Below are 54,243 nucleotides of genomic sequence, written 5' to 3'. Positions count from 1 at the left end.
GCTGAAGTCGCTGATCAGGCCGCCCGCTTCCTGGATCAGCAGGGCGCCGGCTGCCATGTCCCATTCGGACAGACCGAACTCCCAGAAGGCGTCGTAGCGGCCAGAGGCTACATAAGCCAGGTCCAGGCTGGCGGCGCCGGCGCGGCGGATGCCGGCGGTCTGGCCGACCAGGCTGCGGAACATGCCCAGGTAGTTGTCCAGGTTGTCGACCTGATCGTTGCGGAAGGGGAAGCCGGTGCCGAGCAGGGCGCCGTCCAGGCTCTTGCGATTGCTCACGCGGATGCGGCGACCGTTGACGGCTGCGCCGCGGCCACGGCTGGCGGTGAACTCTTCCTGGCGCACCGGGTCGAGCACCACGGCGTGCTCCAGGCGGCCACGGTATTTGCAGGCGATGCTGACGGCGAAGTGCGGCACGCCGCGCAGGAAGTTGGTGGTGCCGTCCAGTGGGTCGATGATCCACTGGTAATCGGCGCCTTCGCCGGTGCCGGCAATGCTGCCGCCTTCCTCGCCGAGGAAGCCGTGGGTCGGGTAGGCCTTCTGCAGCGCTTGGATGATGGTTTGCTCGGCGGCGCGATCGACTTCGCTGACGTAGTCGTGGGCATCCTTCTCGTTGACCGAGATGACGTCCAGGCGTTCGACGGAGCGGATAATCAGTTCGCCGGCACTGCGCGCAGCGCGCAGCGCGATATTCAGCATAGGCTGCATGGAAGGTTCACCTGGGTCGTTAAAGAAGAAAGCCGAGCATTCTAACAGACTAGCTTTTTCTGCGCAGCCGGTACGTCGTAGTGCATGGCATTGGGCTGTGGCCTTCTGTAACATTCATGGCCCTTTCGCATCCTCGGCGGAGCAGGCGTGCTGCAGAATATTCGTGTGGTTCTGGTCAATACCAGTCATCCCGGCAACATAGGCGGCGCCGCGCGGGCCATGAAGAACATGGGCCTGTCGCGTCTGGTGCTGGTCGATCCTGAGGACTTCCCCAGTGGTGAGGCGGTGGCGCGCGCCTCAGGCGCTACCGATATCCTTGACTCGGCGGTTGTGGTCTCGACTCTTGAGGAGGCTTTGGTCGGTTGCAGCGTGGCGCTCGGTACCAGCGCGCGTGACCGGCGCATCCCCTGGCCGCTGCTGGATCCGCGTGAATGCGCGACGACCTCTCTGCAGCATGTGGAGCAGGGTGGTGAGGTGGCTCTGGTGTTCGGGCGCGAATATGCCGGGCTGACCAATGATGAGCTGCAGCGCTGTCAGTTTCATGTGCATATCCCCTCGAATCCGGAGTTCAGCTCGCTGAACCTGGCGGCCGCAGTGCAGGTGCTGGCTTATGAGGTGCGCATGGCCTGGTTGGCGGCGCAAGGGCAGCCAACCAAGATGAGCAAGCTGGAAACGACGGCAATGCTCAATACCCAGCCGGTGACCACGGATGAGCTGGAGCTTTTCTATGGCCATCTCGAGAGTACGCTGGTGGATATCGGCTTCCTCGATCCGGCCAAGCCGCGTCACCTGATGTCGCGGCTGCGTCGCTTGTATGGGCGCTCGGGCATCAGCAAGCTGGAAATGAACATTCTGCGTGGCATCCTCACGGAAACCCAGAAGGTGGTGCGCGGCGAGCCCCACAAGCGGAGAGAAGACGATGTTTGAGCGTATGCGCGAGGATATCCAGAGTGTGTTCCATCGTGATCCGGCGGCGCGCAATGCCTTCGAGGTGGTGACCTGCTATCCGGGGTTGCATGCCGTGTGGTTGCATCGCCTGGCGCATGCGCTGTGGGGTGGCGGCTGGAAGTGGTTGGCGCGCCTGGTATCGAACTTCGGACGCTGGCTGACCGGGATCGAGATTCATCCGGGGGCGAAGATCGGTCGGCGCTTCTTCATCGATCACGGCATGGGCATCGTCATCGGTGAAACTGCGGAAATCGGCAACGATGTGACGCTCTACCAGGGGGTGACTCTGGGTGGTACCAGTTGGAATAAAGGCAAGCGTCACCCGACCCTGGAAGATGGTGTGGTGGTCGGTGCCGGTGCCAAGGTGCTCGGTCCCTTTACCGTCGGTGCGGGTGCCAAGGTCGGCTCCAATGCTGTGGTGACCAAGGAGGTGCCGGCTGGGGCTACCGTGGTCGGGATTCCGGGGCGGATCATTGTCAAGAGTGACGACGAGCAGGAGGCCAAGCGCCAAGCGATGGCCGAGAAGCTCGGCTTCGATGCTTATGGTGTCAGTCAGGACATGCCTGATCCAGTGGCGCGCGCCATTGGTCAGTTGCTCGATCACCTGCATGCCGTCGACGGTCGTCTGGAGGGCATGTGCTCGGCGCTCAAGGCGCTGGGCAGCGATTACTGCGCGAAAGACCTGCCGGTGCTGCGTGACGAAGACTTCGCTGACGTGTGCAAGGAGCAGGGCGACAAGCCGGCTGCCTGAGATTGCGTAGTCTGCTATGATTCGCGCCCCGTTGCGTTGCTAAATCCGACTATTTTGATTGGTCTTATAGTTGACCTAAATAGTCGGAAAAGGCGATAATCGTCGCAACTCAGTTCACCCGTGGTGCGAAACCATGCGTCTGACCACTAAAGGCCGCTACGCCGTTACCGCCATGCTCGATCTGGCGCTGCATGCCCAGAGCGGGCCTGTGTCGCTGGCGGATATCTCCGAGCGGCAGGGTATTTCCCTGTCCTATCTGGAGCAGCTTTTCGCCAAGCTGCGGCGCGGCAATCTGGTCAGCAGTGTGCGCGGCCCCGGTGGCGGCTATCAATTGTCGCGGGATATGCGTGTGATCCAGGTGGCTCAGGTCATCGATGCGGTCAATGAATCGGTCGATGCCACGCGTTGCCAGGGCATGGGCGATTGCCATTCCGGCGATACCTGTCTGACCCACCACCTGTGGTGCGATCTCAGTCAGCAGATTCACGAGTTTCTTAGCGGCATCAGCCTGGCTGATCTGGTGACCCGGCGCGAAGTGCAGGAAGTTGCCCAGCGTCAGGATCAGCGTCGCTGCAACGGCAGGATGCCGCAGTTGGACAAGATAGAAGCGTCCGCCATCGAGTGAGCAGGGCGCCTGCCTGAATAGGAGATACCTGATGAGATTGCCGATTTACCTCGATTATTCCGCCACCACTCCGGTTGATCCGCGCGTTGCGCAAAAGATGAGTGAGTGCCTGCTGGTGGATGGCAACTTTGGCAACCCGGCCTCGCGCTCCCATGCCTTTGGCTGGAAGGCTGAAGAGTCCGTGGAGAATGCTCGCCGCCAGGTCGCCGAGCTGGTCAATGCCGACCCGCGCGAGATCGTCTGGACCTCCGGTGCTACCGAGTCCGACAACCTGGCCATCAAGGGTGTTGCGCACTTCTATGGCAGCAAAGGCAAGCACATCATCACGTCGAAGATCGAGCACAAAGCGGTGCTGGATACGACTCGCCAGCTGGAGCGCGAAGGCTTCGAGGTCACCTACATTGAGCCGGGTGAAGACGGCATCGTAACTCCGGCCATGGTCGAGGCGGCGCTGCGTGAGGACACCATTCTGGTGTCGATCATGCACGTCAACAACGAGATCGGCACCATCAACGACATCGCCGCCATTGGTGAGCTGACCCGCTCGCGCGGTGTGCTGTTCCATGTCGATGCGGCACAGTCCACCGGTAAGGTGGCAATCGACCTGGAAACCATGAAGGTCGACCTGATGTCCTTCTCCGCCCACAAGACCTACGGCCCGAAAGGCATTGGCGCGCTCTATGTGCGCCGCAAGCCGCGCGTACGTCTGGAGGCGCTGATTCACGGTGGCGGTCATGAGCGCGGTATGCGTTCCGGCACCCTGGCGACTCACCAGATCGTTGGTATGGGCGAGGCCTTCCGTATTGCCAAGGAAGAGATGGTTCAGGAAAACCAGCGCATCCTTGCTCTGCGCGACCGCTTCTACAAGCAGGTCGAGGGCATGGAGGAGCTGTATATCAACGGCAGCATGACTCAGCGCGTGCCGCACAACCTGAACCTGAGCTTCAACTACGTGGAAGGCGAGTCGCTGATCATGGCGCTCAAGGATCTGGCGGTTTCCTCCGGCTCCGCCTGTACCTCGGCCTCCCTCGAGCCTTCCTATGTGCTGCGTGCGCTGGGGCGTAATGACGAACTGGCACACAGCTCGATTCGCTTCACCTTCGGTCGCTTCACCACCGAAGAAGAGATCGATTACGCCGCCAGCAAGGTGGCCGGTGCGGTGAACAAGCTGCGTGAGCTGTCGCCGCTGTGGGATATGTTCAAAGAGGGTGTCGACCTGTCCAAGGTCGAATGGCAGGCACACTGAGTTTTAGTCGCCTGTAGAGCGGCACCTGATGAGAGAGGAATTGCACCATGTCGTACAGTGAAAAGGTCATCGATCATTACGAAAATCCGCGCAACGTTGGCAAGATGGACGCCGAGGACCCGGACGTCGGTACCGGCATGGTCGGTGCGCCGGCCTGTGGTGACGTGATGCGTTTGCAGATCAAGGTCAACGAGCAGGGTGTCATCGAAGACGCGAAGTTCAAGACCTACGGTTGTGGTTCGGCCATCGCCTCCAGCTCCCTCGCCACCGAGTGGATGAAGGGCAAGACCCTGGATGAAGCCGAAACCATCAAGAACACTCAGCTGGCCGAAGAACTGGCGCTGCCGCCGGTGAAGATTCACTGCTCCGTGCTCGCCGAAGATGCCATCAAGGCCGCTGTACGCGACTACAAGCAGAAGAAAGGTCTGCTCTGATATCCGAGGAATTGCTATGGCCATCACCATGACCGAAGCCGCAGCCCGCCATGTGCAGCGCTCCCTCGATGGGCGCGGCAAGGGCGAGGGTATACGCCTGGGTGTGCGCACCACGGGCTGCTCCGGCCTGGCTTATGTGCTGGAGTTCGTCGATGAAGTGGCGGGTGAGGATCAGGTGTTCGAAAGTCATGGCGTGAAAGTCATCATCGACCCGAAAAGCCTTGTCTACCTCGACGGCACCGAGCTGGACTTCACTCGCGAGGGGCTCAATGAAGGCTTCAAGTTCAATAACCCCAACGTGCGCGGCGAGTGTGGCTGCGGCGAGAGCTTCAATATCTGAGGCTTTGCGTGGGTAGTCCCTGTCATTTCGCCCTGTTCGAGCTGAAGCCGGATTTCCACCTGGATCTGAGTCAGCTCTCGTCGCGTTACCGCGAGCTGGCCAAGGCCGTGCATCCGGATCGCTTCGCCGATGCGTCCGAGCGTGAGCAGCGCCTGGCGCTGGAGCGCTCGGCGAGCCTCAACGAGGCCTATCAGACCCTGAAGAGTGCGCCGCGCCGTGCACTTTACCTGCTGGCCTTGCGTGGTCGCGAATTGCCGCTGGAAGTGACGGTGCAGGATCCCGAGTTTCTGCTCCAGCAGATGCGCTGGCGCGAGGAGCTGGAAGACCTGCAGGACAGTGCCGATCTCGCGGGTGTGGCGACATTCAAGAAACGTCTGAAGCTGGCTCAGGATGAGCTGGAGCAAGATTTTGCCACTTGCTGGGATGATGCTTCGCGCCGCGAAGAGGCCGAGCGCCTGGTGCGTCGCATGCAATTTCTCGACAAGCTGGCCCACGAAGTGCGCGACCTGGAAGAGCGCCTCGACGATTAACCCGGCGCAGCTCGTGCTGCGCGCCTGACATTCAGAGCACCATGGCCCTACTGCAGATCGCCGAGCCCGGACAGAGCCCGCAACCCCACCAGCGCCGCCTGGCGGTGGGGATCGACCTGGGTACCACCAATTCGCTGGTCGCTGCCGTGCGCAGCGGTCTTTCCGAGCCGCTGGCTGATGCCGAAGGGCAAGTGATTCTGCCCTCCGCAGTGCGCTATCACGCCGATCGGGTCGAGGTCGGTCAGTCGGCCAAACTGGCCGCCGCGCAGGATCCGCTGAATACCGTGCTGTCGGTCAAGCGTCTGATGGGGAGAGGCCTGGCGGACGTCAAGCAGTTGGGCGAGCAGTTGCCTTACCGCTTTGCCGAAGGCGAGTCGCACATGCCGTTCATCGAGACGGCACAGGGTGTCAAAAGTCCGGTCGAGGTTTCGGCGGATATTCTGCGTGCGCTACGCCAGCGTGCCGAGGATGCCTTGGGTGGCGAGTTGGTCGGTGCGGTGATCACCGTTCCGGCCTATTTCGATGACTCCCAGCGCCAGGCCACCAAGGATGCTGCCCGCTTTGCCGGTCTCAACGTGCTGCGCCTGCTCAACGAGCCAACTGCCGCCGCGGTGGCCTACGGCCTGGATAAGGGCGCCGAAGGCGTGGTCGCCATCTATGACCTGGGTGGCGGTACTTTCGATATTTCCATCCTGCGCCTGACCCGTGGCGTATTCGAGGTGCTGGCCACTGGTGGCGACAGCGCCCTGGGTGGCGACGACTTCGATCATGCCATTGCCAGCTGGATCATCGAGCAGGCTGGCCTGTCCAGTGATCTCGATCCGGCCACCCAGCGCAGTCTGCTGCAGACTGCCTGTGCGGCCAAAGAGACGCTGACGGCTGCCGAGGTGGTCGAGGTGGCTCATGGCGGTTGGTCCGCTCGCCTGACTCGTAGCCAGTTCGAGGAGTTGATCGCGCCTATGGTTGCGCGCAGCCTCAAGGCCTGTCGTCGTGCGGTGCGCGACGCCGATATCGAGATCGATGAGGTCGAGGCGGTGGTCATGGTCGGCGGCTCCACGCGTGTGCCGCGGGTGCGCGCGGCGGTCGGCGAGTTGTTCGGGCGCGAGCCGTTGACCGATATCGATCCGGATCAGGTGGTGGCCATCGGTGCTGCGATCCAGGCCGATACCCTGGCCGGCAATCAGCGTGGCGATGGCGAGGAGCTCTTGCTGCTCGATGTGATTCCGCTGTCCCTCGGCCTGGAAACCATGGGTGGGCTGATGGAGAAGATCGTCCCGCGCAACACCACCATTCCGGTGGCGCGGGCGCAGGACTTCACCACCTACAAGGACGGCCAGACCGCCCTTGCCGTGCACGTGCTGCAAGGCGAGCGCGAGTTGATCAAGGACTGTCGCTCCCTGGCGCGCTTCGAGTTGCGCGGTATCCCGCCCATGGTTGCCGGGGCGGCGAAGATTCGCGTGACCTTCCAGGTCGATGCCGATGGCCTGCTAAGCGTTGCTGCGCGCGAGTTGGGTTCCGGTGTGGAGGCCAGCATCCAGGTCAAACCCTCCTACGGTCTGACCGATGGTGAAATCGCGCGCATGCTGCAGGACTCCTTCAGTCATGCCGGTGACGACAAAGCGGCCCGCGCTCTGCGTGAGCTGCAGGTCGAGGCGCAGCGCCTGGTTGAGGCGGTACAGGCTGCCTTGCAGGTCGATGGCGAGCGTTTGCTCGACGCCGAAGAGCGCATGGTCATAGAGCTGCAGGTGCAGGAGCTGATCGAGCTGATGGGTGGCACTGACGCTCATGCCATCGAGCGGCAGACAAAACAGCTGTCGCAGGTGACCGATGCTTTTGCGGCGCGCCGCCTGGATTCGACGGTGAAAGCCGCACTGGCGGGGCGTAATCTGAATGAAATCGAGGGTAACTGATGCCGCAGGTCATTTTTCTGCCACATGAGAAGTTCTGTCCCGAAGGCATGGTTGTCGAGGCAGAGCCCGGCACGTCCATTCTTGATCTGGCGCATGCGCACCATATCGAGATGGAAAACGCCTGTGGTGGTGTCTGTGCCTGTACCACGTGCCATTGCATCATTCGCGAGGGCTTCGATTCGCTGAAAGAGGCTGACGATCTGGAGGAAGATTTTCTCGATCGTGCCTGGGGGCTGGAGGCGCAGTCGCGCCTCGCCTGTCAGGCGATCGTCGGGACCGAAGACCTGACCGTTGAGATCCCGAAGTACTCGCTCAACCATGCCGCCGAGGCGCCGCACTGATTCAAGGAGTTGTCATGAGCCTGAAATGGACAGATGTGCTGGATATCGCCATCGAGCTGGCCGAGAGCAAGCCGGATGTCGACCCGCGCTACGTCAACTTCGTCGATTTGCACCGTTGGGTGCTGGCTTTGCCCGACTTTTCCGATGATCCCCAGCGTGGTGGCGAGAAGGTGCTGGAAGCCATTCAGTCTGCCTGGATCGAAGAGCGCGACTGAGTAATGGCGCCTCTGGGCGCCTCCCTACGCATTTCCCCTTAACCCGCGTATAATTCGCGGGTTTAATTTTTCGCTTTAACTCTGGAGCTTCACATGGCTGTTCAACGCACTTTCTCCATCATCAAACCCGACGCCGTTGCCAAGAACGTCATCGGTGAAATCACCACCCGTTTCGAGAAGGCCGGCCTGCGCGTCGTCGCTTCCAAGATGGTTCAGCTGTCCGAGCGCGAAGCCGCAGGTTTCTACGCCGAGCACAGCGAGCGTGGCTTCTTCAAGGATCTGGTTGCCTTCATGACCTCCGGTCCGGTCATCGTTCAGGTTCTGGAAGGCGAAGACGCCGTACTGAAGAATCGTGAGCTGATGGGTGCCACCAACCCGAAAGAAGCCGCTGCCGGTACCATTCGCGCCGACTTCGCCGTGTCCATCGACGAGAACGCCGTCCACGGTTCCGATTCCGAGGCTTCCGCAGCTCGCGAAATCGCCTACTTCTTCTCCGCCACCGAGGTGTGCGCTCGCATTCGCTAAGCGCGAGCCGGCGAGGGTGAATCCATGACTGATGCAACCAAGACCAACCTGCTGGGGCTGACCCAGCCAGAACTGGAGAGCTTCTTCGAGTCCATCGGGGAAAAGCGCTTCCGTGCCGGTCAGGTGATGAAGTGGATTCACCACTTTGGCGTCGATGACTTCGACGCCATGAGCAATATCGGCAAGGCCTTGCGCGACAAGCTCAAGGCCTGCGCCGAGATTCGCGGTCCCGAAGTGGTCAGCCAGGATATTTCCAGCGATGGCACCCGCAAGTGGGTGGTGCGCGTGGCATCCGGCAGCTGCGTCGAAACCGTGTATATCCCGCAAGGCGGCCGTGGCACCCTATGTGTGTCGTCTCAGGCCGGCTGTGCGCTGGATTGCAGTTTCTGTTCCACCGGCAAGCAGGGCTTCAACAGCGACCTGACTGCCGCAGAAATCATCGGTCAGGTGTGGATTGCCAATAAATCCTTTGGCACCGTACCGGCCAAGATCGACCGTGCCATCACCAACGTGGTGATGATGGGCATGGGCGAACCCCTACTGAATTTCGATAACGTCGTCGCCGCCATGAATCTCATGATGGATGACCTCGGCTACGGCATTTCCAAGCGCAAGGTGACGTTATCCACCTCCGGCGTAGTGCCGATGATCGACAAGCTGGCGCAGGTTACAGACGTTGCATTGGCGCTTTCGCTACATGCGCCGAACGACGAACTGCGTAACCAGTTGGTGCCGATCAACAAGAAGTACCCGCTGGATGTGCTACTTCCTGCCTGTCGGCGCTATATCGACGGTCTGGGCGACAAGCGCTATCTGACGGTCGAGTACACCCTGCTCAAGGGGGTCAACGATCAGCCTGAGCACGCTGCGCAGATGATCGCACTTCTCAAGGATTTTCCTTGCAAGATCAATCTGATTCCGTTTAATCCCTTCCCCTTCTCCGGTTACGAACGGCCGAGCAACAACGCTATCCGTCGCTTCCAGGATCTGTTGCACAAGGCCGGCTTCAACGTAACCGTACGCACCACGCGTGGGGACGATATCGATGCCGCCTGCGGGCAGCTGGTCGGCCAGGTGCAAGACCGCACCCGCCGTAGCGAGCGTTATATTGCAGTACGTCAGCTGAGCAGCGAGGCCGAAGAGCCGCGCGCAAATAACCGAAATTGAAGGGGAGGGGTTTCATGACTTTGCGCGCTGCGCTTTATCTGTCGGTTGTCTGTTTGTTGGTAGGTTGTGTCAGAACCGGTGGGTCGGTTGACCCTCTGACCACCGACAAGGGGCGCGATGCGGCGCGTGATGCCTACATTCAGCTAGGTGTTGGACAGCTGCAGCAAGGCTCTACCGAAAAAGCCAAGGATCCACTACGCAAGGCTCTGGAGATCGATCCATCCAGCTCCGAGGCGCATGCCATCCTGGCGCTGGTATTCCAGCAGGAAATGGAACCCACACTGGCGGACGAGCATTTTCGCAAGGCCATCTCCCTCAGCAAAGGCGAGGCCCGCCTGCACAATAACTACGGCAGCTTTCTCTACGAGCAGAAGCAGTACGCCCAGGCTGTGGAGCAATTCACCATTGCATCCAAGGATACGCTCTACACGGAGCGCTCCAGGGTCTTCGAGAATCTGGGGCTGGCGTCGTTACAGCTTGGTCAGCGCGATCAGGCCAAGAAATACTTCACTCGGGCGCTGCGCATGAATAGTGGCCGCCCGATCGCGCTGTTGAATATGGCGCAGATTTCATACGCCGAAGGGCAGTATGTCCCGGCGCAATCCTACTATCAGAGCTTCAGCAAGCAGAGTCGGCAAAGCCCTGAGAGCCTGCTGCTGGGTATTCGCTTGGCTCGGGTCTTCGAAGACCGCGACCAGGCGGCCAGTCTTGGTCTGCAGTTGAAACGCCTCTATCCGGGTACGCCGGAATATCAGCAATACCTCTCGGAGCAGTGATGAAGACCTCGCATCCTGAAGTAGCGACAGCGCATCGGGTCAACCCCGGTGAGACGCTGCGCAAGGTACGCGAAAGCCGCAGTATGGCGCTGGGGGATGTTGCTGCGCAGCTGAACCTTACTGCCCAGGCCTTGCGTCACCTGGAGGCGGGTGACTTCGAGCAGTTGCCTGGGCATACCTTTGCGCGTGGCTATGTCCGCGCCTACGCCAAACTGATGGCTATGGACCCCAGTCGTCTGGTCGATGAATTCGATCAGTACACAGGAACCAATGCCAGCGGAAGCAGCGTTGCCAGCCTGTCGCGTATCGAGGAGCCCGCGCGGGTTTCTCAGGGAATCCTGAAGTTCTTCAGCATCGTCGCGTTGCTGGCGCTTGGCGCTGCCGGTTTCTTCTGGTGGCAGGACCAGGCCCGACGTGTCGACGTCCCCGGCAATGCCGGCCCGGCGCATGTCGAGGTAGAGGCAGCTGATGGTACGGTGGAGATCCACTCCTTGGCCGAGCCAGAAGATCAGGCTGTCGCGGAGGCCCAGAATGCGGAGTCTTCGCTGCCTGCTCCGGATGAGTTGGCGCCTGCCGAGCCTGCTGCCACGGTGGTATCAGATGCAGACGCCGGCGAGACCGTTGTTGCCGTACCGCCTGTTTCCGAAGCTGTTACTCCCGCGCCTGCTGAAACTGTGGACGAGGGCTCTGCGGCGGAGGCTGCTGAGCCTGTTGCCGCAATACCGTCTCCTGCACCTGTCAGCGCGGCCGCCGGCGAAGCTGTAGTCAACCTGCAGTTCACGGCCGATTGCTGGACACAACTGACTGACGCCGATGGCCAGATCCTGCTCAGCTCGCTGAAGCGCCGTGGCGACAGCGTCGAGCTGGCCGGCAAGGCACCGTTGGAGCTGCGCTTGGGCTTTGCCCGGGGCGCGGTGGTGCTGGTCAACGGCAAGCCGGTTGATCTTGCCCCTCATATTCACGGTGAAACCGCCCGCCTCAGCCTGGGGCAGTGAGCCAGACCATGCATTGCGAATCCCCTATCAAACGCCGCCAGTCTCGCAAGATCTGGGTCGGTAACGTACCGGTCGGCGGCGATGCACCCATTGCAGTGCAAAGCATGACCAACACCGAAACCTGCGATGTCGCGGCCACTGTTGGCCAGATCCAGCGGCTCGAGGCTGCCGGCGCCGACATCGTGCGCGTCTCGGTGCCGTCCATGGAGGCCGCCGAGGCCTTTGGCCGGATCAAGCAGCAGGTGAACCTGCCGCTGGTGGCCGATATCCACTTCGATTACCAGATTGCCCTGCGCGTCGCTGAACTCGGGGTCGATTGCCTGCGTATCAATCCGGGCAACATCGGCCGCGAAGACCGCGTCAAGGCGGTGGTCGAAGCCGCTCGCGACAAGGGCATCCCGATCCGTATCGGCGTCAACGCCGGCTCCCTGGAAAAGGACCTGCAGAAGAAGTACGGCGAGCCGACTCCCGCGGCGCTGGTCGAGTCCGCGCTGCGTCATGTCGAGCATCTGGATCGCCTGAACTTCCCCGACTTCAAGGTCAGCGTGAAAGCTTCCGACGTGTTCATGGCGGTGGAGGCATACCGGCTGCTGGCCAAGCAGATCGAGCAGCCGCTGCACCTGGGCATCACCGAGGCGGGTGGCCTGCGTTCCGGCACCGTGAAGTCGGCTGTGGGGCTGGGCATGCTGCTGGCCGAAGGCATCGGCGACACCATCCGCATCTCCCTGGCCGCCGATCCGGTGGAGGAGATCAAGGTCGGTTTCGATATCCTCAAGTCCCTGCGTCTGCGCTCGCGCGGCATCAACTTCATCGCCTGCCCGAGCTGCTCGCGGCAGAACTTCGATGTGGTCAAGACCATGAACGAGCTGGAAGCGCGGGTGGAAGACCTGCTGGTGCCGCTCGACGTCGCGGTGATTGGCTGCGTGGTCAACGGGCCGGGCGAAGCCAAGGAGGCCCACATCGGCCTCACCGGCGGTACGCCGAACAACCTGGTCTACATCGATGGCGCCCCGGCCTCGAAGCTGAATAACGACAACCTGGTGGATGAGCTGGAAAAGCTGATCCGCCGCAAGGCGGCCGAGAAGGTCGAGGCCGACGCGGCAGTTATCGCCCGCGGCTGACAAAGGAAGATTCGTGAGCAAGTCCCTGCAAGCCATCCGTGGCATGAACGACATCCTGCCGGCGCAAACCCCTGCCTGGCGCTACCTGGAAGGCACCCTGGCCAAGCTGCTGGGCGGCTACGGCTATCAGGAAATCCGCCTGCCCATCCTCGAGTTCACCGAGCTCTTCGCGCGTGGTATCGGTGAAGGCACCGACGTGGTGGACAAGGAGATGTACACCTTCCTCGACCGTAACGAGGAGTCGCTGACGCTGCGGCCGGAAGGTACTGCGGGCTGTGTACGCGCCGTGCTCGAACATGGCCTCTCCGGTGGCGGCCAGGTGCAGAAGCTCTGGTATGCCGGCCCGATGTTCCGTTACGAGAAACCGCAGAAGGGTCGCTACCGCCAGTTCCACCAGATCGGTGTGGAAGCCTTCAACCTGTCCGGGCCGGACGTCGATGCCGAGCTCATCGTGCTGACCTGGCGCCTGTGGAAGAAGCTCGGTCTGGCAGACTCGGTCAGCCTGCAGCTCAACAGTCTGGGTTCCAGCGAGGCTCGCGCGAACTACCGCGAAGCGCTGGTGGCCTACCTGCAGGAGCGTTTCGAGCAGCTCGACGAGGACAGTCAGCGCCGTCTGACCACCAACCCGCTGCGCATCCTCGACAGCAAGAATGCCCAGACTCAGGCGTTGCTGGTTGATGCTCCGATGTTGGCCGAATACCTGGACGAAGAGTCCAAGTCTCACTTCGAAGGCGTCAAGGCGCGCCTGGATGCGGCGGGTATTGCCTACCAGATCAATCACAAGCTGGTGCGCGGCCTCGATTACTACAACCGCACGGTGTTCGAGTGGGTGACCGACAAGCTGGGTGCCCAGGGCACCGTGTGCGCGGGTGGCCGCTACGACGGCCTGGTTGGCCAGTTGGGCGGCAAGCCCACTCCGGGTGTCGGCTTCGCCATGGGCGTCGAGCGCCTGGTGCTGCTGCTGGAAACCCTGGAGCTGCTGCCGTCCGAGCTGGAGCAGTCCGCCGACCTGTACCTGTGCGCCTTCGGTGAGGCGGCCGAAGTGGCCGGCCTGAGCCTGGCCGAGCGTCTGCGTGATGCGCTGCCGGGGCTGCGCCTGCTGGTCAACAGTGGCGGGGGCAGCTTCAAGAGTCAGTTCAAGAAGGCTGACAAGAGCGGCGCACGCTTTGCCCTGATTCTGGGTGAGGACGAACTGGCTGCCCGCGTGGTAGGTTGCAAACCCCTGCGCGACGACGCGCAGCAACAGAACATTGCCTGGGATGCTCTAGCCGAGCATCTCGCCGCCTGCCTGCAGGCTTGAGAACAAAGCGAATAAGGAGTCACCGCGGTGAGCATGACCGAAGAAGAACAGATTGCGCAGATCAAGGAGTGGTGGCAGCGCAACGGCAAGCCTCTGCTGACTGGCGGCGCGCTGGCCTTGGTGCTGGTGTTCGGCTGGCAGGCCTGGCAACAGTACCAGACCAATCAGGCTCAGAGCGGCTCGGCGCTGTATCAGCAGTTGCTGGAAACCAGCCTGACACCCTCCGGACAACCGGATATCGGCAAGGTCACCGAGCTGGCCGGCAAGCTGAAGAGCGAGTTTGGCGGTAGCCACTATGCCCAGTACGCCAGCCTGTTCGTCGCCAAGCTGGCCGTGGAGAACAACAAGCTGGACGACGCCGTCGCTGAGCTCAAGCCGCTGCTGGACAAACCGGCCGACGCCACCATCGACGAGATCGCACGTCAGCGTCTGGCTCGTGTGCTGGCCGCTCAGGGCAAGGCCGAAGACGGCCTCAAGCTGCTCGATGGCAAGGTCGATGGCGCCTGGCTGGCCAGCCGCGAAGAGCTCAAGGGCGATCTGCTGGTGCAGCTCGGTCGCAGCGACGAGGCCCATGCGGCCTACCAGAAGGCCAAGGAGTCTCTGGCCGAGGATGCCGCCGTTGGTGGTCTGCAGATGAAACTCGATGACCTGGCTAAAGGGGATGCCTGACGTGATGCGTTGGAAGAATGCCGCAGTGCTGGCCCTGGCCGTAATGGCCGTGGGTTGCAGCAGCAACAGCAAGAAGGAACTGCCACCGGCCGAGCTGCCCGACATCCAGGAAGAAGTGCGCCTGGATGCCCAGTGGAGTCGGTCCATCGGTGACGGCCAGGGCGATCTGTACAACCTGCTGACCCCAGCTGCCGACGGTGAGCGTCTGTTTGCCGCCTCTGCCGACGGTGAAGTGGTGGCGCTGGATCGTCTGACCGGCGACAAGTTCTGGGAAGTCGAGCTTGATCTGCCGATTTCCGGTGGCGTCGGTGCCGGCTACGGCCTGGTACTGGTCGGCACCCTCAAGGGTGAGGTCATTGCCCTCGACGCCAGCAGTGGCGAAGAGAAGTGGCGCGCCCGTGTGACCAGCGAAGTGCTCTCCGCTCCGGCTACCAACGGCGATGTTGTCGTGGTACAGACCCAGGATGATCGTCTGATCGCCTTCGATGCCAGTACTGGGCAACAGCGCTGGATCTACGAGAACAGCCCGGCAGTCCTGACCCTGCGCGGCACCAGCAGCCCGGTGATGACCAATCGCCTGGTCATGGCCGGCCTGTCCAGTGGCAAGGTCCTGGCCCTCGACGCCAGCCGCGGCTTCCCGGTCTGGGAGCAGCGTGTGGCCGTGCCCCAGGGCCGCTCCGAGCTGGAGCGTGTGGTCGATATCGACGGCAACCTGCTGCTCTCCGGCGGCACCCTGTACGTGGTGACCTACCAGGGCAAGGTGGCGGCCATCGACGTGGACAGCGGTCGTCCGCTGTGGAACCGTGATGCCTCCAGCTACAGCGGCCTGGCCCAGGGTTTCGGCAGCGTTTACGTGAGCCTGTCCGCCGGCGCCGTTGAAGGCGTCGACGAGCGCTCCAATTCCGCACTGTGGAACAACGACGCCCTGGCCCGTCGCCAACTGTCGGCCCCGGAAGTGTTCTCCAGCTATGTGGCGGTGGGCGACTTCGAGGGTTATCTGCACCTGCTGAGCCAGGTGGATGGCCATTTTGTCGGTCGCGAGAAGATCGATGGCGACGGCCTGCGTGCCCGTCCCCTGGTGATCGGCGACTGGATCTACGCTTACGGCAACAGCGGCAAACTGGTCGCTCTGACCATCCGCTAAGCTGAGTTGCAAAGTCCGGCCGCTGCCGCTCGACGGCAGCGGCCTTTGTGTTTTCTGAGGAGGAGCCAATGGTTCCGGTTATCGCCCTGGTGGGCCGTCCCAATGTGGGCAAGTCGACGCTGTTCAACCGTCTGACCAAGACCCGTGATGCCATCGTCGCCGAGTACGCGGGGCTGACCCGTGATCGTCAGTACGGCGAAGCCAAGTGGCAGGGGCGTACCTACATCGTCATCGATACCGGCGGCATCTCCGGCGACGAGGAAGGCATCGATGCAAAGATGGCCGAGCAGTCGCTGCAGGCCATCGAAGAGGCCGACGCCGTGCTGTTCATGGTCGACTCCAGAGCGGGTATGACTGCCGCCGACCAGATGATCGCCGAGCACCTGCGCAAGCGAAACAAGCGCCGCTTCCTGATCGCCAACAAGGTCGATACCGTCGACCCGGACATCGCCCGTGCCGAGTTCAGCCCGCTGGGGCTGGGCGATGCCTTGCCGATTGCCGCCTCCCATGGCCGCGGTATCAGCCAGATGCTGGAAGCCGCGCTGGGTATCTTCCCCAAGGATGAGGGCGAAGAGGAGCTGGTCGAAGGCGAAGATGGCGAGCTGGTTGAAGTGGTCGCCGAGGGCCAGGAGCCCAAGCGCATTCCCGGCCCGAGCGAGAAGGATGGCATCAAGATCGCCATCATCGGCCGCCCCAATGTCGGCAAATCGACGCTGGTCAACCGCATGCTCGGCGAAGAGCGGGTGATCGTTTACGACCAGGCTGGCACCACCCGTGACAGCATTTACATCCCCTTCGAGCGGGATGAAGAGAAGTACACCCTGATCGACACCGCCGGCGTGCGTCGTCGCGGCAAGATCTTCGAGGCGGTCGAGAAATTCTCGGTGGTCAAGACGCTGCAGGCCATCCAGGACGCCAACGTGGTGATCTTCGTGATGGACGCCCGCGAAGGCGTGGTCGAGCACGACCTCAACCTGCTCGGCTTCGTGCTGGATAGTGGCCGTGCCCTGGTCATCGCCCTGAACAAGTGGGACGGCATGGAGCCGGGCGAGCGCGATTATGTGAAGACCGAGCTGGAGCGGCGATTGATGTTCGTCGACTGGGCCGACATCCACTTCGTTTCGGCCAAGCACGGCACTGGCGTCGGCAACCTGTACAAGTCGGTGCAGACCGCGTTCAAGGCTGCGGTTACCCGCTGGCCGACCAACCGCCTGACCCAGATCCTCGAGGATTGCGTGCAGGAGCACCAGCCGCCGACCGTCAATGGCCGCCGCATCAAGCTGCGCTATGCCCACCTTGGGGGTGCCAACCCGCCGCTGATCGTGATCCACGGTAACCAGACCGAGGCAGTGCCGAAGTCCTATACGCGCTACCTGGAGAACACCTACCGGCGTGTGCTCAAGCTGGTGGGTACGCCGATTCGCATCGAGTACAAGAGCGGCGACAACCCCTATGAGGGCAAGAAAAACAAGCTCACCGACCGCCAGGTCAACCGCAAGCGCCGCCTGATGAGCCACCACAAGAAGGCCGACAAGAAGCGCAAGGACAAGAAGCGCTGATTCTTGCTGGCTTCACCGAAGGCGTGCCGACACCAGTCGGCGCGCCTTTTTCATATGGGCTGCGACCTGGTCATCCGCTATCCTCGCCGCTTGCCTCACGTCCGCAGGATGTCTCGATGCTCGCCAGCAAGCTGCCCAATGTCGGCACCACCATCTTCACCCGCATGTCCCAGCTCGCCGCGGAAATCGGCGCGCTCAACCTGTCCCAGGGCTTTCCTGACTTCGATGGGCCGCTGGCATTGCGCGAGGCTGTCAGCCGCCATGTGCTGGCGGGGCATAACCAGTATGCGCCGATGACCGGCCTGCCGACCCTGCGTCAGCAGGTGGCGGCCAAGATCGCCCGTTGCTATGGCGTGCAGCGTGACGCGAACAGCGAGATCACCATCACGCCGGGCGCCACCGAGGCGATCTTCTGCGCCGTGCAGGCGCTGATCCGTCCCGGCGACGAGGCGATCGTCCTTGACCCCTGCTACGACAGCTACGAGCCCTCGGTTGAACTGGCCGGTGGCCGCTGCGTGCATGTGCCGCTGGCCCTGCCGGACTTCAGTGTGGACTGGCAGCGTTTGGCTGAGGCCATCAACGAGCGTACCCGCCTGATCTTCCTCAACTCGCCGCACAATCCCAGCGGGGCGCTGCTGTCGCGCAGCGATCTGGAGCAGTTGGCGGCGCTGATCCGCGGTCGCGATATCCACATCATCAGCGACGAGGTCTATGAACATCTGATTTACGACGGGGTGCAGCATGCCAGTGTGCTGGCACACGAGGAGCTGTATGCCCGGGCCTTCGTGGTCAGCTCGTTCGGTAAGACCTACCACGTTACTGGCTGGAAGACCGGCTACGTGGTGGCGCCGCCGGTGCTGACCGCCGAGCTGCGCAAGATCCACCAGTACGTGAACTTCTGTGGGGTGACGCCACTGCAGTGGGCGCTGGCCGACTTCATGGCCGAGTGCCCGCAGCATGTCGAAGAGTTGCCGTCCTTCTACCAGGCCAAGCGTGATCTGTTCTGCGAGCTGCTGGGCGGCTCGCGCTTTGCCTTCAGGCCGACCCCTGGCACCTATTTCCAGTTGGCCGACTATTCGGCGATCCGCCCGGAGCTGGATGATGTGGCGATGGCCGAATGGCTGACCCGCGAGCATGGCGTGGCGGCGATTCCGGTGTCGGTGTTCTACCGCGAGCCGCCGACCGACATGCGTCTGGTGCGCTTCTGCTTCGCCAAGCGCGAGGACACCCTGCGCCAGGCCGCCGAGCGACTCTGTCGGGTGTAACGAAAAGGCCCCGCGAAAGCGGGGCCCTGGTTCACCGTGCGACTGTCAGCCGACGAAGTTGAGCAGTACGCCCGCCGCTACCGCCGAACCGATGACCCCGGCCACGTTGGGCCCCATGGCGTGCATCAGCAGGAAGTTCTGCGGGTTGGCCTCCAGTCCCACCTTGTTCGACACCCGTGCCGCCATGGGCACGGCAGAGACACCGGCCGAGCCGATCAGCGGGTTGATCTTGTTCTGGCTGAACAGGTTCATTGCCTTGGCCATCAGCACCCCGGCGGCGGTGCCGCCACAGAAGGCGACCATGCCGAGCATGAGGATGCCCAGGGTCTTGATCTGCAGGAAGGCCTCGGCCGACAGCTTGGAGCCCACGGTGAGGCCGAGGAATATGGTGACGATGTTGATCAGCGCGTTGCGCGAGGTATCGGCCAGACGCTCGACCACGCCGGCCTCGCGCAGCAGGTTGCCGAAGGCGAACATGCCCACCAGCGGCGCGGCGTCCGGCAGCAGCATGCCGATCAGCAGGCACAGCACGATGGGGAAGACGATCTTCTCTGCCTGGCTGACGTGGCGCAGCTGCTGCATAACGATGGCGCGCTCTTCCTTGGTGGTCAGCGCACGCATGATCGGTGGCTGGATCAGCGGCACCAGGGCCATGTAGGAGTAAGCCGCCACCGCAATCGGGCCGAGCAGGTGATCGGCCAGCTTCGAGGTGACGAAGATCGAGGTCGGGCCATCGGCACCGCCGATGATGGCGATGGACGCGGCCTCCTTCAGAGTGAACTCCATGCCCGGAATGCCTGCGGCGGTCAGCGCCAGCGCGCCGAGCAGGGTGCCGAAGATGCCGAACTGCGCGGCGGCGCCGAGCAGCAGGGTCTTGGGGTTGGCCAGCATGGGGCCGAAGTCGGTCATGGCGCCGACGCCCATGAAGATCAGCAGCGGGAACACGCTGGTCGGCAGGCCCACTTCGTAGAACAGGTGGAGGATGCCACTGCCGCTGGCCATATCGGCCACCGGGATGTTGGCCAGGATGCCGCCGAAGCCGATGGGGATCAGCAGCAGCGGCTCGAAGCCCTTGCGGATGGCGAGGAAGATCAGGCCGGCGCACACGGCAATCATCAGCGCCTGGCCGGGTTCCAGGTTGTAGATGCCGGTGCTGTGCCAGAGTTTGACGAGGTTATCCATGCTCGCGCCCTCAGCCGATGGTCAGCAGGCTGTCGCCCACTGCCACCGCGTCGCCGACCTTGACGTTGACGCTGCCGATGGTTCCGGCGCGGAAGGCGCGGATCTCGGTCTCCATCTTCATCGCTTCGAGGATCAGCACCAGCTCACCCTCGTCCACCTGCTGGCCGGGTTGCACCAGCACCTTGAAGATATTGCCGGCCAGCGGCGCCTTCTGCGGCTCGCCGCCACCGGCGGCCATCGGTGCCGGTGCGGCAGCCGGTGTATGCCCGCCCAGGGGCAGGATGCCGCTGATGTCGCCGCCATCGTTGACCTGCACGACGAAGCTGCGGCCGTTGACCTCGACGGTGTAGGACTCCGTCTGGCCGGCCTCGCGAGCCGGCAGCTCGGCGCCGTTCGGTACGGGCTCGAAGGCCGCGGGATTGCCGCGGTTCTCCAGGAACTTGAGGCCGATCTGCGGGAACAGGGCATAGGTCAGCACGTCGTCGATGGCCTCGGCTGCGAGCTTGAAGCCTTTGCTGCGGGCCAGTTCGTCGAGTTCCTCACTGAGGCGATCCAGCTCCGGCTCCAGCAGGTCGGCCGGGCGGCAGGTGATGGCTTCGCCGCCGTCCAGCACGCGATCCTGCAGGGCCAGATTGAAGGGGGCTGGCGCGGCGCCGTATTCGCCCTTGAGTACGCCGGCGGTTTCCTTGGTGATCGACTTGTAGCGCTCGCCGGTGAGCACGTTGATCACCGCCTGGGTGCCGACGATCTGCGAGGTTGGTGTCACCAGCGGGATGAAGCCGAGGTCCTCGCGCACGCGCGGGATTTCCGCCAGCACCTGGTCGAACTTGTCCAGGGCGCCCTGTTCCTTGAGCTGGCTTTCCATGTTGGTGAGCATGCCGCCGGGCACTTGGGCGACCAGGATGCGCGAGTCGACGCCGCGCAGGTTGCCTTCGAACTTGGCGTATTTCTTCCGTACCTCGCGGAAATAGGCGGCGATTTCCTCCAGCAGCTGCAGGTTCAGGCCGGTGTCGCGCTCGGTGCCCTGGAACATGGCGACCACGGATTCGGTCGGCGAGTGGCCGTAGGTCATCGACAGCGAGGAGATGGCCGTGTCGACGTTGTCGATACCGGCTTCCACGGCCTTGAGGATGGCCACGCTGGAGAGCCCGGCGGTGGCGTGGCATTGCATGTGGATCGGGATAGCCAGGCTGGCCTTCAGGCGCGAGACCAGCTCGAAGGCGGTGTAGGGGGTGAGGATGCCGGCCATGTCCTTGATCGCCAGGGAGTCGGCGCCCATGTCCTCGATCTGCTTGGCCAAGTCCAGCCACATCTGCAGGCTGTGCACCGGGCTGGTGGTGTAGGAAATGGTGCCCTGGGCGTGCTTGTCCTGGCGCTTGACCGCCTGCAGGGCGGTTTCCATGTTGCGCGGATCGTTCATCGCATCGAACACGCGGAACACGTCAACGCCGTTGATCGCCGCGCGCTCGACGAACTTGTCCACCACATCGTCGGCGTAGTGCCGGTAGCCGAGCAGATTCTGGCCACGCAGGAGCATCTGCTGGCGGGTGTTGGGCATCGCCGCCTTGAGCTGACGGATACGCTCCCAGGGGTCTTCGCCCAGGTAGCGGATACAGGCGTCGAAGGTGGCGCCGCCCCAGGATTCGACCGACCAGAAACCGACCTGATCGAGCTTGGGGGCGATGGGCAGCATGTCTTCCAGGCGCACGCGGGTGGCAAGGATCGACTGGTGGGCGTCGCGCAGCACCACATCGGTGATGCCAAGGGGGTTCTGGCTCATCTTCTGCTTTCTCCGAAAAGGGCGGTTCAGCGGCGCTTGGCGCGATGCTGGCGAATGGCGGCCTGGATGGCGGCGAGGGTGTCGGGGTCGACGGGGGCGCTGGGTATGGCCGGGGTGGCCACGGCAAGCGGTGCCGGCTCCGGTGCGAGGCGGGCCACCAGGCGCGACATCAGGCGAATGGCGAATACCAGGAGGATGAGGAAGGTGAAAACGATGCCCATGCCGAACAGCATGAGCTCGACACCCTCCAGCAGAAGATCGGCTGGGGTCATGTGTGGCTCCCTTGGTCTGGCCGCTGATTTGCGGTCTTTCTTGTTATGGCCGCCCAGCTCGTGGCCGGGACAGCTTCGGAACCTTACTGGGAAGCGCAGGCCGGCGCAATTATCGTGCCGCGCCTTGTGACAAGTTTTTGCCGTATATCGACACGGGTGACAGAAAAAAGGCCCGCGGTCTGGCGACGGCGGGCCTTGTCAGCGCTGGGCTGGCTCAGAGGTTGGCGATCTTCTCGCGTTGCTCGACCAGCTTGGTCAGCGCCTGCTCGGCCTCGGCCAGCTTCGCGCGCTCCTTCTCCAGCACTTCGGCTGGCGCCTTGGCGACGAAGCCTTCGTTGGCCAGCTTGCCGCCGACGCGCTGGACTTCGCCTTGCAGGCGCTGGATTTCCTTGTCCAGGCGCGCCAGTTCGGCGTCCTTGTCGATCAGCCCGGCCATCGGCACCAGCACTTCCATCTCGCCGACCAGTGCCGTGGCGGACATCGGCGCTTCCTCGCCGCCGGCCAGCACACGCACCGACTCCAGCTTGGCCAGCTTGCTGAGCAGCGGCTCGAAGTCGGCCAGGCGGCGCAGGTCTTCGGTATTGGCGTTCTGCACGATGATGTCGATGCGCTTGGCCATGGAAATCTTCATCTCGCCACGAATCTGGCGTACGCCGAGCATCAGCTGCTTGACCCACTCGATGTCGCCTTCGGCGGCGGCGTCGATGCGGCTCTCGTTCGCCACCGGCCAGGCCTGCAGCATGATGGTTTCGCCGCTGACGCCAGCCTGGGGCTTGATGCGCTGCCAGATTTCTTCGGTGATGAAGGGCATGAACGGGTGGGCCAGGCGCAGGATCACTTCCAGCACGCGCACCAGGGTGCGGCGGGTGCCGCGCTGGCGCTCGATCGGCGCGCTTTCGTCCCAGAGAACGGGTTTCACCAGCTCCAGGTACCAGGCGCAGTACTCGTCCCAGATGAACTCGTAGAGTGCCTGGGCGGCCATGTCGAAGCGGAAGGCGTCGAGGTGGCGGGTCACATCCTGCTCGCAGCGCTGCAGGGCGGAGATGATCCAGCGGTCGACCGGCGACAGGTCGACTGCTTCACCATTGATGCCGGTGTCCTGGCCATCGGTGTTCTCGATAACGAAGTTGGCGGCGTTCCACAGCTTGTTGCAGAAGTTGCGGTAACCCTCGACCCGACCCATGTCGAACTTGATGTCACGACCGGTGGAGGCCAGCGCCAGGTTGGTGAAGCGCAGGGCATCGGTACCATAGGCGGCGATGCCCTCGGGGAACTCGGCGCGGGTCTGTTTGGCGATCTTCTCGGCCAGCTTGGGCTGCATCATGCCGCTGGTGCGTTTCTCCAGCAGGGCATCGAGGCTGATGCCGTCGACGATATCCAGCGGGTCGAGCACGTTGCCCTTGGACTTGGACATCTTCTGGCCCTGGCCATCGCGTACCAGGCCGTGCACGTACACGGTCTTGAATGGAATCTGCCCGACCAGGTGGGTAGACAGCATGATCATCCGGGCGACCCAGAAGAAGATGATGTCGAAGCCGGTGACCAGTACATCGGTGGGGTGGAAGGTCTTCAGGTAGTCGGTCTGCTGCGGCCAGCCGAGGGTGGAGAAGGTCCATAGGCCGGAGCTGAACCAGGTGTCGAGCACGTCTTCGTCCTGGCGCAGCGGCGCGTCGCCGAGGTTGTGCTTGGCGCGAACTTCCGCCTCGTCACGGCCGACGTAGACGTTGCCGGCTTCGTCGTACCAGGCCGGGATGCGGTGGCCCCACCACAGCTGACGGCTGATGCACCAGTCCTGGATGTCGCGCATCCAGCTGAAGTACATGTTCTCGTACTGCTTGGGCACGAACTGGATCTCGCCGCTCTCGACCACGGCGATGGCCTTCTCGGCCAGCGGCTTGGTGGAGACGTACCACTGGTCGGTCAGCCACGGCTCGATCACGGTGCCGGAACGGTCGCCTTTCGGCACTTTCAGGGCGTGGTCTTCGATCTTTTCCAGCAGGCCGGCGGCCTCGAAGGCGGCCACGATCTGCTTGCGCGCGACGAAGCGGTCGAGGCCGGCGTATTCGGCCGGCAGGCTGCCGTCGATCTCGGTGTTGACGCTGCCGTCGATGTTGAACACCTGGGCCTTGGCCAGCACGGCGGCGTTCTTGTCGAAGATGTTGAGCAGCGGCAGGTTGTGGCGCTTGCCGACTTCATAGTCGTTGAAGTCGTGGGCCGGAGTGATTTTCACGCAACCGGTGCCGAACTCGGGGTCGCAGTAGTCATCAGCGATGATCGGGATACGGCGGCCCACCAGCGGCAGCTCGATGTAGGTGCCGATCAGGGCTTTATAACGCTCGTCTTCCGGGTGCACGGCCACGGCGGCGTCGCCGAGCATGGTTTCCGGGCGGGTGGTGGCGACGATCAGGTAATCCTTGCCGTCGGCGGTGGTGTTGCCGTCGGCCAGTGGGTAGCGCAGGTTCCACAGCGAGCCTTTCTCGTCGTGGTTTTCCACTTCCAGGTCGGAGATGGCGGTGTGGAACTTGGTGTCCCAGTTGACCAGGCGCTTGCCGCGGTAGATCAGACCGTCCTGGTGCAGGCGCACAAAGGCTTCCTTCACTGCTTCCGAGAGGCCCTCGTCCATGGTGAAGCGCTCGCGCGACCAGTCCACCGAGCTGCCCAGGCGACGGATCTGCCGGGTGATGGTGCCGCCGGACTGTTCCTTCCACTCCCAGACCTTCTCCAGGAACTTCTCGCGGCCCAGGTCGTGGCGGCCGATACCGTCGGCGGCCAGTTGGCGCTCGACCACCATCTGCGTGGCGATGCCCGCGTGGTCGGTGCCTGGCTGCCACAGGGTATTGCGGCCTTGCATGCGGCGGAAGCGGATCAGGCAGTCCATGATCGAGTTGTTGAAGCCATGGCCCATGTGCAGGCTGCCGGTGACGTTCGGCGGCGGGATCATGATGCTGTAGGGCTCGCCGGAACCTTGCGGGGCGAAGTAGTTGTTCGCCTCCCAGTTCTGGTACAGGGCGGTTTCGATGGCGTGGGGCTGGTAGGTCTTGTCCATGGGTGCGGCGGGACCGTATTGGCAACTGATCGGGAAAGCCCGCAAGTATAACGGCTGGCGCCCGCTGCGGGCCACCAGTCGCCGGCTGGCGTGCGCACCAGGGCTGGGCAGGCGGGTTTGGGTGATCGCGAGCAGTGGGCTGGTTGCCCCCTTGGTCCCTGCGGCGAGGTCAGGGCTTGGGCTGCTTGATCAGGCGATCCAGGCGGGCATCGAGGCGGCGCTTGAGCTCGGCCTCGATCTGCGGCACGAAGTCGTCGATCACGTCCTGCAGAATCAATTGAGCCGCTGCGCGCAGCTCGGCGTCCAGGCGGCTCTGGATCAGGCCGTTCGGCACTGTGTTGAGCTGCGCTTGTGGTGCGGTTGGTCTGGCGGCCGGGCTCGCTGCGGCGGGCGTGGCAGGGAGCGTTGCGACGGCCGGCTGCGCGGGGTAGGGCAAGGGTGCGGTGCTGGCGGCAGGCTTGGCTGTCGCGGCGGGCGCTACGGGGCTTGTCGGCACTGCGGGCCCCGGTTCGATGATTTCCGACAGCAGCGGAATCTGCAGGTCGTCATCCAGGGTTTCGGTGAGCAGCGGGGGCTCCAGCTGCTCCTTTTCCAGCAGTTGGCGAATGGCTTCGAGGTCGTCCAGCAGGTGGCCGGGCTTGGGTGGTTGCGAGCTGTCCATAGACGTGACGGTCGGGGAGGGTGGCCGAGGCGTCAGATTCTACGCCGAGCGCGCGCCTGGTTACAGCTCGACCCGCTGTGGATCGTGGCCCAGCTGGCGGTACTGGCGGAAATTTTCCCGGCACTGGGCCAGCAATTCAGGCTGCTGGTTGACGATCTCGATCACCCGAGTGAACTGCGCCAGGTGCGGCGACAGATGCGGGTGCAGGTTGAGCAGCACGCCGCCCGCTTGTGCCGGCGCCTGATCCAGACCGATCACCACTGGCGCCTGGGCATCTTCCTCGGCCGGGGAGTGGGGCACGAAGGATTCCGCGCGAAAGCTCCACAGCAGTTGGTCCAATACCTGGCACTGATCGGCGTCCGCGCCACGCAGGAATACTGGCAGCCCAGCCCTCCAGGCCTTCATTGCCAACTGGCAGGCGGCGCGCAGGCGGCTTTCCGGGGTGTTGGACGAGAGGACGTAGAACTCGACGCGCATGGTGGACCTGTGGCGATCATTCTGAGGCCCGGATGCAATCCGGGCTGCGGGGATGTATGGGCCTGGTGCCGGGTTATGCCTCCTGGCGGCATGACCCGGCCGGCTCCCGGGGTCAGGCCTTGGCGCGGTCCAGCAGGTACTGGGTCAGCATGGGTACCGGGCGGCCGGTGGCGCCCTTGTCCTTGCCACCGCTGATCCAGGCGGTACCGGCGATATCCAGGTGCGCCCAGTGGTAGCTCTTGGTGAAGCGTGACAGGAAGCAGCCGGCGGTGATGGTGCCGGCCTTCGGTCCGCCGATATTGGCGATGTCGGCGAAGGGGCTGTCCAGCTGCTCCTGGTATTCGTCATGCAGCGGCAGTTGCCAGGCGCGGTCGGCTGCGGTTTCGCCGGCCTTGAGGATCTGCTTCACCAGTGCGTCATTGTTGCCCATCAGGCCGGAGACATTGCTGCCCAGGGCGACGATGCAGGCGCCGGTGAGGGTGGCGATGTCGATCACCGCCTGCGGCTTGAAGCGCTCGGCATAGGTCAGGGTGTCGCACAGCACCAGGCGACCTTCGGCGTCGGTGTTGAGGATCTCCACGGTCTGACCGCTCATGCTGGTGACGATGTCGCCAGGGCGAGTGGCGCGGCCACTGGGCATGTTCTCGGCACAGGCCAGCAGGCATACCAGGTTGATCGGTAGTTGCAGCTCCAGCACGGCCTTGAGCGTGCCGAGCACGCTGGCGGCACCGCACATGTCGTACTTCATCTCGTCCATGCCGGCGGCCGGCTTGATGCTGATGCCGCCGGTGTCGAAGGTGATGCCCTTGCCGACCAGGGCGTAGGGCTGCTCGTCCTTCTTGCAGCCCTGGTAGTTGAGCACGATCATCCGCGGTGGCTGCTCGCTGCCTTGGGCCACGGCGAGGAAGGCGCCGGCGCCGAGCTCCTTGAGCTTCTTCTCGTCGAGGATCTCGACTTTCAGATTCTTGTAGGCCTTGGCCAGGGCCTTGGCTTCGTCGGCCAGGTAGCTGGGGTGGCACAGGTTCGGTGGCAGGTTGCCGAGATCCTTGGTGAAGGCCATGCCGCTGGCGATGGCCTGGGCATGCTGGCTGCCGCGTTCGACCTCGGTCTGTTCGGTCTTGTCGGCGATCAGGGTGATCTTCTTCAGCGCCTTGGGTTCGGCCTTCTTGCTCTTGAACTGATCGAACACATAGCTGCCATCGGCCAGGGTCTCGATCAGCAGGCGTGCCTTGCCGTAGGCATTGCAGCCCTTGACCTTGAGTTCGCCCAGGGCCAGCACGGCGTCGCTGCCGCCGAGTCCCTTGAGCACGCCATGGGCGGTGGCAACCAGTTTGCGGAACTGACGGACTTCGAGCTCGCCCTTGCCGCTACCTACCAGAAGAACGCGCTCGGCTTTGAGGCCCGGCAGGCTGTGCAGGAGCAGGGTCTGGCCCTGCTTGCCGGCGATATCGCCGCGCTTGAGCAGGGCGCTGATGGCGCCACCGCTGGCGTCATCTACGGCCTTGGCCGCGACACCGAGTTTGCGGCCTTCGCCGAGGGCGACCACCAGGGTGGCGGTTTTCAGGGTTTCCGGGCGGGTGCTTTTGACAAGAAATTCCATGGTGAGCTGTCCCCAAGACAAAGAGTCGGGTTTGCAGGATAATGCCGGTCATTTTTTCGAAGGTCCGCCTTGGCGGGCCGGCCAACCGAGTGCGGCTAGTGTGAGCGTTGCCGCCTGAGCCTGACAACCCTGGAGCGTCCGGTTTGATTGTCTTCCGTTATCTGTCCCGCGAAGTGCTGGTAACCCTCAGTGCGGTGAGTGCCGTGCTGCTGGTGATCATCATGAGTGGGCGTTTCATCAAGTATCTGGCTCAGGCTGCACAGGGAGTGCTGGACCCGAGCGTGCTGTTTCTGATCATGGGCTACCGCATGCCCGGCTTCCTCCAGCTGATCCTGCCGCTGGGCTTGTTCCTCGGCATTCTGCTGGCCTACGGGCGTCTGTACCTGGACAGCGAGATGACCGTGCTGTCCGCCACCGGCATGAGCAATTGCCGTTTGCTGTCCTACACCATGGCTCCGGCGGCACTGGTCGCCGCACTGGTGGCCTGGTTGAGTCTGGGGCTGGCGCCCCAGGGGGTGACCGAGCAGATGCGCATCCTCAACCAGCAGGACTCGCTGACCGAGTTCGATACGCTGGTGCCGGGGCGTTTCCAGGCGATGAAGGATGGCTCGCGGGTGACCTATACCGAGGCGCTGTCCGAGGACCGTGGCCAACTCAGTGGTGTATTCATTACCGAGAAGAAAGCTGCGACCGCCAAGGACAAGGCCAAGAATGCCGATATCAGCGTGCTGGTGGCCGAGAAAGGCCGTCAGGTGATCCAGGATGATGGCAGTCGCTATCTGATTCTGGAGAACGGTTACCGCTACGACGGCAACCCTGGGCAGGCCGACTACCGGGCGATCAAGTACGACACCTACGGTGTGCTGCTGCCCAAGCCCAACGTCAGTAACGAGATCGGTGAGCGCGAGGCCATCCCCACGCGTGAGCTGTTCGGTAGCGACAAGCCGCGCGAACAGGCCGAGCTGCAGTGGCGCCTGTCCATCCCCCTGCTGGTGTTCGTGGTCACCCTGCTGGCGGTGCCGCTGGCCCGGGTCAACCCGCGCCAGGGGCGCTTCCTCAAGCTGCTGCCGGCGATTCTCCTGTACATGACCTATCTCGGCCTGCTGATCGCCGCGCGCGGCCAGCTGGACAAGGGCAAGATCCCCATGCAGCTGGGACTGTGGTGGGTACACGGCCTGTTCCTGCTGATCGGTGCTGGCCTGTTCCTCTGGCAGCCCATGCAACTCAAGCTGGCCAGTCGCCGTGCACAGAAGGAGGCGACCCATGCGCAGGCTTGATCGCTACATCGGCAGTAGCGTGTTCTTCGCCATCCTGGCGGTACTCGGCATCATCGTCGGCCTGGCCCTGTTGTTCGCCTTCATCGATGAACTGGGCGACCTGAGCGAAAACTACGGCACCTTCGACGTGCTCATTTATGTGCTGCTGACGCTGCCGCGGCGCATCTACGAGATGCTGCCGATGGCGGCGCTGATCGGTTGCCTAATCGGCCTTGGCAGCCTGGCCAGCAACAGCGAGCTGACCATCATGCGCGCCGCCGGCGTATCGGTCGGACGTATCGTTTGGGCGGTGATGAAGCCCATGCTGGTGCTGATGCTGGTCGGAGTGCTGATCGGCGAGTACCTCGCGCCCTGGAGCGAGAATCTGGCCCAGGCGCAGCGCTCCCTGGCGCAGGGTGGCGGTGAGGCGCAGAGCTCCAAGCACGGCCTGTGGCACCGTCAGGGTCAGGAGTACGTGCACATAAACGCCGTACAGCCCAACGGCAAGCTGATCGGTGTAACCCGTTACCAGTTCGATGACCAGCGCAAGCTGCTGTCGTCCAGCTTTGCTCGGCGCGCCCTGTACCAGGGCGATCACTGGCAGCTGGAGGACGTCAAAACCACGCTGTTTCATGAGCGCAACACCGAATTGAAAACTGTCGCCAGTGAGCGCTGGGATGTCGAGCTCAACCCGCAGTTGCTCGGCACCGTGGTGCTTGAGCCCGAGGCGCTATCGGTGACGGGCCTGTGGCGTTACATCAAGTACCTCGGCGAACAGGGCCTGAACAACGGTACTTACTGGCTGGCGTTCTGGACCAAGGTGCTGCAGCCGCTGGTGACCGCCGCACTGGTACTGATGGCGATCTCCTTCATTTTCGGCCCGCTGCGCTCGGTAACCCTGGGGCAGCGCGTATTTACCGGCGTGCTGGTGGGGTTCGTGTTCCGCATTGCCCAGGACCTGCTCGGTCCGTCCAGCCTGGTCTTCGGCTTCTCGCCGTTGCTGGCGGTAGCCGTGCCGGCGACCATTTGCGCACTGGCCGGGGTGTTCCTGCTCAGGCGTGCGGCCTGATCCAGGCGAGTCAAGAAAAGGCCGGGCATTTGCCCGGCTTTTCTTTAGCGTAATGGCTGATGTTGGCTGCTACGGGGCGCTGAACGGGGTGCCTGTCAGCCTCGGGGCCATCCGGTCAGATTTTGCTGGCATGGCTGGATAGCATTCTGTGCTGAGGCAGCGGCCAGCATGTCGTGCTCTCGAGCCCTGCTCCTTAAGCCAAGCCACTTTCATGTCGTGGCCAGCCCCTACAGTGCTTTAGTCGCGTTGAGTGGCGCTCGGGGCAAGGGTAAACTGCCGGCCCCGTAATGCCCGCTAGCTGGAGTGCGTGATGCGTAAAGACAAGAAACAGGTGATTGGCGAAGAAATTGGCGACGACGCCATCAAGCTGTTCCTCGCTGTCGAGCCGGCGGATGCCACTCCGGCTTCCCTGCACAAGCTGGTCAAGGCCTACCGTGGTCTGCGCATCGATGATTTCGAGCGTTTCCTCGGATTCTTCAAGGAGGCCGGCTACGACCTCGACGCCAAGGATGCCCAGGGCAACGACTTCATCGCCCTGATTCAGGACCAGCGTCAGGCCGAGCCTTATATAGAAGCGGTAAAAGCGGCTAAAGCCTGAGCATTCGTGTGGAAAATGACCGTCTGACCGGGTTCGTGCATTTTTTGCGACTGAATCAGCGGCAATAGTGGTATCGTGCGCGCCGGAAAATCCCGGCCCGCAAGTGCCTGCAGGGTTCGATGCGCCTGGCGCGTCCCTTGCAGCATCTGTGGCAGAACCCTCGGGTACTGCTGGGTCGGTAAAGAGTTGAACGCACGGCTGCCCACAGGCAGGCGTGCCGGACGAGGTTGCTGCGGATCGGATCAGGCCAGGTCATCGGCCATCGATGCCAGTACCTCCGAAGCTCCAGACACTCGTCTGGCTGTCAGTGATTAGACGTCGGTGAGCGGCTCAAAAGGCCGATTTCAGCGGCTTGGTACTGCAGATCTTGGAGAAGCGTTAATGACGCAAGTCAATCACGAAACTGTTGATGTGCTGATGGTCGGCGCCGGCATCATGAGTGCCACCCTGGCGGTGCTGCTCAAGGAGCTGGACCCCGGTCTCACGCTGGAGATCGCCGAGCTGCGTTCTTCCGGTGCCATCGAGAGCTCCAACCCGTGGAACAACGCGGGTACCGGTCACGCCGGCCTTTGCGAGCTGAACTACACGCCCCAGGCGGCGGATGGTTCGGTCGATATCAAGAAGGCCGTGCAGATCAACACCCAGTTCGAAGTCTCCAAGCAGTTCTGGGCTTATCTGTGCGGCAAGAGCGAATTCGGTTCGCCCACCCACTTCATCAATTCGGTTCCGCACCTGAGCTTCGTGCGCGGCGAGAAGGACATCGGCTTCCTCAAGGCGCGCCATGCCAAGCTCAGCCAGCACCATGCCTTCGAGAACATGGAGTACAGCGAAGACCAGGCGGCCATGGCCGAGTGGATGCCGCTGATGATGCAGGGCCGCAACCCCGACGAGAAAGTCGCCGCGACTCGTGCCCTGAATGGCACCGATGTCAACTTCGGCGCGCTGACCAATCAGCTGCTCAAGTACCTGGATGCCCAGGGCAACAGCAGCGTCAGCTACAACCAGAAGGTCGTCGGCCTCAGCCGCAACGCCCAGGGCTGGCGTGTCGACATCAAGAACAGCAAGACCGGCGAGCGCCGCGAGGTGCAGGCCAAGTTCGTGTTCCTCGGCGCCGGTGGTGGCGCGCTGCCGCTGCTGCAGATGTCCGGCATCCCGGAAAGCAAGGGCTTTGGCGGCTTCCCGGTAAGTGGCCAATGGCTGCGTTGCGACAACCCGGAAGTGGTCAAGCTGCACCAGGCCAAGGTCTACAGCCAGGCCGAAGTCGGCGCCCCGCCGATGTCGGTGCCGCACCTGGATACCCGCGTAGTGGACGGCAAGACGTCGCTGCTGTTTGGCCCCTACGCTGGCTTCAGCACCAAGTTCCTCAAGTACGGCTCGTTCCTCGACCTGCCGCTGTCGGTGCGTCCGAGCAATATCGGCCCGATGTTGGCCGTGGCGCGCGACAACATGGACCTGACTCGCTACCTGATCAAGGAAGTGCTGCAGTCCCAGGAGCAGCGCCTGGAAGCCCTGCGCAAGTTCTATCCCGAGGTGAAGGCCGAGGACTGGAGCCTGGAAGTGGCCGGCCAGCGCGTGCAGATCATCAAGAAAGACGCCAAGAAAGGCGGCATCCTGCAGTTCGGTACCGAGCTGGTCGCGGCCGAGGATGGCACCATTGCCGCCCTGCTGGGCGCCTCGCCAGGCGCTTCGGTCACCGTTTCGATCATGCTCAACCTGATCGAGCGCTGCTTTGCCGAGCAAGCTGCCAGTGAGGCCTGGGCCAGCAAGCTGAAGGAAATCTTCCCGGCCCGTGAGAGCGTGCTGGAGGAAGACGCCGCGCTGTACCGCGAAGTGGCGGGGCAGAGCGCCAAGGCCCTGCAACTGGCCTGAGCTGCACCGTAATGAAAAAGCCGCCTTCGGGCGGCTTTTTTGTGGTTGCGCTCCTGTCACGAGGCATTTCGTGGGAGCGGCTTTAGCCGCGAAAGATAGCTAGCTCCAAAGCCGTGGGAATGGGGCTTATCAGGCCGCCAGCGCCTGGCGTGCCTGTGCAGGGCGCGCCTGCGGCATCGCCCGGGCGGCCACGGGTAGTGGCTGGCCAAGCCAGGCTGTGCGCAGCTCATGGACTTCGACCCAGCCAGGCGCTGTCGGTTGCTGGCGCGATTCGCGCAGGGCGCGGCAGTTGCCCTTGGCATCCAGCAGGGCGTAGCGGCGCATCCGGGCGCGCGGGGTGAACAGGGACCAGAGACTCATCATGTCGTACTCCTCCAGATGGGCCGGGCCTTTATCCCATGCAGGGCGTGACAGGGCGATGACAGGAACCGTGCACGCTGCTGCGGGTCTGAAACACAGCTGTCGGCGGCCTGGGGCGCTGGTTATACTGCCGGCCATTTTTCGCCATCACCTTTCCGGAGATCGCCCATGAAGAAGCATCTGTTGTTCGGTCTGCTCGCCGCCTTTGGCGTTACCCTCGTCGGTTGTGCCCACAGCCCGCAGAATCTGAAGCCGCAGCCCGAGCTGACGGCGCCTCTGACGGCCGTTGGCCAGGGCCAGCCAGTGGTGGTGCGAGTGGTCGATGGTCGCCAGTCGCCGGTGCTCGGTACTCGCGGCGGTCTCTATCCGGAGACCAGCTCCATCAGCGTGCAGGGTCAGGACATCCTCCCGCGCCTGCAGGCCCAGGCCGAGGCCGCGGTGCGCCTGCTCGGCTTCACGCCCAGCCCCAATGCTTACAACGCGCCGCAACTGACTCTGACTCTGGCCGAGCTGAAGTACCAGTCGCCGAAGGAGGGCATGTATGTCACCGAGGCGGATATCAGCGCCACCTTCCGTGCCGACGTGCAGAACAGCAGCCGGCGTTACAGTGGCCGTTATGGCGCTTCGCTCAACCAGCGCTTCGGCATGGCGCCGAACCAGGAGACCAACACCAAGCTGGTCAGCGATGTGCTCAGCGACGCTCTGACCCGTACCTTCAAGGACCCGACCATCGGCCAGCTGCTCGGCCAGCAGTGATACGGCGCTCATGAAAAAGCCCGGCCAGTTGGCCGGGCTTTTTGCTGTCTGGGGTCAGGCCGCTTCGGCGTAAAGCTCGGGCAGGCTCAGACCGGTGTGTTCGTCGATGTCCGGCAGGTCGTAGTGCTCGTGGCCGCCGAGGGCGCAGTACACCAGCCAATGATGGTCGTGCACGTTGAAAGAGAGTTCTTCGACCACGGCTTCCACTTCGTCCAGCGAGTCGATCAGGTAGTCGGTATCAACAGGTTGTGGGTTGAGCATGGCGGTTCCTCCGCTATTAAAGTTGCCACCAGTCATATCGTTCGACTGATGGGTCACTGATGGAGTATCAAACACTAGGCCAGTGTTATGACGGGTTTAAGACGATTTGGTGATGACGACTAACGCTCGTCGGAAACGAAGCTTATAAACAGCCACTTTCCAGTAGACTGCCGCCCGCCGCGCCAACTCCCGTTTGGGCTGCAGTGCCTTTTCCTGGTGCGCAGTGAGGGCGCTTCGACCCGGCTAGCAGGCCATTTGCGCCACTTCTGCCTGCTTCTGGTGCCGGTTTTCCTGTTCCTGGTGCACTCGAGGTGATTTTCGTGTCGCTGCAGTACCTCTGGACCCTGTTTTCCACTTATCCCGCGCAGAGCATCAATGGCCTGGCCCTGTTCTTCGCCGTGGCCGGCAGCTGGCTGCTGCTGGCAACCCGCCTGCGTGAGCAGCGCGCCGTTGGCCATCTGGCCAGTGCCATCGATCTGGATGAGGAGGCCTCCCTGCTGGACGAGCCTACCCGGCGGATCAATCGCTTCTTCTATGCCTTCGGTGGCGCCACACTGGGCGCCGCACTGCTCCTGTCCTGGTTCAGCACCGGGCTCTGAGTGGCCTGAAAGCAAAACGGCAGCCCATGGGCTGCCGTTTTCGTTTCTGCCTCAACCGCTGCTACAGGGGTAGGCCGGCCTTGATCCGGTACTGGTTGCGCACTGGCGTGGCGTATTGGCGGATCAGCCAGGGCCGCTGCTCGGCGGGGCAAGCTGCCAGGCGGCGTTGCCACTCGGCGCGGGCCTTTTCCAGTTCGGTGGCGGAGAACTGCTGCTCGGCTGTTGGCACCGCCAGCTCGGCATCGCGCTCCTCCCACTGGGAGTAGGCCAGATAGTGCACCGGGAACAGGCGGTAGCCGCTGAGGATGTGCTGATCCATCAGCGCTGCCAGCTGCTTGGCATCTTCGAAGCCCTGCCGCACCGGTGCGCCGAAATGGATATGCACGCGGCCTTTGTAGCCGGTAATGCCGAGGGCAATGCTGGCATCGTCCTCGCCAGCGGCCTTCTCGTAGCTGCCAGTGCTGGCGCGGGTGAACAGCTCGCGGGCCTTGGCCTGGTCACAGGGGTCGTATTCGTAGCTGATCGATACCGGAATCAGGTTGAGCGCGGCCAGGGCTTCGGCGAAAGGTTCGTCCTTGCGGCTCATGTGGAACATCTTGAGTATCGCCGAGTCGGTGCGGTCGTCGCCGTCCTTGGCCCGGCCCTCGGCCTGGGCAATCCAGATCGACTGGCCTTCTTCGCGGATCGAGTGATTGATGTAGGCCGACAGCAGCTGGAAGGCTGCCAGCTTCTCGCGGCGCCCGGCGATGTTGCGGTGCACGATGAAGCTCTTGTTCAGGCGCATCAGGTCGCTGACGAAGGGGCGCTGCAGCAGGTTGTCACCGATGGCGATGCGTGGCGTCGGCAGCTTGGCGTGGAACACCGCGTAGTTGACGAAAGCCGGGTCCATGACGATGTCGCGATGGTTGGCCAGGAACAGGTAGGGTGTGCCGGCTTCGAGCTGTTCCACGCCGGAGTAGGTCACGCCATCGGTGCCGCGCTCAATGCTGCGATCGACATAGGGCTCGATGCGCATCTGCAAGGCATCCACCGAAGCGACATCGGCCAATTGCGAACGCAGGCGATGGGCTATAAGAGGTTTGAGCAGCCAGCCAAATGGTCCGGCCAGGCGCGGGAAGCGGAAGTGCGTCAGGGTGCCGAGGAAGGTGTCGTCATTCAACAGACGCGCCAGTACGGCGGGGACTTCGTGGTCGGCATAAGGTCGGATGGAATCGAATTCGCCCATCATGTTCTCGTCGGTCGGCTACTCGGGATGCCCAGGCCCGCAAAGACGGGGCCTGCAATAGACCGGCGATTATACCGGCAAGTCACAGCAGCTCGACGAAAGCCCCGAAAATAGGAAGCACGAAGAGCGACCATGCCAGCGATTGACTACTGATTGCCTACAGCATGACCACACCGCAGAGATACCTAACAAGGCACAGGCTGTCGGCCTTGAAGGCTGTAGGGTTAGGACGCAGTTTGAGAAATCATGATTTCTGAAGTCGAATGACCATTCCATTCAATGGAGTACGTGTAAGTGAATTCTTGAAAAAAGCGATTTTTGCAGGAGATTTGAATAGACAGGTTTTTTAGTGTTTCGCCACTTTGGATGTGGAAAGGCATGGTGGCATCGACACCCTCTACCAGAGTTTTTGCATCGTAAATCTTCTCAGCTTTACCATTAGGCCTCACAAGTTCGACAACAAGGCTAGAAATTGTAGAGCCAATGTTTGAAATACTGAGCGAGAAAGACCGGCCACCTGACGCGGTCAAAAAACTAGGCCTACAGGTCAGAATTACTCTCGGGCGTGCAGCATCTTCTTGGACAATTCTTTCCCGTTCCCATACAAGTCTCTCCGCCGCAACCTGCTCTTTCGATACCTCTACCAGCGCCCGTTGCTGCTCAACAGAGTTCTTCAACTCCTCAGCTTGCAGAGCAAGTGTGTTGGTACTTAATCGAAGCTCCTCTCCTTGCTGAAGATAACCCAAGATAAGCCATAAAAAAGCGAGTGGCGCGAACACGCCAGCAAAAAAGTCACCCCACTCATTAGGCATCAATCCAGACAGCTTATCGGCTTGGTGAATAAGAGGGACAGTCATTGCTAGCAGCCATGCGATACTGATAGTGATACCGATTGAAAATTTCCTATTAGATATAGTCTTTTGCGGCTTATTAGTTTTATTGCTTTCCATATGGATTAACTCGACATGTGCAAAGGAAGTAAGTCGGAAATAGGTTATGGGGTGATAGGCGTTGTGTCTATCAGCCGATCAGCCGAAATAGCAGAAGATGAAAGCGACAGCGGATTCAGGGTCAAAGCCTTATCCAAGTGCTCAGGTGCAAGGTGCGCGTAAATCATCGTTGTGGTGATATCGGCATGCCCGAGAATGTCTTTCAAGGTGCGCAGATCACCGCCAGCCATGACGAAGTGTGAAGCGAAGGTATGCCGCAGGATGTGGGTTAGCTGGCCCGGCGTAGTGAACCCGCAACGGGCATAGCAACGCTCATAAGCGCCCCGAGCAGGGCCAAACAGCCGTTCAGTTGGTAGCGCCACCGACAAGGCCTCAGCGATCAAAGCGGGATCAACTGGCACTGTGCGATTCCGGCCGTTCTTGGTCGCTGTGAAAACGATCCGATCACTCAGCACCTGTGAGCGGCGAAGTCGCTCAGCCTCTGACCATCGAGCACCGGTAGCTAATGCAATCTTGGCAATGACTTGGACGTAGGGGTTTTGCGACTTGCCCAACTCGGTCAGCAGCTGCTGTATCTGCTCGAAGGTCAGGAAGGCCAGTGCTTTCTGATCGACCTTGAATAGCCGCATACCATGCAGCGGGTTCGGCGCTTAGTAGTGGCCCTGGCGGGCCAGCTCAGCGAACACTGACGAAACGTAAATGTGTTCAATGTTGATGGTAGAGCGCTCAGCCGTTTTCAGCCGTTCTGTGCGATAGCGTGACCATGTGGCCGTGGTGAAGTCGCAGGCGCGAGGGTTGCCCAGCCGCTCGGTGATCTGTTTCAGGGCGGTATAGCGTCTGGTTCCGTTTTTCAGGGTAACGCCGTGCACCTGATACCAGAGATCAACCAGATCACCGAATCGCTCTAGAGAGCGGGCAGGGGAGGCCACAAAATCCCGCTCGAAGCGCTGTGCATGAGCCTTGCTGGCGAAGCCACCACGACGCACCCGCTGACTACCGCGACCATCGACATAGAAGTCCACCGACCACTTGCCGTCAGGCTGCTTTTTCACGGTCATATAGCGCGCCCCCAACGAACATGGCGTTCTTCAAGTAGCGCTTTGATGTGCTTGTAGAGGTCACGCTCGCCCATGCCCTTGTCGGCGTAGTGATCCCGAATCACCGGCCAGCATTCCCAATCCGTCAAACGCCTAAAGGCTGTTTTGGCGCCTACCCGCTCCCTTGCTAGCAGGCTGACGAAGTTTCCCAGGAACAGCTCGACGTTCTTTCCTGAGAATCCCCGAGAGGTCTTGTATAGGCGCTTGTAGTCGGTTTCGTCGATGAGTGAATCGACGGGAAGGTCTACCCGCACATCATCACGAATCAGCGTCCAGATCGGCTCATAGACGCCAGGGCGGGAGAGGTATTTGAACTGGCTCAGGCCATAGCGCCACAGGCCGTCCAAGTGGCCAGCGAATGCGGCAAACGAGGTGGTATCAATGGTCGCCCCGGTGTTGATATCGACGGAGCCGCTAGCGAATTGCTGGACGATGGAATGGTGATAGCGCAGCTCAATACGCCAGACGGTTTGCTCTGGATCGTAGTTGCCCGGGTCGCTCTCATCGAAACTGTCCCGACGACGCCAGACACCTTCCCAGTAGTCGAGCTTATCGGATGCCCTGGCCTGCTCGGTCTTGTTGTACAGACACAACTGGATGCCGTTGGCAGAGCCAAACATGGAGGTTTCGCCACGTCCGTAGGTGCTGGACTTGGTAGCCCACTCAATCTGATTAATGCCGGAAATGTCCCGGTGCGTACGCGCGCGGCAATGCATGCGTGCCACCAGATCGGCAGGCGGTTGCCAGCCCTGCAGGTCTAGCGCGATGTGGACGGCGCATTGGTTCAGCTCAACATGGCTGAGGATTTCACTGGCATAGAAGTCGAGCCGAGCCTGGAGGCGTTCAGGGCTCAGGGCGTCGATTGCGTGGGGAGATACTTCGATTTTCAGATGGGGGCCGATGGCGTCGATTTTGGCGTTGAAGTTCTTCACCAGCAGGACGAAACCCAGGTCGGCATTTTGGAGCTTGTACTGGTAGCCAGAGTCACGACCAACGCGACCGGCATGCCAGCGCTGGCCAGCGAAATCGACAATGGTGCCGGGGGTTTCAAACAGTTCCAGCACCTGTGGGCGGATCAGCCCACGGTAAAGCTGGCGGACGGTATCGACACCACAGCGCAGAACACGAACGCCGGTGAGGTCGGTCAGCTGTGCGGTATCAGGGTCAACGAACAAAAGCCCCTTACCGTCTTCCAGGCCGGTGATGGGGTCTAGACGATGATGGTCTACCAGCTTCATGAGATTCCCTTTTCGAGATTGTTAGACTTTGCGTGCTGTTTAGAGGGGTTTATCTGACGTGTTACAGGGGCGTCCCCGCGTGCGCTTTAGCGCGCAGGCGCCCGGCGCTCTGCGCGCTTAAAGCGCCACTGGCTATGCCGACCCCTGCTCACCACAGGAAGCGGCCTTTCTCGTAAGGCACAACCACCACAGTGGTTCCCTTCGGGGCGTTCTCTACGGCCTGGGAAACGGCTTGTTCCAGGCCGGGAGGCGGCGCATTGCGGTTGTATTGGGCGTTGTTCTGCTGCGGCTGCGGGTCGGGCTTGGCCGCATCGAAGTAACCGTGCTGGACGGTGTTTTTGCAGAAGTTGAAGGTTGTGTTGTAGTGCGTGCCTTGCTGGGTGTAGCACTCGCAGATGGTGGCTTTACCGGCAGCGCGGACGACCCGGAAGCGCCTTTGATTACGTTCGACATAGCCCTCGTCCGAGCTCATGAAGCAGGACAACTTGGGGTAGGTCTGCGGCTGGGTCAGCTCGTCATAGATCGGCGCCGAGCTGGGCAAGTCGGGTATGCGCGGGGTGCGCTGGATCAGGTAGGTTTCTATCGTCTGCGGCTCTTTCTTGGTCAGGGCCGAAGCCGGATTGATGAAGGAGCCGACACCCTCTTTCACCTGCTCCACGACGCTGGGCGCGTCAGCAGCATCGAGCTTTTCGGCGCGGGCCTCTTCGTACCTGGTGTAAGCGCGAAACACCATGAAGCCAGCCGCGACCAGGGCCAGCACAGCCAGAATCATTTTCTTCGGGGCTTTGAACTGGAAATGATGCTGGGCGTTAGTGCTGGTGTAGACGCCGAAGTACTTCTTATCGAGGCGAACGGTTTTCTTGTCGGCATCCTTGAAGCTGCTTTTCACTTCGACCTTTTCGATCACCGCCTCTGATTCGAAACGCAGCAGCTGGGAGGACTTGAAGACCCGCCAGTAGTGGACATGGCCATTGCACAGGCGGCGCAGGTGAACATCGAGGTAGCGCGGGTCCTGGGTGATCAGATGCACTTCGAAGCCGTTGTGACGCATGGTCTCGAAGCGGGTGATGTGCTCCGGTGGCCGTGCCCGTGGGTCACGCTGGCCAAACCAGCCTTGGGCCTCATCCACCACGACGATGGAATCATTCGGCAGCTCGTGCCAGAGGTGCGGGTCTTCGAAGGCAAACCAGCTGGCTTTAAGCAGCTCCGGTTTCAGGCCGTTGATGTTGAAGTAGTAGACGGTGCGGCCTTCGGCATGGGCCTTTTCATCGACTTCGCGGATGGTGTTAAGGGTCTTGCCGTGGCCGGGCTTACCGGTGCGGATATAGAGCATCGTCTGGCCCTCCCTACGCTTCTATGGAGGTGCCGCCCGGCTTGCGCCAGACCTGTGCCCGGCGACGATCTTGGGCCTTGTTGATCCCGGCCAGGACAAAGCGTGTCGTGACCGCGGCGAAGTAGATGTTGATCGCTACATCGACCTTGGCCAGCCCGAGGATCTGCTGAATATCCATCGAGGTGCTGCTGATGCGGCTGGTGACGTATTCCATGGCCACATCGAGCAGGGCGTTGTAGCCGACATACGAGACAAAGCCGATGCCGATGACGCGGAATATCCAGCCAATGAGCGGCTGGATCATCAGGAAAACGAACTGGGCAATCCATATCCAGACAGGCATTTACTCACCTCCCGAGGCGCGGCCTATGTAGATGGCAAAGAACACCCCGGCAGCGGCCACGATCAGATACGAAAGGTCGCTGGCGAACTGGCACAGGGGTTCAAAGGAAAATTCGAAGGTGCGACCACCACCGGTCGTCAGGGAAAAGGTTTTGGGCTGCGGGCAGCCGCTGGCCGGAAGAAAGCGGGTGCCTTCGTTGAACAGGCCGGTCACGTCGACTTCTTCGTCTTCTTCGGGTTGGAAGTCTTCGTTGCTCAGGAAGTCTTCGAGGCCGTCTTTCTGCTCGGGAAAGTCGAAGCGGTCGATTTCATCGCAGCGCTGATCTTTCTGGAGCTTGAGGATCGAGCACTGAACCGAATCACCGGAACAAGACAGCGTTTCGTCACAGCCAAGACCGCTGGCGGCGTTATCGCCGGTGCCGTCACCATCGCCGCCGCCGTTGTCCCCACCGTTATCGCCGCCGTTATCACCCCCATTGTCGCCACCATTGTCACCACCGCCGTTGTCGCCGCCGCCGTTATCGCCGCCGCCTGGGTCAGTGGGGTCTGTTGGGTCGGTCGGATCGGTGGGGTCTGTTGGGTCGGTGGGATCAGTCGGGTCGGTTGGATCGGTGCAGCCTTCGCCCTGGGGATTGGCCTCACAAGGGTCGGTGTCGGGATCAGGGGCGGTATCGTTGCCTTCGGAATATTGGCCAGTGTTGCAGGCCTCGCCATCGAGACTGGCCACACCGTGGCAGATGCCGGTAGTAGCGCCTTCGGAAACAGGCTGGCATTCAGAGGTGCCCAACGGGACGCGGCAGCCTTCGCGGCAGACGTATTCAATCGTGCCGAGGCCATCGAGATCGGGGCGCAGGATTGACCAGGTGATTGATGTGCCGGCCTGGCAGACATAAGTCCCTATCTGGCAAGTCGCGCCAGTAGAGACACAGGCGTAGAGGCCGCTCGAAACAGCACCAGTAGAGTTCAGCTTGCGAGTGAATTTGCAGCTGCTCGAAGAAAAAGAAGCAGCCGTAATGGTGTAGTTAGGCATCAACGCCTGAGCATCAGGAATAGCCGCTTCACAGGCGGCGTCAGGCGTGACGAAGTATTCATCGGGCCTGTGTGCAAGGGTGTAACCGGTCCCAGCGCGAGCCGCAAAACTAAGGACAGTGAGACAGAAGAAGGCGATCAGGCGTAGGCGCATAGTCACACCCGCCCGAAGAACACCGCCCACAGAGCAGCGGCAGTGATGATGAGAACAAACCATTCTTGAGACATACGGGGCGCTTCCAGCTGGATAAGAAAACCCCGCCGGAGCGGGGTTGTTCTTGCCCGGCACGGGACGTGTCGAGCAGGCTTACAGGGCGCGACGCATGTAGCCGAAGGCGGCCGCAGCGACGATGACGGCGAACACCGCCCAACCGATGGTGTTCACGTCACCCTTGGCGGTATCCAGGGCATCGGTGGCTTCGGCAGGGACTGCGGCATACACGGCATTGCCGAAGGCCAGAGCAGCGGTGGAAACGCCGCCAACCAGCAGGCGGGTACGGGTGAAAACGCTGTTGTGTTGTTGCATGGTGATTACCTCTGTTTCAGTGCTTTTTTCAGGACGAGGAAGCCGAACGCCAGAGCGAACAGAATCACGATTTCCCCTCGAAGCTCGGCCACGTCATCCCAGGTCAGGGCAGCCCCGTAGAGGGACTGCATTTCCTGTTGGGTCAGGCTGATCAGCGTCCCGGTGCAGATGGGTTCACCACCGGCACCGGCACTCCAATCGCCGTCACACGCCAGGAAATTCATTGGGGGCTCAGGCAGCGCGGGCAGGCTTTAATCAGCAGCCAGTAGCGCTCGGGAGCGCAGTTGCGGCAGTGATTGCAGAAAATCCGAACCATCGGAGCCGCCCTCTAATCAGGACTTGGCAGCGTCAGCCGGAGCCGAGGCGCTGGGCTTGGTCGGGGTGGCTTGTTGGGTCGGGCGCTGGGTCTATTCGCGGGGCTTTACGGGCTCGATATGCAGGCAAAGATTGTTGCCCTTCTGCTTACCAGCCCGAGCAATCTCAAAAGAGATGCGCACCATCTCCAGCGGGGCCAGTTGGGCACCGGCTGCGAAGACTTCATCGGCGACCTCTGGGGGAACGTCCATGCTGACAATGGAAAGGCCGTTTTCGGTGATGCCGTCCGGCTCATCGCCGTAGAAGACTTTGACGATTTTCACTTCGCCGCCGTTGTTGCTGAATGCCAGCTTCTGAGTGCTCAGGAATGCGACTTCCATAATGGAACGTGCCATTTGTATTTCCTCGCTTGTGGTGCGCCTGATTGCGCGGTTTACCTTTCAGCAGGCCGAGCGAGTCCACACGGGCGAACTTTCAGTTTTTCGCCCGAGGGGTTTCTCGGTTTGCTGGGGTTATTGCTTGGCCGATGCGCTGGCCGTTACTGCGTCAAACACCAAGGGCCACGGCCCTTGTCATCCCGTGTCGCCACCGTCGCCAGCGACTGGCGGGCCAGTCCCTGACGCCGGAGGCGATGGCTTTTCAACAGCGGGGGCTGTCGGTTGGGGGCATGTGATCTGTGCGCTATGCAGCTCCAGCCCGAACTGGAGAATTTGCGGTAGCCCGAAGAGCACAAAGAACACGACCAGGGCGGGCCAAATGATTTCTAGGAAGAAGACTTGGCTCGGGGTGGATTGGGGCTGTTCAGACATAACTCAGCCCTCCAGCTCGAACGGCTCCCGAATCGGCACGAAGGGCGTCGGATTGCCCGTGTCGTAGATAACGTGCCAGTACTTCGGGGGCCGGGGTGGTGGCGTGTGTTTCTCGCAGATAAAAGCCGGTGTCGCTTTCCAGACGCCATTTACCTTGGCAACCGACGCGGGGCGGCATTGGTCGCAGGGTGTGGACTGGCAAGGAGCGGATACCACCGGAACGCGACGGGACCAGCACACAGAGCAGTCGCAGGACTCGGGGTGCGGCTGGTGTAGATACCGATTGAGGCTCATTGGCTGGCACCTCGCTGGCGAAGCTCTGTTCCAGGCGGAAAACGAGTTCGGCGTTCAGAGAACGGCGGGCATCTTCGGCGGCCTGCTTGACCTGAGAGTGCAGGGCGGAGGGCATGCGCAGTTTGAATTGAGAGGCTGTGCGGCTCATTTCGGCGGCCTCAGCTGTAGTCGCCGGGCAGGAACTCGGTCTTGCCAGCTACGAGGTCTTGGATGATCTGGTAGACATTGACCAGCGAGTGACGGCCTACCTTGACGGTAGGCAGGGTGGATTGGTTGCACATGCCCAGGACAACGGAGCTGCCTTTGACTTCCAGGCCGGTGAGACGCGAGAACTCTTCGCGGGTGCAGATTGGGGGAAGGACTACGAAAACATTGCTCATTTGCTGATCTCTCCCTGTATTTGTGCGCCTGCCATAGCCGGTAAGCATCACAATGTCTGATAATCTCTAACTAGCTTCGCGTGACGTAATATTCGTCAGACAGGGAAAGAATACATGACGAAAAATACGACAGGTAGAAATATTCGTCATTTTTGAGAACTTTTAAGAATATGGAAGAACGCCTAAGAGAGGTTGTTCGTTATATCGGGCCGTCCACCCTGGCAAAGAAGACAGGGATAACGGAGCGCCGCCGATGGCAGACCGTTGCCACAGATATGAGGACGAAAGCCCGGCTAGAGGATTTCTCTGAGCTGATAAAGGCGTATCCCGAGTACGAGCTATACATCGTGCACGGTCAGATAGACCTGAGCCGGGGCCAGATCAGCCCTGGGTACACCGAAGCGGATCGAAAATTGGAAGAACGGCAAGCGGGCGGCAATTAACAGCGGAAGTGGCCCGGCGGTGGTTCAGCAAGGAGAGCCAGAGATGAGAGCAGACTGGGACGATGCCCCGAGCTACATCAAGAAAAAGTCAAACGACACACTGCGCATAGGTTTTGCGTTCTTAGCAGGGTGTGCAGTTACCGCCGGAGCCTTGTTCTTAGGCTCTAAACAGCTAGAGAAAAATCTCGCCCCAGCTCCTCCGGTTTCTCAGGTTCAGCAGCATCAAGCGCAAGGTGCAGTCGTGCGGCTTTCCACCAATATTCAGCCAGATAGGCGGGTCGAGGAAGAGAAGGCCAGGGCGCTAGCTAACTACTACACAAACAAGAAGCAGCAAAGCGAAGTACCGAGTTTCCATGATGGAAACTACACGCCGCGAGGCGCTACGAATGTTGTTCCGTTTGAAAGGCCGACAGAGCAACCCAAAAGAAATGGAGTTCAGGTTGTAGTCGTAAAGGAAGCGCCAAGAGCGGAGGATCGGTGTAACCAGTGGTATCGCGCAGGAAGCCTTGAGCTTAGGGAATGCCGCATGAAGGTGGATTTGGATGATAGAAACCGAAGCTACAGCGGTAACAGAAACCCTTGAACTCCACATTAGTTACTAACGATTAAGCTAACGGGCAGACAAAAGCGCAGCTTTTGGCTGTCCGGCGAACGAAGTGAGCGACGTTGAGCGCATTGTTATGCATGCTTTGGCTCCTTTGCTTTTTTAACAAGCTGTGTGATGGTGATTGTAATTGCACTTACTGCAATTAAGCTTGCCAGAAGGAAAGTGAAAAATAGCTTAATCGTTTCTGCTCTATCGTCATGGAAATTAGCTGCCCATGCGTAAATTCCCCACAAAGTTTCGCAGTGTGTTGTGGCGCAGCTGCATGCGCACGAACACTCAGTTGTGCTTAGTGCTAGCAGGGTAATCAAAAAACTAATGGTTGCAATTGTTGTCGCAAGAGTTTTGGTCATGAGCTTTGTATGCATAACGGTTAAGCTAACGGGCGGCCAAAAGCGTAGCTTTTGGACGTCCGGCGAACGAAGTGAGCAGCGTTGAGCGTATTGTTAGGTGCAACCACACTAAGCTCCTTTCTTTTTATTGGAACCATATTCTCTTTGATGCTCTAGCTCTGTATCAAAGAAAGCATCTATATATTCCTCGGGCTCAAGGTTGCTGTCGCGTAGCAAAGAGAAAATTTCAACGCCGTTGCCAGGTAACGGCTCGAATAGTGCGTAAGCCTGCGAGTAGCCCAAGAACTCCATATCGTCAGATGCATAAATTTCTGCTTCTTGCTCTGCGAGCTCAATGGCCTGATCCAGGCTTTCAGCCTGCCATAAGGTTATGCGCTCCTCGTATGTATGCTTCGCTTTTTGCCTTTGCCGAGGCTCCCAGCGGAAAATACACCTGACAGAATACGAGTCCATGTAGTTGCACCTAACGTTTGGTTAAGGGGCCGGCTTTAGCCGGTCCCGAGTGAGCGAAGCGAGCGACTTGAACCATTTGTTAGAGCTCGCTGCCCTCAACCTGATATGTCGCTTTGCATTAATAGAATGAGTATGCCGGCTGGTAATAGAATAGCCATACCTATGATCCAAAGAGTAAAAAATGGTGCAGCAATTGTGAGCGCTGCCAGATTCCAGTAATACTTAATCTTTGATGCGATACTATCTCCAAGTGGCTCTGGCTTTTTTGAATAAAGCTGTGTGAGCAGGGATAGACCAAAGCAAAACATGCCTGTGATCAGCGATATCCATGTAAATAAGAATAGAATTCGGCTGAAAGTTTCAAGCGATGCAGCGACCGCAAAAAGTGAGAGCCCAAATACGAGGCTAAAAAAGCTCAAGGCTATAATTTTTCGCCGTACTGGCCTGAGAAGCTTGGCTGCTTGCATGAGTAGCATTGGAGTCATGTTGGCTCTAACGTTTGGTTAAGGGGCGGCCGCGAGCGTAGCTTGCGGACGTCCGAGTGAGCGAAGCGAACGACTTGAACCAATTGTTAGACGCCTACACACTGCCGTGAAAATATGAACTATAACTGTGCCCGGTAATTCTAGCTTTTTTTAGCGATACGATAAGAGTCACCATCTTCGCTCCCAAGGTAGTTTCCACCGTAGGCATTGCCTTTGTCTTTTGAGAATTTCCGGCCCTCGAAATAACAAGTGGCGAAGCTTGTGGTGAATTCAGCCTCTCCATATTCGATGGTGTGCCACGGATATTGGTACTTACCATCAAATGTAAGGCGCGCCACAGATACTCTAATTTTTCGCTTAGCTGGCATAGGTGTCTAACGATTAAGCTAACGGGCAGACAAAAGCGTAGCTTTTGGCTGTCCAGCGAACGAAGTGAGCGGCAGTTGAGCGCATTGTTATGCGCTAAAACGCTGAATGAGTTTCTTTGCTCTGATGGCTACGAATGTGGCGAGCATGAAATTTATTCCTAGGCCAGTTGATAAGGCTATGCAGGTAATGAACGTTCTGCTGGTTTGACCAAATAGCTCGAATGCTTCGCGATGCAATGAAAATACGATGGTTGACCAAGGGTAGGCTAGGGCCGATAAAAACAAGCCTGGAATGTTTAGGTCTTGAGACCAGCCCCAACCGTAAATACGTAATGTCCACCATAACGCTTGGTAGATTGCGAAGATACCGAATCCTACAAGGAACGAGGTTTTGTATGCTTTGCGTATTTTCATTAGTGCATAACGGACAGGTTAAGGGGCGGACGCAAGCGTAGCTTGCGGACGTCCGGAGTGAGCGAAGCGAACGACCTTGAACCGTTTGTTAGGCGTCATGGCGCTATCCCGCTTTCGGCTTCTGTAAGTTCATGTAGACCTTCCCATACCATATGGTGGTGCTCTGCCAAGAGCATATTTTGGTCATATTTATTCAGCTGCGCCCTGATTCGCCGGATGGCGCCTGCTGAGTTGGCTGATTCTCCGAGTATGCTGCAGGCACCAGTAGAAACCTCATAGTTTCCGGTCAGAGCTAAATCTACTACTACCTCTAGATAAGCCTCGCAGTTGAATGCGCCTAATGCATAAACCAGTGTGCCGCGATGGTTGGCGTTCTCGGGCTTAGAGATAGCTCGGAGAAGTGGCTCGACTGCACGTTCATCAAGCGCATCCATCAAGGCTAAAGCTGCTTTATCTCGAATAGAGGAGTTCGAAGACTCGAGGTCTTGGATCAGTGCTTGGACTTCGCGCATATCTTAGTGATGCCTAACGTTTGGTTAAGGGGCGGGCTTTAGCCCGTCCCAGTGAGCGAAGCGAACGGTTTGAACCAATTGTTAGGCGCTCTCACTGCCTGGCTTATTTTTCTTTGCTGCTTCTAACCACTCTTTAGCTCTTTGTTTGCCTGCGGCTACCTGCTCAGGGTCACGCTTCTCTACCTCTTGGGGAGGTGAGATGTCGTCTGCCTCTGCTTGAATAACGCGGAATGAGATTGCCTGACCATCCTGAATGTCAGGGAGTTGCCAGCGCCAGACCTCTTCATCGCTGCTAGCGTGTGCCCAGGCACGCATGTAATTTTCCTGAACATTAGCCAGCTGGACGCTTGCAGGGCCGCCATCTGGAGCCTGAAGCAACATTACTCGCTTATCATCCAGTAGTACTTCAATTGCACGTTTCATTTGGTGCCTAACGTTTGGTTAAGGGGCCGGCTTTAGCCGGTCCCGAGCGAGCGAAGCGAGTGACTTGAACCAGTAGTTAGGTTTCATTCCCCAACGTTTCCTGGGCCTATGTGTCTATGCGGACTGCACTTGTTGAAATGAATATCTGGTGCTGATTTAGCATAAAAAAGATATATTTCCCCAGTGATAACAGCCTTCCAGCAGGTGCTTGCGGATGTGCTGGAAATCACTCTTTCTATTTTGTTTGGTTGCCCTTTCAGGGTTTCTAATATTTTTAGTTTAGATATTACTGATTCTGTTTCATCGCTATGCACAGTGCTCTGGCTGGTAATTTGTGCTGTGAAAACTATTTCTGATTCGGCATATGCGGTTTCAGCATTAAATTTCTTGCAGCCGCATGCGTAGGAGTTAGTGATAAGTATCAATAGTGCGATGAATGTAAGCACGCGCATGCTGATGTGAACCTAACGTTTGGTTAAGGGGCCGGCTTTAGCCGGTCCCGAGTGAGCGAAGCGAAAGACTTGAACCATTTGTTAGCCGTTATTTGAGCACGTGCGCAACCTTGTGAGGGATTATGTATGTACCGTCTAACATGTGCTCGATTATTTGGATGGCTAGCGACAGTTGTTGTTGGTTGTGTTTTTTTACTTCGTGAGCTGCGTCGTTGCCGAGCACTCTAAGTTTGTGCAGAGTTTCAACTCCCTCTTTTGTGACGATGCCTTGTTCTTGTAGGGAGTTTATTTTGTTGTAAAGATCTTTTCCTGCGGCGTTAAGGTCTTTGCATATTGTCTCAATTAGAGCTCTAATCCCTATGCCGGCAAGGATGTTCTGCTCATTCTCAATTGCAAGAATTGTTTCTTTGTAGATGTCTTGAACGTTCAGTGGTAGCAGATAGCTGTCAATGGCTTTTAATCCTGCTGACCGGCCTGGGTAAAACTTTATTGTCTCAATGTCATATCTGGTGTTGCTTTCATGGTCATAATCATAGTCTTCAGAGTTTGTTGACTCGACCCTGAAAGATACTGCCTCGCACCCTTGGCATTGAATAATTTGGTTGGCCTCATTCCAGTCGTAGCTATTTCCACGGCCACAGTCTTGGCTGCCGCTTTCTTTGTAAGCGGCAACGATAATATGCGTTGTTTCTCTGCTGCATTCTCGGCAGATAAATTTGTATTTTCCAGGAACGTTGCTTTCTAGCAGGAATGTTCTTTCTATGTTTCCCATGGGGAGTCCTGGCAATAATGGCTAACGTTTGGTTAAGGGGCCGGCTTTAGCCGGTCCCGCAGTGAGCGAAGCGAACGGCTTGAACCAATTGTTAGAGCTGCTCGGTTTCACATGTGAGCGCTGATGCAGCACTAAACTCTGTCTTCAAATTTTATTTATTAGGGTGGATGTAAAAGCTCTGCAACTCCAATGGTGCAATTTCTGGATGACTTTTAAATATAGGATTCAAAATTTCAGTAAGAATGGCGCCCATTATTGCACCTGCCGCACGACAGTATTCTTGGGATTCAAGCTCTGAACTCTGTTGGTGAACAATAGCGATCGTTTCGTCTATTCGCCCGCTAACCTCAAGCAGTATTCTTGAGATTTCTACTGCTAATCCATGGTCATTGATCACGATTTGCTCCTGGGGCTCTAACGTTTGGTTAAGGGGCGGGCTTTAGCCCGTCCCGAGTGAGCGAAGCGAACGGCTTGAACCACTAGTTAGGTGTGCGTTTACGCCGACCATATTTTTTCTGCAGATTTTTCCATTGCATATGTTCGTGCCACCGCAACCAGAGGCAAATGGCAATAGCGACGGCGCACGCCATTATGAAAGCAAGAAATCCATACCAATTAAACTGTACTAGCCAGAAAGTTCGATAAGTTTCTAGCCCTTTTCCAGCGATAACCATATTGATAGCTGTATAGGTCATGTGGATTAGCCATAAGATGCCAGCTAGGCCAAAAATGGAAATGCCATATGTTATCAAGTTACTACTGGTGTTTACCTGGCTAGGTTTCGCAGGTTCTTCCATGAGTGCACCTAACGTTTGGTTAAGGGGCCGGCTTTAGCCGGTCCCGCAGTGAGCGAAGCGAACGACTTGAACCATTTGTTAGGCATCTGGCGCTAATGCCCGCATTTTGTACTTTTTGCGAGGCTCAGGAACTTGACCTTCTGACACTTGCTTAAATTCGACAATATCATCTGCGCTGACAGGGTATTGAAGCCAGTCAATCATGTATCGATCTTCGCCTTCTAGGCACACAGCATTGGCGAAAATTTCGCTTTGCTCTGCAGTGACCATGACGGAAAGGTGCATATTCTGAACATTCGGGTGGCCAAATATCCCTAAAGATATTCCGTTTATGAATATTTGGTAGTACATGTTTTGTATGCCTAACGATTAAGCTAAGGGGCGGCGGAACGCCGTCCCAGCGAACGAAGTGAGCGCTTTGAGCGCATTGTTAGAAGTATTAGTAACCTTCGACCTCTAGAGTTTGATTGCAAAAAATGGATGCCCCTTCTAAGTCTGGAAATAATGTGGAGGCGTTGACATTCATCCGGTTTAGATATTTTAAGCAGCTCTCTAGATTGCTATTCGGAATATTGATCTTGATTAAGTCCATGTGCTTGGATTTTGGTTTAAATTTAATGATCCAGGACTCAAGATCTAAATTATTCGGGCCTCGCGTGAATAAACCTCTCTGGCTAACTAATCTGGAGTTTTCATCGCTTAGTGGTCGTACTATTTTTACAGTGGGCTTTTGGCTGTTAATGAGCTCTATTGGCTCGAATGAATTAACGATGTCATTGATCTCAGCTATTGTTTCTTGTGAAATACAAAAAACTGACAGCTGCTTAGTTTTTAATTTGATAGCCTCTGAGGCTGCAAAGTATAGAGCGACAAATGGAGACTCGCTCCAATCCAGTAGCGGGGTTCTTAAGCCATGATGCTGGCCTAGAGCCCACCAGTCATTTTCCCCTTCGATGTTTGGTGGGTTATTTCCTCTTCTTCCCCGAGTTGAAAACTTAAAGCTTTCTAAGTGTTGCGCCCTTTTGTTTGACTCTGGCTCCTTGATGAACCTGTCTAGCGTGGGTTCTAGTAGCCATAGTTTGTTGCCGTGGCCTCTATATATATATGAGGAGTAATCCAACATCTCCTGGCTGATATAGTCGGAAAAGTATTTCCAGGATGAAAGGGTAACCTCAACTATTCCGCAGCCATCTTTAGCTATCCGTGTGTCCCAGCGCTTTGTTCTCGGCACAATATATCCTGTACTTCTAACGTTTGGTTAAGGGGCCGGCTTTAGCCGGTCCCGCAGTGAGCGAAGCGAACGACTTGAACCATTTGTTAGGTCCATTTTTCCAGATAGTGTATTCCGCATTCTTGTGCAAAAGGTTTTATGATTTTTGCGGCCGATGGGTCCCTAAGATAAAAAACATTTGTGTCATCCCAGCTTTCGAAGAATACGGCATTGATTTCTGGGATTACGATCCTAAAAAAACAACTGCTAGAGTGGCAGATTGTTGGGGTCAAATAATCGTGGGCAGCTTTTGTGGATGTGAAGTGGCGGAATAAGGGGTGGCAAGATCTCCACTTGCCATTGAGCTTAAAATTGAATATCTCGAATTCGGATGCAATTTTTTTACTAAAGATGTGTAGCGCGTTATTTCTCTGCTTTTGAATTTCAGCAGGAACATTTTCAAGAAGTTCCCTTGCCTCTTTTCTGTCAAGCCAATGGTCAAAAACACTCACTGCCCCATAGGTGTAGGCTTGCGTTTCCTCTACGCATTGGAGCTTGTAAAGGTCAGGAAACTGAGCGGTCAGCTCTATTTGCTTGGCTTTATCAGCGTTTTTGAAGCGGCGCATTCTCAGTGGACCTAACGATTAAGCTAAGGGGCCGGCTTCGCCGGTCCCAGCGAGTGAAACGAGCGATTTGAGCGCCTTGTTAGGCACTCCCCTGATCGTGGTTTTTGTACCAATGCTCTACGCTTTTTAGTGCTTTTTCAAAGCACTCTTTGCATGTATTAGTTTGTTGGCATTGATATGAAGGTGCCTTGCCGCAGTAAGTGCAACTTTGCATGCTTGTTTCATGTTTTGCGTGGAGTTTATCTAGTGCTGTTCTAATGCAGTTTTCACAAGCATAGCCATTTAGACCGTGCACTGTTGGTCCGCCGCAACTACTAATCCGTAGTGTGCATGGCCGCTTGCACGATTCTTCAAAGGATACTCGTTGTCTTTCCATGACTGTCTAACGATTAAGCTAACGGGCGGCCAAAAGCGCAGCTTTTGGACGTCCAGCGAACGGAGTGAGCGGCAGTTGAGCGCATTGTTATATGATGCCTCGCAGCTCGGATAGTAACTCTTGTGCTTCTTCAATGTCGGCCTCGCACATATTGCTACTGGTGATGGCGAGGTTTAAGTACTCAATCGCTCTTTCTTCTTCTTTGGGGCTTACCATGTAGAGCTTGGCTAACTCCAAAGCGCCGCTACCGTCTCCAGCCTCAATGGCTCGCTCAAACCAATATTTGGCTTTTCTGATGTTGCCTTTTACTCGGTAAGAAATACCTAGATTGACGAGTGCGGTTATTTCACCACCCTCTATTGCTTTAAGCTCCCACTCAATAGCTTTGTCATAGTCGCAATTGACCCCTTCGCCACATGTGTACATTGATGCCACACGTGTCATACAGGATGTACTTCCTTTCTCTGCTGCCTGCATGAAGGCTGAGAACGCACCTACAAAATCACCTTTCTCGTAGAGTTCATCGCCTTTTAGGAAGAGCTCGTCAGCGTCCATGTTCTGTCTTCATATAACGTTTGGTTAAGGGGCCGGCTTTAGCCGGTCCCGAGTGAGCGAAGCGAGCGACTTGAACCATTTGTTAGCTGTCCACCGCCCAAAATTCATTCTCTAGGGCTTCCTTTGCAAGTTCTGCTGCATGGTTATTGTAGAGCGGGCATGCCGCAACGTACTGTAGAAACTCACGGCAAACCCGTTTCTTCCCACCGTTAATTTTAGAGAATTTATCTCGCGAGTATTCCCTAAGTTCATCATCGTCGTCATTCAGCCTGAAGTGGATTATTACGCTCCAAGCACTAGAGCACTTTGGGTGATCAAATTGCTCTGGAAACCTAAGCAGAGCGACCATGTACGCAGGCAGATAAAACTCAACGCCGCTCGAATCTAGGTAGCAAAGCGAGTAATGCAGGCAATCTTTCAGGTGCTCCAGTGGAACATTCCACCATTCACCTATGTAATCCTTTTCAAGTGTAATTTTCCTCAATTCTGTTTCGTCAGAAATCCAATCATCCATCGCCATCGCCGCATACAGGCCGCAATGAGTTGGAAATGGAATGGAGCCAAATTCCTCATGTATTTGTCGAAGCAGGGCGGGCGCGTTGGTCATGATTTGGACAGCTAACGATTAAGCTAACGGGCGGACAAAAGCGCAGCTTTTGGACGTCCAGCGAACGAAGTGAGCGGCAGTTGAGCGCATTGTTAGAGGCTTACTCACTAGTTGGGTCGAAGAATAGTCCAAAGCCTTGCTCTAGGTAAGCAGCGACTTCGGCAACACTTTGCTTGTTTGGGAGGGTTACATTCTGCAGTTGAAGTGCCACGCCCCGACTGCTTGCGTTGTGAATTACATTCTCCACTTTAAGCAACGGATCAAAGCCTGCTCTTGAAGGGGGTATGGATTTGTTCGGGGCATTAAAGAACGAAATTGTCTCGCCTGCTCTAGGTAGCGTGTCGACCTCAATGCTTCCCGATATCACGCCTTCTGCCGATGGCGCAGAGGTGAAGATTGAGAAGTCTATGTCGATACGCATGAACTGAATAAGCCTCTAACGTTTGGTTAAGGGGCGGGCTTTAGCCCGTCCCAGAGAGCGAAGCGAACGGTTTGAACCAATTGTTATGTTCCTCACTGCACGAGGCTATTCAAGGAAATCGACAGGAACCGTTTTTATATACTCCTTTGCTTTGCTGATAAGCGCCGCCCATTCTGCTTGGGGCTTTTCAGTGGCGTCGTATTCAATAAGTGCGTTTTCAAGCAAGTCCGCTAAACCCCAAATGGCTCTTCTTTCTTCTTCTGAAAGACTTTCGTGTGACTGCAAGTCTGAGAATTTTTCAGACATGATTTCCCAGGCAAGCAGCAGGTGGCCGAGGGTTATTCTAATTGATATTTCTTTGGAGAAATCTTCAGCTTCCATTATGGAGATTCCTTGAAGAGGAACATAACGTTTGGCTAAGGGGCGGCCGCGAGCGTAGCTTGCGGACGTCCAAGTGAGCGGAGCGAACGACTTGAGACAAT

At 59.2% G+C, this 54,243-nt stretch carries 64 protein-coding genes and 1 pseudogene (1 of these 65 only partly in view); 27 read left to right on the top strand and 38 right to left on the bottom strand.

What is annotated here, in order from left to right:
• Positions 1–705, bottom strand: the 5' portion of a protein-coding gene (gene suhB / locus AYB31_RS09805; protein WP_068828140.1) for a type III secretion system regulator SuhB. It extends 111 nt beyond the left edge of the window; 705 of the gene's 816 nt are visible here — the first part of the coding sequence; the start codon lies at positions 703–705; the stop codon falls past the left edge of the window.
• A 147-nt stretch (positions 706–852) separates the two neighbouring features.
• Here suhB and trmJ point away from each other — a divergent pair, with 147 nt between their 5' ends.
• The 20 genes from trmJ (at position 853) to AYB31_RS09705 (ending at position 18,566) form a co-directional block, all read left to right on the top strand.
• The gene (trmJ, locus tag AYB31_RS09800; RefSeq protein ID WP_068828138.1) at positions 853–1,632 is read left to right on the top strand and encodes a tRNA (cytosine(32)/uridine(32)-2'-O)-methyltransferase TrmJ; all 780 of its coding nucleotides are present in this window, start codon (positions 853–855) and stop codon (positions 1,630–1,632) included.
• Positions 1,625–2,404 (top strand): serine O-acetyltransferase, encoded by a 780-nt coding sequence (gene cysE, locus AYB31_RS09795; protein ID WP_068828136.1) that lies wholly within the window; start codon positions 1,625–1,627, stop codon positions 2,402–2,404. Before trmJ ends, cysE begins: the two co-directional genes overlap by 8 nt.
• Positions 2,405–2,537: 133 nt before the next feature.
• Complete coding sequence (iscR, locus tag AYB31_RS09790) at positions 2,538–3,029, top strand: Fe-S cluster assembly transcriptional regulator IscR (protein ID WP_068828133.1); 492 nt, start codon at positions 2,538–2,540, stop codon at positions 3,027–3,029.
• A 31-nt stretch (positions 3,030–3,060) separates the two neighbouring features.
• Positions 3,061–4,275: an IscS subfamily cysteine desulfurase gene (locus AYB31_RS09785; RefSeq protein WP_068828131.1), complete on the top strand. Its 1,215-nt coding sequence runs from the start codon at positions 3,061–3,063 to the stop codon at positions 4,273–4,275.
• Between the two features lie 47 nt (positions 4,276–4,322).
• Complete coding sequence (iscU, locus tag AYB31_RS09780; protein WP_068828129.1) at positions 4,323–4,709, top strand: Fe-S cluster assembly scaffold IscU; 387 nt, start codon at positions 4,323–4,325, stop codon at positions 4,707–4,709.
• 16 nt (positions 4,710–4,725) lie between these two features.
• Positions 4,726–5,049, top strand: a complete 324-nt coding sequence (gene iscA / locus AYB31_RS09775) for an iron-sulfur cluster assembly protein IscA (RefSeq protein WP_068828126.1) — start codon at positions 4,726–4,728, stop codon at positions 5,047–5,049.
• Between the two features lie 8 nt (positions 5,050–5,057).
• Positions 5,058–5,579, top strand: coding sequence for a co-chaperone HscB (hscB, locus tag AYB31_RS09770; RefSeq protein ID WP_068828124.1), 522 nt, complete (start codon positions 5,058–5,060; stop codon positions 5,577–5,579).
• A 41-nt stretch (positions 5,580–5,620) separates the two neighbouring features.
• Positions 5,621–7,489 (top strand): Fe-S protein assembly chaperone HscA, encoded by a 1,869-nt coding sequence (hscA, locus tag AYB31_RS09765; RefSeq protein WP_068828122.1) that lies wholly within the window; start codon positions 5,621–5,623, stop codon positions 7,487–7,489.
• Positions 7,489–7,830 (top strand): ISC system 2Fe-2S type ferredoxin, encoded by a 342-nt coding sequence (fdx, locus tag AYB31_RS09760; RefSeq protein WP_068828120.1) that lies wholly within the window; start codon positions 7,489–7,491, stop codon positions 7,828–7,830. Before hscA ends, fdx begins: the two co-directional genes overlap by 1 nt.
• Positions 7,831–7,844: 14 nt before the next feature.
• The gene (gene iscX, locus AYB31_RS09755; RefSeq protein WP_068828119.1) at positions 7,845–8,045 is read left to right on the top strand and encodes a Fe-S cluster assembly protein IscX; all 201 of its coding nucleotides are present in this window, start codon (positions 7,845–7,847) and stop codon (positions 8,043–8,045) included.
• 93 nt (positions 8,046–8,138) lie between these two features.
• On the top strand, positions 8,139–8,570 hold the full coding sequence (ndk, locus tag AYB31_RS09750) for a nucleoside-diphosphate kinase (protein ID WP_043308688.1): 432 nt from the start codon (positions 8,139–8,141) through the stop codon (positions 8,568–8,570).
• Positions 8,571–8,594: 24 nt separating this feature from the next.
• Entirely contained in the window at positions 8,595–9,737 is a 1,143-nt protein-coding gene (gene rlmN / locus AYB31_RS09745) for a 23S rRNA (adenine(2503)-C(2))-methyltransferase RlmN (RefSeq protein WP_068828118.1), read from the top strand.
• A 14-nt stretch (positions 9,738–9,751) separates the two neighbouring features.
• Positions 9,752–10,513, top strand: a complete 762-nt coding sequence (gene pilW, locus AYB31_RS09740) for a type IV pilus biogenesis/stability protein PilW (RefSeq protein ID WP_068828117.1) — start codon at positions 9,752–9,754, stop codon at positions 10,511–10,513.
• A complete protein-coding gene (locus AYB31_RS09735) occupies positions 10,513–11,508 on the top strand; it encodes a RodZ domain-containing protein (protein WP_082805264.1) in 996 nt (331 codons plus the stop codon). The genes pilW and AYB31_RS09735 overlap by 1 nt, the downstream gene beginning before the upstream one ends.
• Before the next feature lie 8 nt (positions 11,509–11,516).
• Positions 11,517–12,629 carry a flavodoxin-dependent (E)-4-hydroxy-3-methylbut-2-enyl-diphosphate synthase gene (ispG, locus tag AYB31_RS09730; RefSeq protein WP_068828113.1) on the top strand — a complete coding sequence of 371 codons (1,113 nt, stop codon included), beginning with the start codon at positions 11,517–11,519 and terminating at the stop codon, positions 12,627–12,629.
• Between the two features lie 13 nt (positions 12,630–12,642).
• A complete protein-coding gene (hisS, locus tag AYB31_RS09725) occupies positions 12,643–13,929 on the top strand; it encodes a histidine--tRNA ligase (RefSeq protein WP_068828111.1) in 1,287 nt (428 codons plus the stop codon).
• Between the two features lie 33 nt (positions 13,930–13,962).
• Positions 13,963–14,598 carry a tetratricopeptide repeat protein gene (locus AYB31_RS09720; RefSeq protein WP_082805263.1) on the top strand — a complete coding sequence of 212 codons (636 nt, stop codon included), beginning with the start codon at positions 13,963–13,965 and terminating at the stop codon, positions 14,596–14,598.
• Positions 14,591–15,742 carry an outer membrane protein assembly factor BamB gene (gene bamB / locus AYB31_RS09715; RefSeq protein ID WP_068828106.1) on the top strand — a complete coding sequence of 384 codons (1,152 nt, stop codon included), beginning with the start codon at positions 14,591–14,593 and terminating at the stop codon, positions 15,740–15,742. The genes AYB31_RS09720 and bamB overlap by 8 nt, the downstream gene beginning before the upstream one ends.
• Before the next feature lie 68 nt (positions 15,743–15,810).
• Complete coding sequence (gene der, locus AYB31_RS09710) at positions 15,811–17,301, top strand: ribosome biogenesis GTPase Der (protein WP_068828104.1); 1,491 nt, start codon at positions 15,811–15,813, stop codon at positions 17,299–17,301.
• A 116-nt stretch (positions 17,302–17,417) separates the two neighbouring features.
• Positions 17,418–18,566, top strand: coding sequence for a pyridoxal phosphate-dependent aminotransferase (locus AYB31_RS09705; RefSeq protein WP_068828102.1), 1,149 nt, complete (start codon positions 17,418–17,420; stop codon positions 18,564–18,566).
• 45 nt (positions 18,567–18,611) lie between these two features.
• Here the strand turns inward: AYB31_RS09705 and AYB31_RS09700 are convergent, their stop codons facing one another.
• From AYB31_RS09700 to AYB31_RS09670, 7 genes are all read right to left on the bottom strand, one after another.
• Complete coding sequence (locus AYB31_RS09700; protein WP_068828100.1) at positions 18,612–19,748, bottom strand: sodium ion-translocating decarboxylase subunit beta; 1,137 nt, start codon at positions 19,746–19,748, stop codon at positions 18,612–18,614.
• Between the two features lie 10 nt (positions 19,749–19,758).
• Positions 19,759–21,528 carry a sodium-extruding oxaloacetate decarboxylase subunit alpha gene (gene oadA / locus AYB31_RS09695; protein ID WP_068828098.1) on the bottom strand — a complete coding sequence of 590 codons (1,770 nt, stop codon included), beginning with the start codon at positions 21,526–21,528 and terminating at the stop codon, positions 19,759–19,761.
• Positions 21,529–21,554: 26 nt separating this feature from the next.
• Entirely contained in the window at positions 21,555–21,800 is a 246-nt protein-coding gene (locus AYB31_RS09690; protein ID WP_068828096.1) for an OadG family protein, read from the bottom strand.
• Between the two features lie 214 nt (positions 21,801–22,014).
• Positions 22,015–24,846 carry a valine--tRNA ligase gene (locus AYB31_RS09685; RefSeq protein WP_068828095.1) on the bottom strand — a complete coding sequence of 944 codons (2,832 nt, stop codon included), beginning with the start codon at positions 24,844–24,846 and terminating at the stop codon, positions 22,015–22,017.
• A 169-nt stretch (positions 24,847–25,015) separates the two neighbouring features.
• Positions 25,016–25,507 carry a hypothetical protein gene (locus AYB31_RS09680; RefSeq protein WP_068828093.1) on the bottom strand — a complete coding sequence of 164 codons (492 nt, stop codon included), beginning with the start codon at positions 25,505–25,507 and terminating at the stop codon, positions 25,016–25,018.
• A 60-nt stretch (positions 25,508–25,567) separates the two neighbouring features.
• Complete coding sequence (locus AYB31_RS09675; protein WP_068828091.1) at positions 25,568–25,984, bottom strand: DNA polymerase III subunit chi; 417 nt, start codon at positions 25,982–25,984, stop codon at positions 25,568–25,570.
• 112 nt (positions 25,985–26,096) lie between these two features.
• A complete protein-coding gene (locus AYB31_RS09670) occupies positions 26,097–27,584 on the bottom strand; it encodes a leucyl aminopeptidase (protein WP_068828089.1) in 1,488 nt (495 codons plus the stop codon).
• Positions 27,585–27,727: 143 nt separating this feature from the next.
• On the opposite strand from AYB31_RS09670, the gene lptF reads away from it, so the two are divergent.
• From lptF to mqo, 4 genes are all read left to right on the top strand, one after another.
• Entirely contained in the window at positions 27,728–28,861 is a 1,134-nt protein-coding gene (gene lptF / locus AYB31_RS09665) for an LPS export ABC transporter permease LptF (protein ID WP_068828087.1), read from the top strand.
• Positions 28,848–29,909: an LPS export ABC transporter permease LptG gene (lptG, locus tag AYB31_RS09660; RefSeq protein ID WP_068828085.1), complete on the top strand. Its 1,062-nt coding sequence runs from the start codon at positions 28,848–28,850 to the stop codon at positions 29,907–29,909. The genes lptF and lptG overlap by 14 nt, the downstream gene beginning before the upstream one ends.
• Positions 29,910–30,219: 310 nt before the next feature.
• Positions 30,220–30,507, top strand: a complete 288-nt coding sequence (locus tag AYB31_RS09655; RefSeq protein WP_068828083.1) for a PA4642 family protein — start codon at positions 30,220–30,222, stop codon at positions 30,505–30,507.
• A 381-nt stretch (positions 30,508–30,888) separates the two neighbouring features.
• Positions 30,889–32,376, top strand: coding sequence for a malate dehydrogenase (quinone) (mqo, locus tag AYB31_RS09650; RefSeq protein ID WP_068828081.1), 1,488 nt, complete (start codon positions 30,889–30,891; stop codon positions 32,374–32,376).
• A 129-nt stretch (positions 32,377–32,505) separates the two neighbouring features.
• Here mqo and AYB31_RS09645 read toward each other — a convergent pair whose 3' ends face one another.
• A complete protein-coding gene (locus AYB31_RS09645; protein ID WP_068828080.1) occupies positions 32,506–32,739 on the bottom strand; it encodes a hypothetical protein in 234 nt (77 codons plus the stop codon).
• Positions 32,740–32,904: 165 nt separating this feature from the next.
• On the opposite strand from AYB31_RS09645, the gene AYB31_RS09640 reads away from it, so the two are divergent.
• Entirely contained in the window at positions 32,905–33,492 is a 588-nt protein-coding gene (locus tag AYB31_RS09640) for a YajG family lipoprotein (RefSeq protein WP_068828078.1), read from the top strand.
• A 54-nt stretch (positions 33,493–33,546) separates the two neighbouring features.
• On the opposite strand, the gene AYB31_RS09635 is transcribed toward AYB31_RS09640, so the two are convergent.
• Positions 33,547–33,753: a hypothetical protein gene (locus AYB31_RS09635; protein ID WP_068828077.1), complete on the bottom strand. Its 207-nt coding sequence runs from the start codon at positions 33,751–33,753 to the stop codon at positions 33,547–33,549.
• A 320-nt stretch (positions 33,754–34,073) separates the two neighbouring features.
• Here AYB31_RS09635 and AYB31_RS09630 point away from each other — a divergent pair, with 320 nt between their 5' ends.
• Positions 34,074–34,352, top strand: a complete 279-nt coding sequence (locus AYB31_RS09630) for a hypothetical protein (RefSeq protein ID WP_068828314.1) — start codon at positions 34,074–34,076, stop codon at positions 34,350–34,352.
• Between the two features lie 61 nt (positions 34,353–34,413).
• Here the strand turns inward: AYB31_RS09630 and AYB31_RS09625 are convergent, their stop codons facing one another.
• From AYB31_RS09625 to AYB31_RS09575, 14 genes and pseudogenes are all read right to left on the bottom strand, one after another.
• Positions 34,414–35,580: a 1-acyl-sn-glycerol-3-phosphate acyltransferase gene (locus AYB31_RS09625; protein WP_082805262.1), complete on the bottom strand. Its 1,167-nt coding sequence runs from the start codon at positions 35,578–35,580 to the stop codon at positions 34,414–34,416.
• Between the two features lie 221 nt (positions 35,581–35,801).
• Positions 35,802–36,527 carry a hypothetical protein gene (locus AYB31_RS21475; RefSeq protein WP_153020691.1) on the bottom strand — a complete coding sequence of 242 codons (726 nt, stop codon included), beginning with the start codon at positions 36,525–36,527 and terminating at the stop codon, positions 35,802–35,804.
• Between the two features lie 44 nt (positions 36,528–36,571).
• The gene (locus tag AYB31_RS22010) at positions 36,572–37,156 is read right to left on the bottom strand and encodes a tyrosine-type recombinase/integrase (protein WP_236715529.1); all 585 of its coding nucleotides are present in this window, start codon (positions 37,154–37,156) and stop codon (positions 36,572–36,574) included.
• A gap of 21 nt (positions 37,157–37,177) precedes the next feature.
• Positions 37,178–37,585 (bottom strand): phage integrase, encoded by a 408-nt coding sequence (locus AYB31_RS22005; protein WP_236715528.1) that lies wholly within the window; start codon positions 37,583–37,585, stop codon positions 37,178–37,180.
• Positions 37,582–38,862 (bottom strand): hypothetical protein, encoded by a 1,281-nt coding sequence (locus AYB31_RS09615; protein WP_068828073.1) that lies wholly within the window; start codon positions 38,860–38,862, stop codon positions 37,582–37,584. The genes AYB31_RS22005 and AYB31_RS09615 overlap by 4 nt, the downstream gene beginning before the upstream one ends.
• Positions 38,863–39,010: 148 nt before the next feature.
• Positions 39,011–40,195, bottom strand: coding sequence for a zonular occludens toxin domain-containing protein (locus AYB31_RS09610; RefSeq protein WP_068828072.1), 1,185 nt, complete (start codon positions 40,193–40,195; stop codon positions 39,011–39,013).
• A 13-nt stretch (positions 40,196–40,208) separates the two neighbouring features.
• Positions 40,209–40,538 (bottom strand): DUF2523 domain-containing protein, encoded by a 330-nt coding sequence (locus tag AYB31_RS09605; RefSeq protein WP_068828070.1) that lies wholly within the window; start codon positions 40,536–40,538, stop codon positions 40,209–40,211.
• A complete protein-coding gene (locus tag AYB31_RS21830) occupies positions 40,539–41,720 on the bottom strand; it encodes a virulence factor TspB C-terminal domain-related protein (RefSeq protein ID WP_236715527.1) in 1,182 nt (393 codons plus the stop codon). It abuts the gene before it with no gap.
• Between the two features lie 153 nt (positions 41,721–41,873).
• Positions 41,874–42,092: a major capsid protein gene (locus AYB31_RS09595; RefSeq protein WP_082805261.1), complete on the bottom strand. Its 219-nt coding sequence runs from the start codon at positions 42,090–42,092 to the stop codon at positions 41,874–41,876.
• Positions 42,093–42,097: 5 nt separating this feature from the next.
• On the bottom strand, positions 42,098–42,316 hold the full coding sequence (locus tag AYB31_RS09590; protein ID WP_068828068.1) for a hypothetical protein: 219 nt from the start codon (positions 42,314–42,316) through the stop codon (positions 42,098–42,100).
• Positions 42,317–42,499: 183 nt separating this feature from the next.
• Positions 42,500–42,802 (bottom strand): hypothetical protein, encoded by a 303-nt coding sequence (locus AYB31_RS09585; protein WP_442961802.1) that lies wholly within the window; start codon positions 42,800–42,802, stop codon positions 42,500–42,502.
• Positions 42,803–43,219: 417 nt separating this feature from the next.
• Positions 43,220–43,510: a lysogeny maintenance protein PflM gene (pflM, locus tag AYB31_RS22000; protein WP_236715535.1), complete on the bottom strand. Its 291-nt coding sequence runs from the start codon at positions 43,508–43,510 to the stop codon at positions 43,220–43,222.
• A gap of 22 nt (positions 43,511–43,532) precedes the next feature.
• Positions 43,533–43,658, bottom strand: a pseudogene (locus tag AYB31_RS22120) (Arc family DNA-binding protein); the annotation flags it as partial.
• A 10-nt stretch (positions 43,659–43,668) separates the two neighbouring features.
• On the bottom strand, positions 43,669–43,890 hold the full coding sequence (locus AYB31_RS09575) for a hypothetical protein (protein ID WP_068828065.1): 222 nt from the start codon (positions 43,888–43,890) through the stop codon (positions 43,669–43,671).
• 486 nt (positions 43,891–44,376) lie between these two features.
• Between AYB31_RS09575 and AYB31_RS21470 the strand changes: the two genes are divergently transcribed.
• Complete coding sequence (locus AYB31_RS21470; RefSeq protein WP_153020690.1) at positions 44,377–44,916, top strand: hypothetical protein; 540 nt, start codon at positions 44,377–44,379, stop codon at positions 44,914–44,916.
• A 482-nt stretch (positions 44,917–45,398) separates the two neighbouring features.
• Here AYB31_RS21470 and AYB31_RS09565 read toward each other — a convergent pair whose 3' ends face one another.
• The 14 genes from AYB31_RS09565 to AYB31_RS21710 all read right to left on the bottom strand — a co-directional run.
• Positions 45,399–45,743 (bottom strand): hypothetical protein, encoded by a 345-nt coding sequence (locus AYB31_RS09565; RefSeq protein ID WP_068828062.1) that lies wholly within the window; start codon positions 45,741–45,743, stop codon positions 45,399–45,401.
• Positions 45,744–45,838: 95 nt separating this feature from the next.
• On the bottom strand, positions 45,839–46,228 hold the full coding sequence (locus AYB31_RS21465; protein ID WP_153020689.1) for a hypothetical protein: 390 nt from the start codon (positions 46,226–46,228) through the stop codon (positions 45,839–45,841).
• An 877-nt stretch (positions 46,229–47,105) separates the two neighbouring features.
• On the bottom strand, positions 47,106–47,522 hold the full coding sequence (locus tag AYB31_RS21460) for a HEAT repeat domain-containing protein (protein ID WP_153020688.1): 417 nt from the start codon (positions 47,520–47,522) through the stop codon (positions 47,106–47,108).
• A gap of 81 nt (positions 47,523–47,603) precedes the next feature.
• Entirely contained in the window at positions 47,604–47,945 is a 342-nt protein-coding gene (locus tag AYB31_RS09560) for a hypothetical protein (protein WP_153020687.1), read from the bottom strand.
• An 83-nt stretch (positions 47,946–48,028) separates the two neighbouring features.
• Complete coding sequence (locus AYB31_RS21455; RefSeq protein WP_161489378.1) at positions 48,029–48,391, bottom strand: hypothetical protein; 363 nt, start codon at positions 48,389–48,391, stop codon at positions 48,029–48,031.
• Between the two features lie 94 nt (positions 48,392–48,485).
• Positions 48,486–49,169 carry a DUF4145 domain-containing protein gene (locus AYB31_RS09555; RefSeq protein WP_068828059.1) on the bottom strand — a complete coding sequence of 228 codons (684 nt, stop codon included), beginning with the start codon at positions 49,167–49,169 and terminating at the stop codon, positions 48,486–48,488.
• Positions 49,170–49,320: 151 nt separating this feature from the next.
• Positions 49,321–49,566 carry a hypothetical protein gene (locus AYB31_RS21450; protein WP_153020685.1) on the bottom strand — a complete coding sequence of 82 codons (246 nt, stop codon included), beginning with the start codon at positions 49,564–49,566 and terminating at the stop codon, positions 49,321–49,323.
• A 478-nt stretch (positions 49,567–50,044) separates the two neighbouring features.
• Entirely contained in the window at positions 50,045–50,317 is a 273-nt protein-coding gene (locus AYB31_RS21445; protein WP_153020684.1) for a hypothetical protein, read from the bottom strand.
• An 88-nt stretch (positions 50,318–50,405) separates the two neighbouring features.
• Complete coding sequence (locus AYB31_RS21105) at positions 50,406–51,197, bottom strand: FRG domain-containing protein (RefSeq protein ID WP_153020683.1); 792 nt, start codon at positions 51,195–51,197, stop codon at positions 50,406–50,408.
• Between the two features lie 86 nt (positions 51,198–51,283).
• The gene (locus tag AYB31_RS21440; RefSeq protein ID WP_153020682.1) at positions 51,284–51,802 is read right to left on the bottom strand and encodes a hypothetical protein; all 519 of its coding nucleotides are present in this window, start codon (positions 51,800–51,802) and stop codon (positions 51,284–51,286) included.
• A 463-nt stretch (positions 51,803–52,265) separates the two neighbouring features.
• A complete protein-coding gene (locus tag AYB31_RS09550; protein WP_068828056.1) occupies positions 52,266–52,733 on the bottom strand; it encodes a tetratricopeptide repeat protein in 468 nt (155 codons plus the stop codon).
• Positions 52,734–52,815: 82 nt separating this feature from the next.
• Positions 52,816–53,340, bottom strand: a complete 525-nt coding sequence (locus AYB31_RS21430; protein ID WP_153020680.1) for a DUF6714 family protein — start codon at positions 53,338–53,340, stop codon at positions 52,816–52,818.
• Positions 53,341–53,440: 100 nt separating this feature from the next.
• Positions 53,441–53,761 carry a hypothetical protein gene (locus AYB31_RS21425; protein WP_153020679.1) on the bottom strand — a complete coding sequence of 107 codons (321 nt, stop codon included), beginning with the start codon at positions 53,759–53,761 and terminating at the stop codon, positions 53,441–53,443.
• 105 nt (positions 53,762–53,866) lie between these two features.
• A partial coding sequence (locus tag AYB31_RS21710; protein WP_236715526.1) for a hypothetical protein occupies positions 53,867–54,243 on the bottom strand: 377 nt, incomplete at its 5' end.

Origin of the sequence: Pseudomonas sp. BMS12 (genome assembly GCF_001592875.1) — a bacterium.
Lineage (GTDB): Bacteria > Pseudomonadota > Gammaproteobacteria > Pseudomonadales > Pseudomonadaceae > Aquipseudomonas.
This window is presented reverse-complemented; position numbering and strand designations above follow the sequence as displayed.

Bases quoted from the DNA above. Each gene is read 5' to 3' on its own strand.
- ndk (WP_043308688.1), top strand. From the start codon at position 8,139: ATGGCTGTTCAACGCACTTTCTCCATCATCAAACCCGACGCCGTTGCC.
- AYB31_RS09635 (WP_068828077.1), bottom strand. From the start codon at position 33,753: ATGCTCAACCCACAACCTGTTGATACCGACTACCTGATCGACTCGCTG.
- AYB31_RS09560 (WP_153020687.1), bottom strand. From the start codon at position 47,945: ATGAAACGTGCAATTGAAGTACTACTGGATGATAAGCGAGTAATGTTG.
- lptG (WP_068828085.1), top strand. From the start codon at position 28,848: ATGCGCAGGCTTGATCGCTACATCGGCAGTAGCGTGTTCTTCGCCATC.
- AYB31_RS09605 (WP_068828070.1), bottom strand. From the start codon at position 40,538: ATGCCTGTCTGGATATGGATTGCCCAGTTCGTTTTCCTGATGATCCAG.
- oadA (WP_068828098.1), bottom strand. From the start codon at position 21,528: ATGAGCCAGAACCCCCTTGGCATCACCGATGTGGTGCTGCGCGACGCC.
- AYB31_RS21425 (WP_153020679.1), bottom strand. From the start codon at position 53,761: ATGCGTATCGACATAGACTTCTCAATCTTCACCTCTGCGCCATCGGCA.
- AYB31_RS21475 (WP_153020691.1), bottom strand. From the start codon at position 36,527: ATGGAAAGCAATAAAACTAATAAGCCGCAAAAGACTATATCTAATAGG.
- AYB31_RS09585 (WP_442961802.1), bottom strand. From the start codon at position 42,802: ATGGCACGTTCCATTATGGAAGTCGCATTCCTGAGCACTCAGAAGCTG.
- iscA (WP_068828126.1), top strand. From the start codon at position 4,726: ATGGCCATCACCATGACCGAAGCCGCAGCCCGCCATGTGCAGCGCTCC.
- AYB31_RS09590 (WP_068828068.1), bottom strand. From the start codon at position 42,316: ATGAATTTCCTGGCGTGTGACGGCGATTGGAGTGCCGGTGCCGGTGGT.
- AYB31_RS09675 (WP_068828091.1), bottom strand. From the start codon at position 25,984: ATGCGCGTCGAGTTCTACGTCCTCTCGTCCAACACCCCGGAAAGCCGC.
- AYB31_RS21460 (WP_153020688.1), bottom strand. From the start codon at position 47,522: ATGCGCGAAGTCCAAGCACTGATCCAAGACCTCGAGTCTTCGAACTCC.
- fdx (WP_068828120.1), top strand. From the start codon at position 7,489: ATGCCGCAGGTCATTTTTCTGCCACATGAGAAGTTCTGTCCCGAAGGC.
- AYB31_RS09615 (WP_068828073.1), bottom strand. From the start codon at position 38,862: ATGAAGCTGGTAGACCATCATCGTCTAGACCCCATCACCGGCCTGGAA.
- AYB31_RS09680 (WP_068828093.1), bottom strand. From the start codon at position 25,507: ATGGACAGCTCGCAACCACCCAAGCCCGGCCACCTGCTGGACGACCTC.
- AYB31_RS09690 (WP_068828096.1), bottom strand. From the start codon at position 21,800: ATGACCCCAGCCGATCTTCTGCTGGAGGGTGTCGAGCTCATGCTGTTC.
- bamB (WP_068828106.1), top strand. From the start codon at position 14,591: ATGCCTGACGTGATGCGTTGGAAGAATGCCGCAGTGCTGGCCCTGGCC.
- AYB31_RS09575 (WP_068828065.1), bottom strand. From the start codon at position 43,890: ATGAGCAATGTTTTCGTAGTCCTTCCCCCAATCTGCACCCGCGAAGAG.
- AYB31_RS09610 (WP_068828072.1), bottom strand. From the start codon at position 40,195: ATGCTCTATATCCGCACCGGTAAGCCCGGCCACGGCAAGACCCTTAAC.
- mqo (WP_068828081.1), top strand. From the start codon at position 30,889: ATGACGCAAGTCAATCACGAAACTGTTGATGTGCTGATGGTCGGCGCC.
- hscA (WP_068828122.1), top strand. From the start codon at position 5,621: ATGGCCCTACTGCAGATCGCCGAGCCCGGACAGAGCCCGCAACCCCAC.
- AYB31_RS09555 (WP_068828059.1), bottom strand. From the start codon at position 49,169: ATGGGAAACATAGAAAGAACATTCCTGCTAGAAAGCAACGTTCCTGGA.
- AYB31_RS09645 (WP_068828080.1), bottom strand. From the start codon at position 32,739: ATGATGAGTCTCTGGTCCCTGTTCACCCCGCGCGCCCGGATGCGCCGC.
- AYB31_RS09685 (WP_068828095.1), bottom strand. From the start codon at position 24,846: ATGGACAAGACCTACCAGCCCCACGCCATCGAAACCGCCCTGTACCAG.
- AYB31_RS09595 (WP_082805261.1), bottom strand. From the start codon at position 42,092: ATGCAACAACACAACAGCGTTTTCACCCGTACCCGCCTGCTGGTTGGC.
- AYB31_RS21430 (WP_153020680.1), bottom strand. From the start codon at position 53,340: ATGACCAACGCGCCCGCCCTGCTTCGACAAATACATGAGGAATTTGGC.
- AYB31_RS09625 (WP_082805262.1), bottom strand. From the start codon at position 35,580: ATGATGGGCGAATTCGATTCCATCCGACCTTATGCCGACCACGAAGTC.
- iscR (WP_068828133.1), top strand. From the start codon at position 2,538: ATGCGTCTGACCACTAAAGGCCGCTACGCCGTTACCGCCATGCTCGAT.
- AYB31_RS21470 (WP_153020690.1), top strand. From the start codon at position 44,377: ATGAGAGCAGACTGGGACGATGCCCCGAGCTACATCAAGAAAAAGTCA.
- AYB31_RS21445 (WP_153020684.1), bottom strand. From the start codon at position 50,317: ATGTACTACCAAATATTCATAAACGGAATATCTTTAGGGATATTTGGC.
- AYB31_RS22010 (WP_236715529.1), bottom strand. From the start codon at position 37,156: ATGCGGCTATTCAAGGTCGATCAGAAAGCACTGGCCTTCCTGACCTTC.
- pilW (WP_068828117.1), top strand. From the start codon at position 9,752: ATGACTTTGCGCGCTGCGCTTTATCTGTCGGTTGTCTGTTTGTTGGTA.
- iscU (WP_068828129.1), top strand. From the start codon at position 4,323: ATGTCGTACAGTGAAAAGGTCATCGATCATTACGAAAATCCGCGCAAC.
- AYB31_RS22005 (WP_236715528.1), bottom strand. From the start codon at position 37,585: ATGACCGTGAAAAAGCAGCCTGACGGCAAGTGGTCGGTGGACTTCTAT.
- AYB31_RS09550 (WP_068828056.1), bottom strand. From the start codon at position 52,733: ATGGACGCTGACGAGCTCTTCCTAAAAGGCGATGAACTCTACGAGAAA.
- AYB31_RS21440 (WP_153020682.1), bottom strand. From the start codon at position 51,802: ATGCGCCGCTTCAAAAACGCTGATAAAGCCAAGCAAATAGAGCTGACC.
- rlmN (WP_068828118.1), top strand. From the start codon at position 8,595: ATGACTGATGCAACCAAGACCAACCTGCTGGGGCTGACCCAGCCAGAA.
- der (WP_068828104.1), top strand. From the start codon at position 15,811: ATGGTTCCGGTTATCGCCCTGGTGGGCCGTCCCAATGTGGGCAAGTCG.
- AYB31_RS09735 (WP_082805264.1), top strand. From the start codon at position 10,513: ATGAAGACCTCGCATCCTGAAGTAGCGACAGCGCATCGGGTCAACCCC.
- AYB31_RS09785 (WP_068828131.1), top strand. From the start codon at position 3,061: ATGAGATTGCCGATTTACCTCGATTATTCCGCCACCACTCCGGTTGAT.
- AYB31_RS21830 (WP_236715527.1), bottom strand. From the start codon at position 41,720: ATGCGCCTACGCCTGATCGCCTTCTTCTGTCTCACTGTCCTTAGTTTT.
- AYB31_RS21465 (WP_153020689.1), bottom strand. From the start codon at position 46,228: ATGACTCCAATGCTACTCATGCAAGCAGCCAAGCTTCTCAGGCCAGTA.
- AYB31_RS09670 (WP_068828089.1), bottom strand. From the start codon at position 27,584: ATGGAATTTCTTGTCAAAAGCACCCGCCCGGAAACCCTGAAAACCGCC.
- AYB31_RS09655 (WP_068828083.1), top strand. From the start codon at position 30,220: ATGCGTAAAGACAAGAAACAGGTGATTGGCGAAGAAATTGGCGACGAC.
- iscX (WP_068828119.1), top strand. From the start codon at position 7,845: ATGAGCCTGAAATGGACAGATGTGCTGGATATCGCCATCGAGCTGGCC.
- cysE (WP_068828136.1), top strand. From the start codon at position 1,625: ATGTTTGAGCGTATGCGCGAGGATATCCAGAGTGTGTTCCATCGTGAT.
- AYB31_RS09565 (WP_068828062.1), bottom strand. From the start codon at position 45,743: ATGGACTCGTATTCTGTCAGGTGTATTTTCCGCTGGGAGCCTCGGCAA.
- pflM (WP_236715535.1), bottom strand. From the start codon at position 43,510: ATGAGCCTCAATCGGTATCTACACCAGCCGCACCCCGAGTCCTGCGAC.
- AYB31_RS09705 (WP_068828102.1), top strand. From the start codon at position 17,418: ATGCTCGCCAGCAAGCTGCCCAATGTCGGCACCACCATCTTCACCCGC.
- ispG (WP_068828113.1), top strand. From the start codon at position 11,517: ATGCATTGCGAATCCCCTATCAAACGCCGCCAGTCTCGCAAGATCTGG.
- AYB31_RS09640 (WP_068828078.1), top strand. From the start codon at position 32,905: ATGAAGAAGCATCTGTTGTTCGGTCTGCTCGCCGCCTTTGGCGTTACC.
- AYB31_RS09700 (WP_068828100.1), bottom strand. From the start codon at position 19,748: ATGGATAACCTCGTCAAACTCTGGCACAGCACCGGCATCTACAACCTG.
- AYB31_RS09720 (WP_082805263.1), top strand. From the start codon at position 13,963: ATGACCGAAGAAGAACAGATTGCGCAGATCAAGGAGTGGTGGCAGCGC.